The sequence below is a fragment of the Flavobacterium sp. 40-81 genome (genome assembly GCF_001898245.1).
GTDB classification, from domain to species: Bacteria; Bacteroidota; Bacteroidia; order Flavobacteriales; family Flavobacteriaceae; genus Flavobacterium; species Flavobacterium inviolabile.
On sequence record NZ_MKTM01000026.1, the window covers coordinates 1 to 57,671 of the forward strand.

Genomic DNA, 57,671 nt, shown 5'->3' on the forward strand with positions numbered 1-57,671 from the left:
GAGTTTAATGATGAAAACACCTAATTTTATACATGAAAAAACCAGCCAGGTAAGCCTGACTGGTTAATATATTTTTATTCTAAAATCTGTCAACCTATTTTAGGACGACTCAAAGAAAGTGTTTCGTTTCATAGCGGCGATCAATGATTCCGCTTCGCTGATTTTTATTTTCCTTGAAAAGGAATCAATATGATTTTTATGGTGAATGTCAGAACCGGTAAAATCTATCATGTCATTTTTAAAAAGCTTGTCGACTGTTTTGGTAACGGGTTCTCCATAGTAACCTACAGTAGATAACAGGTTCGCCTGAAAATGACAACCGGCTTTTTTTAATTTTTTATAAGCATCAAAATTGTTGTGGTAAAAATTATAACGTTCCGGATGGGCTAAAACAGGTTTGTAACCCGCTACCTGCAATTCAAACAATATATCAAACAATTGAATTGGCGGATTGATATAGGACATTTCCACTAAAACATAATTGTCTTTTAAGGTTAGTAGCGGTTCTCTCCCGAATAATTTCAGAAATGTATCGTCTATCATGTATTCCGAGGCAGCCCGTAAATTTAGTTCACCGGTTAGATCCGGGAGCTGCGTTTTAACAGCTGCAAGCTTTTCGGTTATACCCTCTTTGGTATTATCCCATATACCGGAGCAGGTATGGGGAGTTGTAATCATGTTGCTAAATCCGAATTCTTTACAGGAATTTAGTAAAAACAAAGTGTCATCTATTGTTTTTGCACCATCATCAATACCATAAAGGATGTGGGAATGAATGTCGGTATAGCCTTGAGGAATAAGCTCTTTTAAAAGCGGTTTTGATTTAAAAAATGATAACATGTGACAAAGATAATTAAAATTAAAAAGAAATTTATTAAGGTTAGAAAAACGAGATAACGAAACGGGAATAAGTAGCGTTAATTCTATGGTTACATCGTTTTCCGGTTCTTAATTTTACTATATTTGACAGCGTCTAAATTTATAGATAAGTTTGTAAGCAATTAACAATATAATTAGCAATAATAATCTTTTGAAAGATATAATTCTAAAAGCCGAACATATCTCCAAACAATACCGGTTAGGAACGGTTGGCACAGGAACAATAAGCCATGATTTAAACAGATGGTGGCATAAAATGAGAGGGAAAGAGGATCCGTATCTTAAAGTTGGCGATATAAATGACAGGTCCAGTAAAGGAACTAGTGATTATGTCTGGGCATTGCACGACATTAGTTTTGAGGTAGAGCGGGGAGAAGTATTGGGTGTTATTGGAAAGAATGGTGCCGGAAAATCGACTTTGTTAAAAATTTTATCCCGGGTTACTGCTCCGACAACCGGAGTTATTAAAACCAAAGGAAGAATTGCTTCCTTGCTGGAAGTAGGAACAGGCTTTCATCCTGAGATGACCGGTAGGGAAAATATTTATCTCAACGGTTCAATTTTGGGAATGACAAAAAAAGAAATCAGCTCTAAACTGGATGAAATTATTGCTTTCAGCGGTTGCGAGCGTTATATCGATACACCGGTAAAACGCTATAGTAGCGGGATGACAGTGCGATTAGCGTTTGCTGTTGCGGCTCATTTAGAACCGGAAATCTTGGTCGTTGATGAAGTGCTTGCTGTAGGTGATGCCGAATTTCAAAAAAAGGCAATTGGCAAGATGCAGGATATTTCCAAAGGAGAGGGAAGAACAGTACTGTTTGTGAGCCATAATATGGCGGCTGTAAAAAGTCTTTGTACCAAAGGAATCGTGATGGAACATGGAAGAGTAGTTTTTCAGGGAAATATAGATGATTGTATCGACGAATATTTAAAAGAGTCGAACAGTAGTGCAAGCAAAAAATGGGAGGACAATTATCCTGGTTCTGATTTTATACGACTACACAAAGCTGAGGTGCTTAATTCAAATGAAGAGGTTGCCTTGAATCATATAATTTCAAATGCGGTAAGGATTCGGTTTACCTATGAAATTTTAGCGGAAAACCAACTTTTTACGCATGGTTTTAACCTGTTCAACAATCAAAACATACATATTCTAAGTTCACACGATAAAGATTCAGATACCCTGTCAAAACCGTTATCAAAAGGGATGCATACAAAGACAATAATCATACCCAGCAATTTTTTGACAGAAGGAGGATATTCCTGTAGTTTTGCAATCATGCGTTACAGTCCGTTTCATGTTGAATTTCACGAAATGGATGTTGTTGGATTTAATATAATTGATGAAATGGGAGAAAATACAGCCAGAGGAAATTATTCTGGAAGATTCCCTGGAATTGTAAGGCCGTTATTAAAATGGGAATAAAAAAAATGAAAAAAAAATGGTCCGGTGAACGCCTGGAAACATTCATATACGGTAGAGATGCTGTCGATCATTTACACCGGTATGGCATTGCGTTATCGTTTATAAAAGATAAAACGGTATTGGATATTGCATGCGGTGAAGGTTACGGGACGAATTTAATGGGAAATAGCGCATCGTTTGTTTATGGTGTAGACATTGACCCGGATACTATTGAAGCAGCAAAACGAAAGTATACAAAAGGAAATATTCAATATAAAACGGGAAATACGAGTGCAATTCCGCTTGAAGACAATAGTGTCGACGTTGTCATCAGTTTTGAAACAATAGAACATCATGACCAGCATGATGAAATGCTTAAAGAGATCAAACGTGTCCTAAAACCGGGAGGAATTGTCATGATCTCCACTCCGGATAAGCTGTATTATACCGATGAAAGAAATTTCAAGAATGAATTTCATATAAAAGAATTGTATAAAAAAGAATTTAAAGACTTACTGTCAAAATATTTTACAAATCAACAGCTTCTCACACAACGTTATATTAATGGCAATTCTTTAATAGTAGATGAGGAATGTGATGAGAATGTTTTTATCAGGGGCGATTTTTCAAGTGTAAAACAAATAGCTGTTTTTCCGCTATATCTGGTTGCAATTGTATCGGATTCTTCTTTTCAAAAACAAGGTTTTTCTATTTTTGACGGAACAGACATCATCAAAAAGGAACTTGAAAACCGTGATCAGAAAATTTACCAGTCGAATACTTATAAATTAGGACATACGTTATTATTGCCGGCAAAAATGCTGAAAAAGATCTATAAAAAATGCTTGCGATAGTAATTCCATATTATAAGATTGCTTTTTTTGAAGAAACCCTGCGCTCTTTAGCGAATCAAACAGATCACCGGTTTAAAGTTTATATAGGGAATGATGCCAGTCCGGAAGATCCGTCAGTATTATTAAAAAAGTTTGAGGATAAGATTGATTACAGTTATCATTATTTTGAAGAAAATCTAGGTAGTGTTTCATTGGTAAAACAATGGCAGCGCTGTATCGGTTTAGTTGAGAATGAAGAATGGATAATGATTTTAGGAGATGATGATTTTTTAGAAGGCAATGCTGTTGAAACATGGTATTCTGATTATCAGTATTTTAAAAGTCATACGAATGTAGTCCGATTTGCTTCAAAAGTAATATATGAAGAAACCAAAATAATTTCGGAAGCCTTTGTACATCCGGTATGGGAAAAAGCATCAGACTTTTATTATCGAAAATTTACTGGCAAAACCAGAAGTTCGCTGTCTGAATATATCTTTACAAGAAAAGTCTATGATGTCTACGGATTTCATGATTATCCCTTAGCATGGCATAGTGATGATAAGGCCTGGATAGAGTATTCGGAGAAAATGCAGATATATACCATTAATGATAGCTGTATTTATGTTAGGATGTCAAATGAAAATATCTCAGGAAAAAAAAACAATATGCTGCAAAAGAAAAAAGCAGCAGAAATGTTTTTGGGAGATCTAATAACGGACAACTTATGCCAATTCGAAAAGAGCCAGAGACTGGAATTTTTATTGGAGTATGAAAAAACAATAAAAGACCAAAGAAAATTGAGTATAAAAGAATGGTCTTCTTTAATGTACTTATATGCCGTCAATTTTAAACCAATTCCCTTTCTGAAATTTATCAGACGTCTATTCATAGGAATCTTTAGCAGATGAAACCATTAGTATCAATTATAATTCCAACATATAACAGAGCCGGTATTATCGGGGAAACATTGGAGAGCATAATAAAACAGTCTTTTTCCGATTGGGAGTGTATTATTGTTGATGACGGCTCTACAGATAGTACCGAAGCGGTTGTAAAGGAATACACAGAAAAAGATTCCAGATTTAAATATTATCGAAGACCTCATGAAATAATCAAAGGAGCAAACTCTTGCAGAAATTATGGCTTTAAGAAAAGTGCAGGAAAATATATAAATTGGTTTGACAGTGATGATTTGTACCTGCCAACAGCTCTAAATACAGCTGTTGGAGCCTTTTTAGAGAATACAGCTGTTGTGGTTTGCAAATTGGAGTTTATAGATTTAATTACAAAATCAAAAATTAAAGAGAGCAACATATTATCCACAAAGGTATTGGAAGACTATTATTTGGGTAAAATTACCTTCTATATCTCCGGGCCGTTTTGGAAAAGGAGCTTTTTAAAAAATCAAAAAGAACTTTTTGATGAACAGATAAGCAATCTGGATGATTGGGACTTCAATTTAAGAATGCTATATCAGGAACCGGATATAAATTATGTAAATCAGCCACTAATACAATATCGTATTCATGAAAATTCTCTTTCTCATGAAATTGGAAAACTAAATTTTGCTGAAATAAAATCCGATTTAAATACAAGAGAGAAGCATTTCAGGCTTAATAAGGCAAGCAATAAAATAGAAACAGGTATTATAAGGAAAGATATAAGAAATAAGTATAAATATTTCTTAAGAGCCATGTTAGTCAGCAATACGGATAATACAGGCTATATGCTAAGGCAATTGTTGTTTAATGAATTAAAACTTTATAATTTTAAAGGGATAATCAAAAACGTATTGGGATATTCATCGTATAAATTATTTAAAAAAGGATATAGATTCCTGCGCTAAAATAAATGTAATTAAAATGAAAATACTTTTTATAGCGATGCCTTCGATCCACTTTATAAGATGGGTAGAAAATTTAAAAAATACTGATTTTGAATTATATTGGTTCGATGTTTTAGATCGTGGGGCACTAAAAGGTATCGGGAATGTCAGGCAATTTTGTGATTGGAAGCGAAGAAAACTTCCTTATATAAAAGGGGAATATTATATCTCAAAAAAAATGCCTGCAGTTTATGAATGGCTGTCGCCTTTTCTGATGACAACGGTTAATGAGCAGTTGGAAAAGATCATTAAAGAGATTAATCCGGATGTTGTACACAGTTTTGAAATGCAGGGATGTAGCTATCCGATACTCCAGACAATGAATAAATATCCCCGGATAAAATGGATATATTCGTGTTGGGGAAATGATATTTACTACTATCGCAATTTTAAAGAGCACAATAAAAAAATCCGGGAAGTACTAAACAGAGTAAACTTTATGCATGCCGATTGCGGAAGAGATGCTGTCTTAGCAGCACAAATGGGATTTGCAGGAAAAGATTTAGGAGTTATTCCTACCGGAGGCGGATTCCGTCTTGCAACATTGGAAAAATATAAACAACCGGTTACACAAAGAAAAATAATCCTTGTAAAAGGCTATCAGCATATTTTTGGCAGAGCTTTGAATGTTGTAAAAGCATTGGAGGGAATGCCAAAGGAAACAGAAGGTTTTGAAATTGTTGTTTTTGGAGCGCATCCTGTTGTTGCAGACTATATAGCGCAACAAAAATTGCCATTTTCGGTATATGGACGCCATGATTTAGAACACCAGCAAACGTTGGAGCTAATGGGTAAATCATTGATTTATATCGGTAACAATATTTCAGACGGGATGCCAAACACCTTGTTAGAAGCGATAATCATGGGAGCCTATCCTATTCAGTCAAATCCCGGCGGCGCTTCTGCAGAAATAATAAACAATGGTGTAAACGGATTACTGATTGAAAACCCGGAAGATATTGAAAATATCAGGGAATTAATAATAGTAGCGTTGAAAGAAAAGGAGATGATGGAAGAAGTATATGAAATCAATAAAGAAATCGCTAAGCAGCAACTGGATTATGAAAGCAACACAAAAAAGATAATAGAAGTATATAAAAGTGTTCAGGCTTCTTAATTGTGTGAAAAATGAGGGTTCAATTTTTAGCAATTCTTAAAGAGTAAAGACTTTTAAAAATAAAACTATGCGGGTAGGATTTAATCCACACAAAGATATAAAACAACAAAAATCTGACTATTTTCATCAGGTTATAGTTCCTGTGCATATTCCTGATCAGGAAGGTTATTTCAGAGATAGTCTGACAATATTTAAATATTGTATGGAATCTATGCTATTGACCTGCCATAGTAAAACGTATTTTACCATTGTCAATAACGGAAGTTGTAAAGAAGTGGTAGCATTCTTGGACGGATTGTTTAATGACAATAAAATACACGAACTTATTCACTGTTCCGGTATTGGCAAATTAAATGCCGTCTTAAAAGGAATTTCCGGGCATAATTTTCAATTAGTAACCATTGCTGATTCGGATGTTTTATTTTTGAATAACTGGCAGCAGGAAACCTACGCCGTTTTTGAAGCTTTCCCTAAGGCGGGAACAGTTTGTCCAACTCCTTCGGCAAAATCTTTTAAAACATATACTGCTAACATCTGGGTTGAACTGTTTTTTTCAAAATCACTGTACTTTACTCCGGTGAAGAACCCTAAAGCACTACAGGATTTTGCCGCGAGTATTGGGAATCCTGATTTTTATCATAAGTGTCATTTAGAAAAATATTTAACAGTAACGGACAACAATTTTCAGGCAGTGGTGGGAGCAGGTCATTTTTTTGCTACCTACAGGGGAACTGTTTTTGAAAAGTTGAATCAAAGATATTCTGACTATATGCTGGGTGGTGATAGTGAAAAAGAAATTTTGGACATTCCGGTAATAAAGAAAGGATTTTGGAGATTGTCAACACTGGATAATTTTGCCTGTCATATGGGAAATGTCAAAGAAGATTGGATGCAGGATAGGCTAAAGCAGATAAAACCAAACGATTATAATCCAGAAAGTGAATTAATTTTAAATAAAATAAATACTACAAAATTAGGTTACTGGATAAAAAGCAAAATGTTTTCCAAATTCTTTTTAAGAAAAGAAATACTAATTTGGTGTTTGAAATATAAAGGACTTTCAAAAGAAACGGCAGGCGAATATTTGAAGTAATTTTGTGAAATTAATTAGAAATAGTACTAATTTGTAACTGAATTGAAAAATGAAAAAAATGATTAAAGAATCATTTGGAAAGGTAATTTTAGGCTTTAATAAAAAAGCGAGAAGTTTATACATATCCGTATTAAAAATTTCTAATAAATCAGACTATAAAAGATGGAGTAATACAGAATCTCTTTTCTCAGCATGGGATGAGCGAACAAAATTACTGTCTGAAAATATTTTACCGGATAGTACTGTGTTTGAATTTGGAGCTGCAAAACTGGTGTTGAAAACATATTTGCCGGAAAATTGTAAATACCTGCATTCCGACATTGTTTCCAGAGATAAGGATACAATCGTAATAGATTTGAATAAAGAGCTTCCTGTACTTCCACAGTCAGATTATACTGTATTCAGTGGTGTTTTGGAATATGTAAATGATGTTGAAAATGTTTTAGCGCATTGCTCTGGATTTACGAATGTGATTCTTTTTTCCTATGCAACGGTTGATGTTTTTTCAAATATTGAAACACGACGTTTTAACGGTTGGGTAAGTGACTTGTCACAAAAGGATATTGAAAAAATAGCCCTTAAGTTACAAATGGAACTGAAAGTTATTACACATTGGAAGTCTCAGACTTTATATATGATGACAAAAAAATAAGATGAATTCAATTACTATTCTCTATCCATATCGTAACCGGGAAGTAAAACGGATCAGGCGTTCGCTGAATTCGTTGGCGCAACAGTCCGTAAAAAATTTCACGGTAAAGTTTATAGACTATGGATCAGACGAAAAAAAAGCCGAAGCGATAAGAACTTTGGTCGCTGCGTATGATTTTGCATCTTATGAATACCTGTATACAAAAGATCAGCCCTGGAATAAATGCAAGGCGCTGAATTTTGCCATAAAAAAAGTAACATCCGGATATTGTTTTGTGGCAGATGTAGATATGATTTTCCACTCGCGGTTTACGGAAATCCTGGAGCAGCAGTTTGATCAAAGTTGTGCGACCTATTTTCAGGTAGGTTTCCTTTCGGAACAGGAAACGGATAAAGACGTTGCTTTTGAAACCTATACCGTGAACTTTAAAAGTACTGAAGAAGCTACGGGAATGACACTTTTTCCGGTTGCTGCTATAAAAGAAATAAATGGATTTGATGAGTTTTTCCATTTTTGGGGAGCAGAAGATACAGATATCCACAATCGTCTCAAAAATGCGGGATATCGCGTGAAATATTATGATGAAAAACTTTTAATGTTGCATCAGTGGCATCCGAATTACAGAAAAAGAGAAACCAGAACATTAAATCCGGCAGAACTGCAGTTATCCGGAATTGTAGAAATAAACAAACAGCATTTGCTTAATAATTTGAGTAATAATGTTACAAAAGTAAATGAGGATGGTTGGGGAAATAGTATGTCCGAAGAAACACTGGATGAGCTGGAATCTTTTCCGGTAACCACACTTTTTGATGAGAAAACGTTGATTGATTATTTCCTTTATCAGCAGCTCCCTAATACAAAAAAAAACATTGTTGCTGTTGAGGTCAAACGGAATCCGATACAACACACACTAAAATATAAACTTAAAAAAGCTTTAAGGAAAAAAGTGCCGGAATTTTACAATCTTAAAGAAATTAATGATCAATTCCTTTTACAGATCGTTACATCTTATCATACAAAACCCTACATTTATCGGGTCAAAGAGAAAAGCATTCTCTTTAAGATGAAAACCGGATACAATAGTAATTCTGATTGATTTATGCCTAAGAATGAAAATATTAGACTTTTTTGGTGGAGCGAAATCCAATTAGCCAATAAGAAAAAAGAAAACTATGGTGATCTTGTAGGTAAATATCTTGTCGAAAAGATTTCCGGAAAAAAAGTGATTTGGATACATCCGAAAAAACGGCCAGTATTGGAAACGTTCAGGACAATATATTTTACAGCAGGTAGTATTTTAGCTCAGGTTAATGGTAAATGTATTGTTTGGGGAAGCGGAATCGTGTCAAAAGAATATAAAATAAAAAAAGCGGTTTTTTTAGCCGTACGGGGACCGCAAACCCGCAAACATTTGTTGGCACAGGGCTATGATGTTCCTGAAATTTATGGTGATCCGGCCCTTTTACTTCCAAAATTTTATAATCCGGAGCGGAAAATAAAATATGATTTGGGAATAATACCGCATTATAAAGATTATAATTTGGTTACAGCAATGTATAAGGATCAGGAAAACGTTCTTATAATTGACCTGATGACGAATGACATAGAACATGTTACCGGTTTGATTTTGCAATGCAGCAGGATTATATCTTCCTCATTACACGGTGTTATTGTGTCACAGGCATACAATATTCCGGCGGTCTGGGTAAAGTTTTCGGAAAATATTTTCGGAGATGGAATTAAATACCAGGATTATTTTGAATCGGTAGGGATAAAAAACTATTTCCCGAAATTCCTGTCAGTGGTCCAAAGCGATACTCAGATCAATGAAATTTTCCGTTCAGCAGAATCAATTGCAGCAACAGGAAAAATAAAAGAATTGCAAGATAATTTAATGGGCGTTTGTCCTTTTAAATAATATTTTATGACAAAAGTAATTTTGATATCCCAATTGCCGTTACCCTATTCCAGAATTGGAAGCTGGACTACTTTGTATCAGAATTATTTTAATGAGAATGACACAATTGATTATATCATTTGTGAACAGCCTGATAGCCCGTTTAAGCACACACAATATGAAATTGTCAACCGTACATTTGCGGTTAAGCTAAAAGAGAAGTACTATAAGAACAATTATATAGGATATTTAGAGGCACTTGAAAAAATCTTAATAACAGGAGATAAATGTATTCTTCAGATAGTAGATAACTTTGGAATTATAAAACCACTGCAGGAATTTCTGAAATTGAAAAACAAAAGACATCAATGTTATATTCAGTTTTTCTACCATGGATTTGCGCCGTTTTACGGTAATCTTGACAGTAGGAGTTTCTATGAATTTATTGATGAAATGGTACTGCTAACGGAAGACTCCTATAAAGCCCATAAAGAATATTACACCATTTTGCCAACCCGTTTTTCGGTACTTCATAATGGTGTCGATACAAGAAAATTTCACACACTTTCAAAGGAAGAAAAACAACTTGGGAAAGAACAATTTGGAGTAGCCGGTAAAAAAGTATTTGTCTGGTGTTCCCAGGACCGTCCTAAAAAAGGACTGCATATTGTACTGGATGCCTGGAAAAGAGTAATCGAAAAAAGAAAAGATATCGCGTTGTGGGTTATTGGAACCGAACCGAAAGAAGCCATGGAAGGCGTTCGTTATTTTGGGAGAATTCCCAATGACGAATTGGCAAAATACCTGCAGCTGTCGGATTGTTATTTATTCCCGACATTATGGCACGAAGGTTTTGGACTGAGTCTTATAGAAGCCCTGCATTGCGGTAATTACTGTATTGCTTCGGCAAATGGAGGAGTTCCGGAAGTGTTGCAATACGGTAAATTCGGAAAACTGATTACGAAACCAAATTTTGTTTCGGAATGGGAAAATGCAATTTTAGAATATACAGACGATTCTCAAAAGAACAATTTGTTTGATCCGGAATTATATACGACAAAAAGCTGGAATGCCGGAATGAACTCAATAATTACATCTGCTAAAAAAAGCATATCCTAATGAAGACAATTGTGATAATTCCAGCCAGAGGAGGTTCAAAAAGATTACCGGAAAAGAATATAAAACTTCTTGATGGCAAACCGCTGATTGTACACTCAATTGCGTATGCAAAAGCACATAACAATAGTGTTGACGGCATTTTTGTCTCCACCGATGATGAAAAAATAAAACAGGTAGCTTTAGCCAATAATGCAATTGTAATTGACAGACCGGAATCGCTGTCCGGAGATTTTGAACCCACAGTATCTGCTTTAAAACATGTACTGGAAAGTATTGAAGAAAAACCGGAGATTGTAATTCTTTTACAACCTACAAATCCATTACGACCGAAAGAACTGCTGGATAAAGCATTGGATATTTTTTTTAAAAATAACTGCGACAGCCTGTTTACAGTGACCCGTAACGAACAGAAACTGGGAAAGATCAATGCACATAGATTTGTACCGTTCAATTATGAGATAGGGCAAAGAAGCCAGGATCTGGAACCGCTGTATTTTGAAAACGGATTGCTGTATATAACCAGGGCACAACTGATTTTAGAAGAAAACAAGATTATTAGTGAAAAGGCATATCCGATGATAGTGGAGCATCCTTTTGCGGCTATCGATATCGATACTCAGGATGATTTTGAATATGCATCATATTTACAACAAAAATACAAAGAACAATAGCATGAACCCATATATAGAAATAGCAGGTAGAAAAATAGGACAGGATTTTCCGCCTTTAGTAATAGCCGAAATAGGAATCAATCATGAAGGTTCCTTACAAACAGCAAAAGAAATGGTCGATGCCGCCCACAGAGCAGGGGTGGAAGTGGTAAAACACCAGACCCATATTGTTGCGGACGAGATGAGTGGTGCGGCAAAAAAAGTGATACCCGGAAATGCCGATGTTTCAATCTATGAAATTATGGAACGTTGTGCCTTAAATGAAGCAGAAGAGCTGGAGCTTAAAAAGTATGTGGAAAGTAAAGGAATGATTTTTATTTCCACACCGTTTTCAAGAGCTGCCGCCGAAAGACTGAAGAAATTTGACATACCGGCCTATAAGATCGGATCGGGCGAATGTAATAATTATCCGCTGCTGGAACATATCGCTTCTTTTGGGAAACCGGTAATTCTAAGCACCGGAATGAATACGATAGAAAGTATTCAGAAAGCAGTAGCCATTTTTGATAAACACAACGTGCCGGTAGCTTTACTGCACACCACAAATTTATACCCGACTCCGATACATTTAGTACGTTTCGGTGCGATGATGGAAATGCACAAGGCTTTCCCGGATAAAGTATTCGGATTAAGCGACCATACCTTAAACAACAATGCCTGTCTGGGAGCAGTTGCACTGGGAGCGTCCATTTTGGAAAGACATTTCACAGACCACATGAACCGGACCGGACCGGATATCGTGTGCAGTATGGACGAACAAAACTGCCATAACCTGATTGCTGATGCGGCAGAAATGGCGTTGATGCGGGGAGGAACAAAAAAACCGGCAGCAGAAGAGCAGGTCACTATCGATTTTGCCTTTGCAACCGTATGCAGTATTGCGCCTATACAAAAAGGAACAATCTTTACAAAAGACAATATATGGGTAAAACGTCCCGGAACAGGTAAGATATTAGCGGAACATTTTGATAATATCATCGGTAAAAAAGCAAGTCGTGACATCGAAAACGATGCACAGCTGGTTTGGGAAGATATCGTATAATATAGCGGAATCATGAAGAAAATTGTATTTCTGACCGGTACAAGAGCCGACTTTGGTAAAATTAAATCACTGATCCGGATACTGGAAAAGCATGAACATTTTACACCTTACATTTTTGTCACCGGCATGCACCTGCAGCAGGAATACGGATATACCTTAATTGAAATTGAACGTTGTGGTTTCTGTAATATACATGCCTTTGAAAACCATACGCATGAAACAACCATGGACCTCACGCTCGCTAAAACGATTGAAGGATTATCGGCCTATGTGAAAAGTGTAACGCCCGATATGATCATCATTCACGGCGACCGGGTGGAAGCACTGGCAGGCGCCATTGTGGGCTCACTAAACAATATTCTGGTGGCGCATATTGAAGGTGGTGAAGTTTCCGGTACGATTGATGAATTGATCCGGCATTCCACCAGTAAAATGAGCCATGTGCATTTTGTATCCAATGAAACAGCCAAAAAAAGACTGATCCAGATGGGAGAATTATCAGAATCTGTATTTACAATCGGATCACCGGACGTAGACATAATGTTCTCCGACCAGCTTCCGGACCTGGAAACAGCAAAACAATACTATGCTATCGATTTTGATGCGTATGCCGTCGCCATGTTTCATCCCATCACAACAGAATTTAAAAATATGGAAGAGTATGCCAACGATTTCGTGGCAACTTTATTAGCAGACAAACACAATTTTGTGGTTATTTATCCCAATAACGATCTGGGTAGTGCGGCCATATTGAAAGCCTACAAACAATTGGAAGGAAATCCCCGTTTTCGTGTTTTCCCATCCCTTCGCTTTGAGTATTTTTTAACCTTATTAAAAAATGCCCGCTTTATTATAGGAAACAGCAGTGCCGGAATCAGGGAAGCACCTTACTACGGATTGCCGATTATCAATATTGGCAGCCGCCAAAAGAACAGATCCGTCAATACAGATATCATAAACGTTGATTATACCAAAGAAGCAATACTAAATGCGTTACAGGAAATTGAAAAGCATGAAGTAAAAAACAGCTATACTGATTTCGGAACAGGAAATAGTGCGACATTATTTTTAGAATCCTTGGAGAATAGTGATATTTGGGAATTAAATCATCAGAAACAGTTTAGAGATATATAACTGAAAAAAGATTCAGCTAAATGCCAAACAATAAGATTTTTATATTGCTGCCGGATGGTATCGGATTGCGTAATTTCGCCTATTCTAAATTTTATGAACTGGGAATCACGCAGGGATATGACGTGGTTTTCTGGAACAATACCCCGTTTCAGTTATCGGATTTGGGTTTTAAGGACATTCCGATACAAAATCCGAAAACAAACAAGCAGACAGAAATATATAAAAATGCACGGAAACAAATCGAGCTGAATCTCAATAAAAAGAAATTTCAGGATGCGGTTTACGATACCTATCGTTTTCCGTATGCCTATAAAAATATAAAAACAGCGGCAAAAAGTATACTGACGCAATTATTGGCTGTTAGTCATACGTCGGAAAAAGGATTGCAGAAAGTCCGGAATAAAATTAAGGAACAGGAAAAGAAAACGACTTATTTTCAGGAATGTCTGGCCGTTTTGAAAAGAGAACAGCCGGCTATGGTTTTTTGTACCAATCAACGGCCGCTATTGGCAATTGCCCCGCTATTGGCTGCTCAGGAATTAGGAATTCCTACGGCAACCTTTATTTTTTCCTGGGATAATTTACCCAAAGCTACGATGGTAGTGGAAACCGATTCCTATTTTGTGTGGAGTGAACACATGAAAGAAGAACTGTTGCAATATTATCCATATATAAAAGCAGAAAATATTCATATAACCGGAACACCGCAATTTGAATCCCATTATGAAACCGGTAGACTGGTTGCAAAAGAAACCTTTTTTAAACAGAATGGTTTGGATATAACCAGGCGTTACATCTGTTATTCCGGTGACGATGTGACCACCTGTCCCGATGATCCGCAATATCTAGACGATGTAGCGGCGGCAGTAAAACAAATGAATGAAGAAGGAGATGCCATTGGTATTTTATTCCGCAGGTGTCCGGTCGATTTTTCCGATCGGTTTGACAGCGTACTGACGCAATACAAAGACATCATTGTTCCGGTCAATCCGAAATGGGAGAAAAAAGGCGGCATGTGGAATACAATCCTGCCAACTCCGGAAGATGTAGACCTGCAAATGAATACCATCGCCCATACGGATATGGTTATTAACCTGGGCTCTTCAATGGTGTTTGATTATGCGGCACATGGAAAACCGTGCGCTTACATTAATTATGACGTTAAACATAAACGGATAGAAGACTGGTCCGTAAAAAAAATATACAACTATATTCACTTCCGATCAATGCCGGTTAAAGAATCGGTTATCTGGCTTGATAACAAGGAAGAAATTAAAACGAAAATACAAAAAGCTTTGGCAGAAGGAAACCGACAGATAACCGAAGCAAAAGAATGGTTTCATATTATTAACCAGCAACCTTTTCAAAAAGCATCTGTCCGAATTTGGGAAGCAATCCATAAAATAATTAATTAAAATATGTTTTTTAACTCTTTATCGTATGCGATTTTTCTTCCTGTAGTTTTTTGCCTGTACTGGTTTGTTTTTAGCGCCTCAAAGAAAGCCCAGAATACCCTATTGATTATCGCCAGTTATTACTTCTATTCCTGTTGGGACTGGAGATTTCTGTTTCTGCTTATCTTTTCAACAGGGTTGGATTACTTTACAGCATTGAAGATTGAAAACAGCATCTCAAAAACCGAAAAGAAAACCTGGTTCTGGATTAGCGTTGGAGCAAATTTAGGCTTTTTAGGAATTTTCAAATACTACGACTTTTTTGCTATATCCTTTTCGAAATTTATAGAAGGTTTTGGATTTCAGGTCAATCCGCTGCTGCTGAATTTAATTTTACCGGTGGGGATTTCATTCTATACCTTTCACGGACTGTCCTATATAATCGATATCTATAAAGAAAGAATAAAGGCAGAGCGGAATTTTATAGACTACGCCCTTTTTGTAAGCTATTTTCCTTTATTGGTTGCCGGCCCTATCGAAAGAGCTACCCATTTATTGCCACAGGTTAAAGTGAAAAGGAACTTTGATCTTCAGTTGGCAAAAGAAGGAATACACCAGATTCTATGGGGACTGATAAAAAAAATAGTGATTGCAGACGGATGTGCACAATATGTAAATCTCGTTTTTGACAACTATCAGAACATGAATAGCTTATCCCTGGCATTAGGAGCGGTATATTTTGCTTTCCAGATTTACGGGGACTTTTCCGGTTATTCCGACATTGCTTTGGGAACATCCAAATTATTCGGGATTAAGCTGCTCAAAAATTTTGATTACCCCTATTTCTCAAGAGATATAGCCGAATTTTGGAGACGCTGGCATATTTCGCTTTCCTCATGGTTCAGGGATTATCTGTATATTCCGTTAGGCGGAAGTAAAGGTGGAACACTGATGAAAGTCAGAAATACATTTATTATTTTCCTGGTTAGCGGGTTCTGGCATGGAGCCAACTGGACTTTTTTAGTTTGGGGACTTTTAAATGCACTGTATTTTTTACCATTACTGCTGTCCAATAAAAACAGGACACATACAGGAAATATTGAAAGTGTAACCGTTGTGGAAGGTATTAAAGTATTCTCACAAATAGGATTGACTTTCCTGCTAACGTGCCTGGCATGGATATTTTTCAGGGCAAAAACCATAACAGAAGCATTCGGGTATATAGGCAGAATGTTCTCTAATCTGGAATTTAAACCCCAATACTTTGTCATTGAAAGATATAATTATGAATTGATTCCAATGGTTGCGCTTTTTGCCGCTTTTGAATGGTTTAACAGGTATAGGATCGAACCGGTTTCGGGTAAATACAGTTACCTAAAGATTGCAATTGGTATTGCCGTATTGCTTTTATTTGGAGTGTATAGTGAATATAAAAACTTTATTTATTTCCAGTTCTGATGAAAAGATTCCTGTTATACCTGCTCAGTATCGTAGTTGTATTCATAGCGGTGGTTTATCTGTTGGATTATACCTTTACTGCCGTATATAAAGACAGCAAACCCCGGAATAAAATTGCTTTAGCCTATAAAAGCAAACCGCAGCATTATGATGTCATTTTTCTGGGTTCGTCAAGAGCAAACAACCATTTTGTCCCGGAATTGTTTATTGATAGAGGGTATAAAGCATACAATTTTGGAATCAGCGGTTCCCGTCTTGAAGAGAGTGCGTTATTACTGAAACTATTACTGAAAAACGGCACGAAAATTAAAAATATTATTGTTGAGGTTGATTTGAATATAAACTCCAATGGATTTTCGGATGCCGTAAGAGCGGATTTTTATCCTTATTTAAAAGACTCTGAAACCATCAGGGACTATTATAGGCATAAAAATACAGACAATTTTAAAGAATTGTATTATCTGCCATATTACCGCTATCTTAAATATGATGCGAGAATCGGATTTCGGGAATTGTTTTTTAGTGCTATCGGAAAGCAATCAAAAAATTTACAGCACGATGGATTTTATGCCTTGAAAAATACGGGTAAAAATATGGAGTACGATTTATCGGAATATTCTCCAAAGAAGAATGTTGCTTATGAGTATATAAAAGACATCTGCAAATCGAATAAGATCAGGCTGATTGCCGTTACAACACCGATGTGCCGTAATGTGAAAAATATTGCTTATTTTGATGAGGTAGTAAAGCTGTACCCGGAAATTTATAATTTTGAAAATGTGGTAACAAATGATGATTGTTTTTCATCCTGTGGACACATGAATGAAAAAGGAGCCACTATCTTTACGAAATATTTGCTTGATAAATTTTTTAAATAATGCATATCGTTTTTTTAACCCCGGAATATCCACATTCAAAAGTGCTCCACAGCGCAGGAATAGGTACGAGTATTAAAAATCTTGTTGCGGCATTAGTGAAAAAGGACATCAAGGTGTCTGTGGTTGTCTATGGACAATCTGAAGATACAATAATTCAGGAAGACGGTGTTGAAATACATCTGGTAAAAAAGAGAAAATACAAATGGGCAACATGGTATTTTTACAGAAAGTACCTTCAGGACTATTTGAATGCATTGATCGTTAAAAATAAAGCAGACCTGGTTGAAGCACCGGACTGGACCGGCATCACTGCTTTTATGAACTTAAAAGCACCGTTAGTAATCCGGTTTCACGGAAGTGATACATATTTCTGCCATCTGGAAAACAGAAAACAAAAACGTAAAAACTTCTGGTTTGAGAAACTGGCAATACAAAAAGCAAAAGCGTTTATCGCACCTACTGCTTTTGCCGGAAAGTTAACGCAGCAGCTTTTTAAAATCAGGAATAAAACGATAGCAACCATCCATTACGGACTGGAAGTAGAAAAATTCAGGAATGATAATGCCATACATGAAGAAAAAGGACTGCTGCTGTATATAGGAACGGTTATTCGCAAAAAAGGAGTGCTGGAACTGCCGGATATTATGAAAAGGGTAATTGCCAAAATGCCGGAAGCAAAGCTCATCCTGATTGGGGGCGACTCTTATGATGCAGCCACCGGAACGCAGTCAACCTGGCAGCTGATGCAGGAATTGATGGATGATAATGTGAAAAACAGCATTGAGTATCTGGGCAAAGTACCTTATCAGGAAGTCCGGGATTATATCCAAAAAGCACAGGTTTGTGTGTTTCCCACTTTTGCGGAAACCTTAGGAATGGTAACTATTGAATCCATGGCCATGAAAAAAGCGGTGGTGAACAGCAATATAGGCTGGGCTCAGGAGCTCATAATAGATGGCGAAAGCGGTTATCTGGTACATCCGGGGGAACATGAAACCTTTTCGGCAAAAATTTCAGACTTATTGGAAGACGATCAGCTAAGACAAAGAATAGGATTAAAAGCAGAAGAAAGAGTCTGCACTGTTTTTAATATTGATACTATTGTGGAACAGAATATTGCGTTTTATCAAAAAACAATTGCCAAGTGATTATAATCTGTCATCATAACAACAAAGTAGAAAGTATAATCGCATACGAAAGTTCAGCGTATCTTGACGTTTGTAATGAAAGTATTGCGCAGAATATTGTCAGATTAGCCCGTTTATTTCCGGATGACTTATTATTTTGGTATCATAAAGATTGTCAGGAAGACATAAATTGGGAGGCATTGCCCGAACTGTTTAACCATAAAAAAATACTGCTTTCCTATGGAGGAACGACCAATTACATCCCTTCAGAAATAGGATATGTTGATGAAAGCCTATTTGTTAATCCCGATAAAGAAAGTGTATATCCAACCTGGCAGATGAGCAGCCTTGTTGGCGGAATTTATGGCGGAACATTAAACGCTTTGGAAGCCGATAAACTTATAGACACGAACTTTGATTATTTTTTGTGTTCTCTTGCAAAAATAGGAATGCCACACGGTTTGTTGTGCTACAATGAACCTCAGTTATTGAAAAAAATAACGAATAGGAGTAGTGGAGAGGCCGGTATTTACTCGCTGTTCAAATTTGTAAAAGAACATTACAGAGCGCGTTGGATCCTTTTATTGTTTGTGAATCTGCTAATCTATGAAAGAAGATTCCCGGTATTAGCCTGCCTGTATACCGTGTTCTTTAAAAGGAAAAAACCGGATGTAAAACAGCTGGATAAAATCCAGATGGAATTAAAGACAAAAAGTAGGGTATCACATTCTTTAGATGTTATTATTCCTACTATTGGACGAAAAGTATTTTTATACGATGTTTTAAAGGACTTGTCAAAACAGACAATAATCCCCAAAAAAGTAATTATAGTAGAACAAAACCCGCTGGAAGGCAGTACGAGTGAATTGGATTACCTTGAAAAGGAATCATGGCCTTTTCAGATCAGACACCTGTTTACCCACCGGACCGGTGCATGCAATGCCAGGAATCAGGCGTTGCAACATGTTGAACAGGAATGGGTCTTTTTTGCAGATGACGATATCCGGTTTGAAAAAGATTTTTTAGAAACGGCCTTTAAACAAATTGGAAAAACAGGAAACAGCGCTTTTACAATATGCTGTTTGCGTAAAGGAGATAAACCGGTTTCGGCCAATATCTTTCAATGGACAACCTTCGGATCCGGCTGTAGTATTGTGAAAAGAGAAGCCATTACAGATTTACGCTTTGACGATCGCTATGAACATGGTTTTGGAGAAGATGCCGATTTTGGAATGCAATTAAGAAATAAAGGTTGTGATATCCTGTATTTGCCATCGCCCGAGCTATTACATTTAAAAGCGCCCGTTGGCGGATTTAGAACGGAAGTAATGCTGGAATGGAATAACGACCGTATAAAACCAAAACCCTCGCCAACGGTAATGTTATTTAAGCTGCGTTACAATACAAAAGAACAGTTAAGAAGCTATAAAACAACCCTGTTCTTAAAATTTTATAAACATCAGGAACATAAGCATCCGGTGAAATACTGTAACAACTTTAAAAAAAGCTGGGAGCGAAGTATTTATTGGGCTAATATTTTAAGAGCGGGAAAATGAATTTTACATTAATAGTTTGTACCTATAAAAGAGCAAATCCTTTGCTGAAGCTCTTAAAATCAGTAGCGCATCAAACGCGTTATCCTGACGAGATTCTGATAATTGACGGTTCTCCGGATGAGGAGACCGAAAAGATCCTTGCAGCAAATAAATTTGAAAAGCTGCACTACTATAAAGTTCCGCCGGAGCATAGAGGACTTACGAAACAACGTAACTTTGGAATCAATAAAGTAGCAGAAAACAGTCAGGTAATTTGTTTTCTGGACGACGATACCATACTGGAAGAAAACTATTTTGAAGAATTAATCAGCATATATGCGGTATATCCCGAAGCTTTGGGCGTTGGCGGGTATATTACCAATGAAGTGAATTGGTCTGAAGTCCCGGAAAATTATAAACCGGCAAATAATGAATTCTGTTATGACGGATGGAAACGAAAAGAGGGCAGTAGGTTTATCCTGCGCAAAAAAATGGGACTGGACAGTAATGTTCCGCCTGGATTTTCTCCGGAGTTTTCACATGGAAGAAGTGTCAGTTTCTTACCGCCTTCAGGTAAGGTTTATCCGGCAGAACAACTTATGGGCGGGGTTTCCTCTTTTAAAAAAGAGATCTTTCAGAAAATCAGATTTTCCGATTATTTTGTAGGTTACGGTTTGTATGAAGATGCCGATTTTAGTTTAAGACTTTCAAAGATTGGAAAATTATATATCAATACAAAGGCACGGCTGTCGCATCATCATCATGTTTCGGGGCGTCCCAATCAGTATCAGTACGGTAAAATGGTCGTTAGAAACGGATGGTACGTCTGGCGGATAGCAAACCCCAAACCGGATCTGTTGGCAAGATTCAAATGGAATGCAATAACACTGCTGCTAATTGCGATACGATTTAGTAATATATTTACAACGAATAACAAAAAAGAAGCAACTACCGAGGTGCTGGGCAGAATAACAGGATTGTTGAGCCTGCTGGTAAAGAAACCAAAAAATAAATAATCGGAATTTAAAATCAGAGTAATAACCAATGAAATTAGCCCTTATAACACATGTTCCACATATCCATACGGATGAACGGTATTTTGCATACGGTCCCTATGTTAAGGAAATGAATATATGGTTTAAATATGCTGATGAAGTATTGCTTGTAGCACCCATGACACAAGCACCGTTATCGGCTGTAGATTTGGCCTATAACCATGCTGCTGTTTCTTTTTTTCCGGTTCCGGCATTTTCATTATTGTCTGTAAAAGAGATTTTAAAAACAATGGTTTATTTGCCTCAGCTATTTTGGAGTACCTTCAAAGTAATGAAAAAGGCAGACCATATTCATTTGCGTTGTCCCGGAAATATGGGCTTAATCGGATGTTTGGTTCAAATTCTGTTTCCCAATAAGAAGAAAACTGCAAAATATGCCGGGAACTGGGATCCAAAAGCAAAACAACCCTGGAGTTATCGCTTGCAAAAATGGATTTTAAGCAATACCTTTTTAACCCGGAATATGAAAGTGCTGGTTTATGGGGAATGGCAGCATAGAAGCAAAAACATACTCCCGTTTTTTACGGCAACGTATCGGGAGCATGAAAAAGAAGCAATACAGCCAAGGGATTTGACAAAAACAATTGCGTTTTTATTTGCCGGAACCTTATCAGAAGGAAAAAGAGCGCTGTATGCCGTACAATTAATAGAATCGCTGTATCATTCAGGACTGGATGTTGCCTTGGAAATATATGGAGAAGGAAAAGAAAGAACAGCAATTGAAAGCTATTTAGCTGCCGGTAAACTTCAGCATATCGTAACGTTACAGGGGAACCAAACTCAGGAAACGGTTAAAAAAGCATACCAAAACAATCATTTTTTAATATTACCTTCGCAAAGTGAAGGATGGCCTAAAGTTGTTGCAGAAGCCATGTTTTGGGGATGCGTCCCGATAGCAACAGCTGTTTCATGTGTTGCGAACATGCTGGATGATGGTAAAAGAGGACTGATCCTGACAATGAACAAGGAGACCGACAGTAAAAATATAATGACAGTAATCAGAAATAATCAGGAGTATCAGCAAATGATAACCCAAGGTGTAAATTGGTCCAGACAGTATACCATTGATTATTTTGAAGCGGAAATAAAAAATATAGTTGCAGGGTAAGATGAAAAAAAAAGTGATTTTATTTAGTATTGTTAGCATTGGACTTTTAGCTATTGTAATTAATTACAGAACACCTTTTTTACAACCTCAAAGCGGACCCTGGTCCATTGGTTTTGGGCTGTCTGAAAAATTTCCTGATAAGATGCTGTTCGAAAAAAATATCCTGTATCCTTTAGAAAAATTAAAACAGCACAATGACAGCACCGCTTTCCTTGCTGATCCGTTTTTTATAAAAGAAAAAGACACCTTTTATCTGTTTTTTGAGCATAAAAAATACGCTCCCAATGCAGATATCGCCTTGCTGACCTCAGTTGACGGGGTTAATTATCAATATAAAGGAACAGTGTTAAAAGAGAAATTCCATTTGTCCTATCCTCAGGTTTTTAAATATAAAAACGATTATTATATGCTGCCCGAAGCCAGAAGATCGGGGCATGTATTATTGTACAAGGCAGCAAATTTCCCTTACGGATGGAAAGTTTGTGACACATTAATTAAAAACCGGGAACTGAAAGACCCTACTATTTATTTGTCGGATACATTGAATGTTATGGTTGCGTCAGACGATCAGTTGAATATGTATATGTTTGAAGCAGATTCTTTACACGGGAAATGGAGAGCTCATAAGAAAGCAAAAGTGATGATGGGAACCGAAGCCAGAGCAGGAGGACGCTTTTTTGCTGATGAAAAAGGACTATTGTTGCCGGTTCAGAATTCTACACAGGGTTACGGATACGGATTGTCCATCTATCGTTTCAATTTTAAAGGAGATAACTACACTGTTAAAAGAGAACTTCCCTTTTTTCTGAAACGAAATGAAAAAATAAAAGAATTTAATGCCGGGATGCACCAGCTGGATATCCAGAAAGTAGACGGGAAATATTATTTTGTTTACGATGGAAACAGATTGGAAAGCGATGTTAAAGATTTGAATTTCAGAGGGCCGATTAAGTGGAACTATGTTGATTTAAAAAATTGGTTTTACCAGCAACAATGCGAATACTTCAATTAATAGATAATTTACAGCCTGGGGGAGCAGAAAAAATGGCCGTTAATTATGCCAATGCTTTGCTGTCTGAAGGTTTCTTTTCGGGATTAATAGTCACCAGGAGTGAAGGTAAACTGGCTTCTTTGTTACATCCGGATGTAAATTATTTCTTTTTGAATAGAAAATCGGTTTTTGATTTAAAAGCATTGTTCCGATTCAGGAAATATGTCAGAAAGAATGCGATCACACACATTCATGCCCATGGAACCTCTTTCTTTTTTGCGACACTCATAAAGCTATTATCACCAGCTGTAAAAATAATTTGGCATGATCATAATGGCGATCGTACGCAACAAAAAATCAGCAAGAATAGAACACTGAAAGTCTGTTCGTTCTTTTTTAATGGAATTCTTACCGTTAATCACGCATTGGAAAATTGGTCACGGGAAAATCTGGAGTGTAAAAATGTTCGTTACATTCCAAATTTTACAGTTAAAAACGAAACAGAAAAAAAGGAAACCATCCTAAAAGGTAATGAAGGGAAACGTATTGTTTGTATGGCAAATTTACGCTATCCTAAAAATCATATCACATTATTAAAAGCATTTCATGAAACGGGTATAGCCGGACAAGGCTGGACAGTTCATTTGGTGGGTGGAGATTACAATGATGACTACTCCGGAGTGCTTAAAAAATTCATCCGGGATAATAAGCTGGAAGATTCCGTGTTTATATACGGTAGTAAAACAGATGTTTTTAACATCCTGTCACAAGCTTCCATTGCTGTTTTATGCTCTACTTATGAAGGTTTTCCGGTAACGCTTTTAGAATATGGGTTGTCAGAATTGGCTGTACTGTCTTCAAATGTAGGATATTGCCCTGAAATTTTAGATAACGGAAAAGCCGGGTTACTATTCTCTCCGTTAAATCAAAAAGAATTAGCAGATAAAATAGTATTTTTAACACAAAATAATGAATTGCGAACCACACTGGGAGACGCGCTAAAAAAGAACATTGATGAAAACTTTTCGGAAAGCTATGTGCTTTCTGAGAGTTTGAAATTTTACCAGGAAATATAATGCAGCTGAAAAAAGTCTCATACCTGAATATTGTACTCCTTCATATTGCCCTTGGAGCAGTAGTTTACATATTTCCTTTTTTAGCGACATTACTCACACTTGCGATCTTTTTATTTGGAGTCGTAGTGCTATTAAAAACCAGAAACAGGAATAATGAAGCACTTTTTCTTTCTGCTTATATTGTTGGTATTGAGGTTTTTCTGAGAATGACCGGGGGGATGATCTTCAATGAATATGGCAAATACAGTGTAATGGTATTTATGCTGATTGGTATGCTGTACAGCGGATTTTCCAAAAATGCGATTATTTACTGGCTGTTTATTGTATTGCTGATACCCGGAATAGTCGTTTCATCCGTCACCCTTTCTTATGAAGCAAATCTGAGAAAAGCAATAGCCTTTAATATCTCCGGCCCGGTTTGCCTGGGGATTGCTTCGGTATATTGCTATAGGAGGAAAATAACAAAGCAGCAGCTGCTTAATTTACTGCTGGTTTTTTCGTTGCCTATAATTACAGTAATAACCTATCTTTTTTTATATACACCCAGTATACGGGATGTGGTAACCGGAACCCAGTCTAATTTTGAAACCTCAGGCGGATTTGGACCTAACCAGGTATCCACAATTTTAGGATTAGGTACTTTTTTGTTTTTTACACAATTTTTACTGAATTCTCCTACCAGAAAAATTCAGATTATCAATATCTCATTAACGTTGTTAGCAGCCTATCGCGGGATCGTTACGTTTTCAAGAGGAGGAATGATTACAGGTTGTACGATGATTCTTTTACTTATTATCATCATTTATTTTATGCTCAATAAAAATGGGAAAAATAAAATGAGTGTCATCTTTATTTTTTCATTAGTGGCAACACTGGGTGTCTGGACTTATAGCTCCTATCAGACCAGTGGCTTAATTGATAAGCGATATGCTAATGAAGATGCTTTAGGAAGACAAAAACAAAGTAAACTGTCGGGAAGAGAAGACCTTATTAAAACAGAGATTCAAATGTTTGTTGACCATCCTTTTTTAGGGATAGGTGTCGGGAAAAACAAAGAATACAGACAGGAGTTAACGGGAATTGAATTAGCAACACACAACGAAATAACAAGAATGCTTGCCGAACACGGACTATTGGGAGTTATTGGTTTACTAATACTCTTTATCACACCTCTAACGCTGTATCTTGACAATAAACACCACTTCCTGTTGTTGTCCTTTTTCGCTTTCTGGCTGCTCACCATTAACCATGCGGCCATGCGAATGGCAGCACCGGCTTTTGTCTATGCACTAACGTTATTAAAAGTCTATCCGGATGAAAAAACTGTTGTACATAGGGAATAAACTGGCGGTTCATGGACATAATCCGACAACAATAGATACCCTTTCGGTACTTTTTGCTAATGAAGGCTATCATGTTGTGAGTGCTTCCTCCCGGAGCAATAAAGTAGTGCGCATTCTGGACATGCTGGCAACCTTATTCAGGCATGCTAAAACAACCGATTTTGTAATTATCGATACCTATAGCACTGCTAACTTCTGGTATGCTTTTCTGGTGAGCCAGTGCTGCAGAATTTTAAAATGCCGGTACATACCGTTTCTGCATGGCGGCAATCTGCCGGAAAGACTCAGTAAAAGTCCCCGGTGGAGCAGGATGATCTTCAATAATGCCTATAGAAACGTAGCGCCATCACTATATTTAAAGCAAATATTTGAAGATTTTAAAGTTCCCAATGTAAGCTATATTCCTAACGTTATCGAACTTAAGGAGTATGATTTTAAGGAGCGAACCGGTTTGAAACCGAGGTTGCTTTGGGTAAGAGCCTTTGCAGATATCTATAACCCTAAAATGGCTGTAGCCGTGCTTGGTGAACTGCAAAAAAAATATCCGGAAGCATCGCTTTGTATGGTTGGGCCGGAAAAAGACGGAAGTTTAGCAGCAACAAAACAATATGCGGAAACAAAAAAAGTAACGGTTCAGTTTACCGGCAGGCTTACCAAAAAAGAATGGACCGGTTTGGCACCGGACTTTGATATTTTTATTTCAACAACACATTTTGATAACACACCGGTTAGCGTCCTGGAAGCAATGGCTTTAGGAATGCCGGTTGTTGCAACGAACGTTGGGGGAATATCATATTTGTTAATTCATGATGTTGATGCTCAGTTGGTTGGTGATAATGCGGTGATTGAAATGAGCGAAGCAATTGTTAAGCTGATCGAAAATCCTGATTTTGCCCGGGAGCAAACTAAAAATGCCTACCGGAAAATAATAGCATTTGATTGGACAGAAGTGAAAAAGCAATGGGATAACTTGCTTAATAATCATTAATATTATCGTAAGTTTGCTTAGTTTTATTTAGGATTAAATATAAAAATCGGCTGATAATACTTTTAATTAAGTAAAATCTGTTTATTTAGGGACACACAGGAATGAATGCAAAGAAAATACATTTCGAAATTTCGGAGCGTAAGGTATTACTGCGTTTAATAGATGTTGTTGCAGTTTTACTGGCACTATATCTTTCAGAGTATTTTTTCGAATTCCATTATTTCTCTTTCGAAAGGCCATCGGTAGGTTCGATGCTTTTTCTGGCACTATACATTAACCTTTTCGGAACAATTTTCGAAATGTATAATTTACAGGTGGCAAGTAACCAGTATCAGGTGGTAAAGAGTATCATTTTGACAACCTTTATAACCGTCTTTTTTTACCTGCTAACGCCCATTTTTACCCCCATTCTCCCGTCTAACCGTTTGCAGATTGTATACTTCTTTCTGGCAGTACTGATCAGCCTTTTTGCCTGGCGTTTTTTCTACCTGCACTTTCTCGCTTCACACCGCTTTGTTAAGAATGTAATATTTGTCTGCAACCGTGATGAAATAGAACAACTAGCACAGGAACTGGGAAAAGCCGATCCGCACTATCAGATAATAGGCTATGTGCCTACTGATGTTTCCGGTGAGAAACAATCCGTTTTCTATAAAGAAGTCGCGTTACCCGAACTGGAAAATTTTGTAAACAGGCATTCCGTTGCCGAAGTGGTTATCGGTTTCAGGGAGACAGAAACCATTGCCCCGGATTTGTATCAGGAACTTTTGTACCTGCTGGAAAAAGGAGTGACCATAAGAGAATATACACAGGTTTACGAACACTCCACCCAGCGCTTGCCAATACTTCAGGACACCAAGGACTTTTATAAGTTTTTCCCTTTTAGCCGCAGCAATCAGAATAAATTATACTTATATATCGTAAGGATATTTGAAATACTGTTCTCGTTGATCGGTATAATATTTGGGATTGTATTAATCCTGATAGTCTATATCGGAAACAGTATTGGTAACAGAGGACCGCTTTTCTATACGCAGGAAAGAGTCGGTAAAAACGGGGTTCCTTTCCTGATTTATAAATTCCGATCCATGATTCAGAATGCAGAATCAAACGGAGCTGTTTTTGCAAAGGCAAATGATGTTCGGATTACTCCTTTCGGGAAGTTTTTAAGAAGATCCCGTATTGATGAATTTCCCCAGTTTATCAATATCCTTAAAGGCGATATGGCGGTAATCGGTCCCAGACCGGAGCGGCCGGTTTTTGTAAAGAAAATTTCAGAAACCATGCCTTTTTATGAAACAAGACATGTTATCAAACCGGGATTGACCGGTTGGGCACAGGTAAATTATTCCTATGGGGAAAGCCTTGAAGACAGTCTGGTAAAACTCCAGTATGACTTATACTACATCAAACACAGAAGCATCTTTTTAGACGTCAATATCGTGATCAAAACATTGAGCACGGTGTTGTTCTACAGAGGGCAATAAGCAGTTTTATTTAACCTCTTTTCTCAGTAACCGGATCAAAATAAAAGATGTTGTCAGTATTATAGGCAGCATAATCGTTAAATGTGCTTTATTGAGTATAAAAACGGTATAGCAGCCAATAAGAGTCAGACAGGTATAGATACTGATCTTTAACCATTTTGTATTCTTTCTGATCTGGAAGAACAATACCAAAAGTAATAAAGGATTTATCAGAAGCGTGTTGTAATTCAGCAATAACTCTTCATGGAAAGAATAGAACCCTACCAAAGCAAAAAATAGCCCTAAAAGCCCCATTAGTAATAAATAGAAGATAAGTACCGGTTTTTTGTTTGAAAAGTAAGCAAAAAGCAGCATTACAGCGATAAAAGTATAGATGTTGTTCCATACGGAAGCGGCACTTCCGGTTGCTTCCTGCTGGAAAACGGTAGTCGTTTCCTGAGCTAACGGATTTCCGAAGTTTTTGGTTTTCGCTACGCCTTCCATTAATTCGGAAGGAAGAAATAACTGATCCGACTGCTTGTCGACTTTGTATCCGAAAATCAGGTTAATGCCTAGTTTTTCATAAAAATTATTGACAAGATAGCTGTTTAAGATCGTTCTGTAATCCTTTTGAGTATCCGGAACGGCAGTGTTGATTTTGTGCTCTGTAATACCATTGAGAAGATCTTCAACCATAGAAGTACAATTGCGATCGATGAACTTATAGGTGTAATATTTTTTATCGGACGAAAGTACGGCTATCAGATTTGCGGTCAGCTGCTGCTTTTGCGCCAGCGTCAGGGAAAGCTTTTGCTCATAAATGGAACGATTCTCATATTGGTATTGCTGTACGAATTCCTCATAAGAGCCGGTAGCTACAAAATACTGCAAATCACCTTTTACAAACTTCCAGTAAAAATTAGGAGTGCCAAAATCGAAGGCACCATAATTAAAAACCACATCAACGCCATTTACGGTATTGTGAATACGCAAGGCAGTATGTCCGAAAAGGGAGTGTAATTGCGTACCCGAACCGCAGGTTAGTAAACTGATTTCCGTTTGTTCCGGAAGCAGTAAATTGGTCTGAGCCGAACCCTTTTGTGAAAAAAGAAGTAAAACGGTTACGATGGAGAATATAAAAGAGCGCATGAGTTGTTTACTGTATTGAGTTATCTGCTAAAAATCCCTAAATCAACTTTTAAAGAAAAAATATTCGAATAAAGTGCGGCACTCTGGTCGCCAATGTCTGTTAAGGCATAATCAACCTGAATACCTTTATATTTAAAACCCAACCCTAAGTTAGGCTGGAAATTTAGTTTTTCGGAATTGTCAATCTGTTTTACATTCTGGAAATTTCCAACACCGGCACGTAAAAAGACCAGATCGGTATAGCCGAATTCAAAACCGGCTGCCGGATCGATACTCACGGCATTTGTGGAAATAATATCATTGGTTCTGGCGAAACGCATGTTTAGCTGCGTGGCGGCCAGAATGCTGTAATCATAACGGATGATGAATTTCTTGGAAAGTCCCAGCTGCATTTTGGGTAATGTTATCTCGGTCGTTTCCGGCGGTTCCTGGTTTTCTCCCGGTACGGCATCTTTAATCTTGTTAAACTCGTCTTCATCAATTGTCCACACATTATACGTGGTAGTGATATCGCGAACCATTAACCCGATTTTCCAGTCGTTTTTTTCATACTGAATCCCCAAATCAAATCCAAAACCCCATGAACTGGCAAAATCACCAATAATACGGCGGATAATTTTGGCATTCACACCATAATTGAAACCGTCTAAAGGAAGCGATCTGGCATAGGAAAACGTTACGCCGTAATCGGCAGCCGAAAAAAGGCTGATACGATTGTAGTCAATATTTCCCTGGCTGTCTATTAATTGTGTGGTATTTAAAATGTCATCAACCCCAAAGCGGATTAAGGAAACTCCCAAAGCACTTCGTTCGTCAATTTTCATGGCAAAGCCGGCATAATCGTATTGGGCAATGTTGGCAAAATAATTCGCGTGCATCAGGCTGATCTGTTTGCCGTCAACTTTTAGTAAACCTGCCGGGTTCCAGTAGCCGGAGTTAACATCTGCCGTATGTCCTACAACGGCATTCGCCATTCCTAATGCTGCAGCGTCAACACCAATATTCATAAACTCATTCGAATACTTTCTAACGGCCTGACTATAAGAAAGGAGATGAAAAGAAAAAAAGAAAAGTAATAAGGTTTTTTTCAAAGCCATTTATTTTATACAAATATGAAATAAAAATCTCAAATACTAAACTCTATTTTGTATTAACTTATTGTATTACCTTTGTCATAAAATTTGTAAATTAGATTTTTGCGACACCAGTCATGCAGGGCGTCTGATCATCTTTAAAATGTAATTGTATATGTCAATAAAGAAGCACATTCCAAATGTTATTACCCTTTTAAATCTTTCTGCCGGTATTTTTGCTTTAATACATGCCTTTAACGGTAATTATAATGAAGCATTTTCGTGTGTTTGTGTAGGGATATTTTTTGATTTTTGGGATGGATTTTTTGCCCGTCTGCTAAAAGTACAAAGTGCACTGGGATTACAGCTGGATTCTTTGGCCGATATGGTGACCAGCGGAGTAGTGCCGGGTGTGGTAATGTATAAAATGCTGGCAGATATCCAGGAAAACCAACCGGATTATAACCTGACGCAGGAAACTTTTTATATGGGAATTGTTCCCTATTTAGGATTTTTAATAACCTTAGGATCTTGCTACCGATTAGCAAAATTCAATATCGATACCCGTCAGACGGATTCTTTTATCGGATTGCCAACGCCGGCAAATGCCTTGTTAATCATGAGTTTGCCAATGATATTGTTCGATAACCAATTTGAGGTATTGTCTGATTTATTGAGCAATCCTTATGTATTGGTCGGAATCAGTATTTTCAGTGCTTATATCTTAAATGCTGAAATTCCGTTGTTTTCACTAAAAGTGAAATACTTAAACTGGGCAAATAATAAAACACAGATCTTATTCATGATCATTTCGGCATTGTTCCTGATATTCTTTCAATACCTGGGAATTCCGATGATCATACTGTTTTATGTATTGCTTTCTGTGATTACAAACAAAATGGAAAAGAAAGTAGCATAAACAGCAATGAAGCGACGTCCGGCTCCAAAGAAAAAAACGGCAACTCCACGGAATTACAAAACAAAATCAAAACAGAAAGGTAAAATTCCCGTTGGGAAAATCATACTGTACTGTTCGGCTATTGCCGTTGTAATTACCATTATGGCTGCGGCATATCAGTATCGCAATGGCTTTTTGTATTACCTGGGCTTTAAAACCGATAAAACAGTTGGCAAGCTAAGTACAGAAGAGCGGAAAATAGCCGATGTACGCATTTTTGAAGTATTGAGCCGCCACGATACCCGGTTGGTTGGTTTTGATGTTTCGGAATATCAGGAAAAAATTGACTGGAAAGCCATTGACAAAATAGACGGGGAATTTCCGCTTAGTTTTGTATTCATCCGCGCTACGGCAGGAAATGACCGGGTTGATTCCCGATTTGATGAAAACTGGAAAGCCGCTAAAAACCACGATTTCGTAAGAGGAGCGTATCATTATTACCGCCCAAATGAAAATTCATTAGAACAGGCAGAACTGTTTATTAAAACGGTTAAACTCCACAAAGGCGATTTTCCTCCGGTTCTGGATATAGAAGAATTACCTAAAAACCAGTCGGTAGATAGTTTGAAGACCGGTTTGAAACGCTGGCTGAAAAAAGTCGAAAGACATTATGGTGTAAAACCGATAATTTATTCCGGCGAAAGCTATTATAATGACTTCTTAAAAGAAGAATTTAAAGGCTATACCTTCTGGATTGCAAACTATAATTTCTTTGTAGAAAATATAAAAGACGAGTGGCTGATCTGGCAGTTTACCGAAAAGGCCGAAATTCCCGGTATTAAAGGGCTGGTCGATATTAATGTCTTTAACGGAAATAGAAAAGATCTGAAAAATAGCACACTCCGGAAATAAAAAAGGGATACTTTATGTATCCCTTTTTGGTATGTTTTAAAATTCTAATTTTTTCTTTCGCAGCTCAAAGTTTTGTCCCAGATATACTTTACGTACCATTTCGTCTTCGGCCAGTTCTTCCGGAATACCGGCTTTAAGAATGCCGCCTTCAAACATCAGGTAGGTTTTGTCGGTAATAGCAAGGGTTTCCTGAACGTTGTGATCGGTAATCAGGATTCCGATGTTTTTATTCTTTAACTGCGCTACAATACGCTGAATATCCTCCACTGCTACCGGGTCAACTCCGGCAAAAGGCTCATCCAGAAGAATGAATTTAGGATCGGTTGCCAGTGCACGGGCAATTTCCGTTCTACGTCTTTCTCCTCCGGAAAGTAAATCCCCTCTGTTGGTGCGGATATGCTGTAGACTGAACTCTTCAATCAAAGATTCCATTTTAGCTTCCTGTTCTTTTTTGGTTAACGTTGTCAGCTGCAGTACGCTCAGAATGTTGTCTTCGATACTTAGCTTTCTGAAAACCGAAGCCTCCTGAGCCAGGTATCCGATACCGTTTTGTGCCCGCTTGTACATCGGGAAATCGGTAATGGTCATGTCATCCAGATAAATGTTTCCGCTATTGGGTTTTACCAAGCCTACAATCATATAAAAAGAAGTAGTTTTTCCGGCACCGTTCGGTCCTAAAAGCCCGACAATTTCCCCTTGATTTACTTCAACGGAAACGCCTTTTACAACACTTCTTCCTTTATAGGTTTTTACTAAATTTTCAGCTCTTAATTTCATTTTTCGATAACGTTACAAAGTTGAGGAAGGATACAGCAACATGCATTTGTTGTGAAACTCCCTGCAAATAAACAAATAAAGGGATTAACGGATGTATAAATTAACAATTAATTATTTTCTAAAGCTTCCCAGAATTCATACGCTCTGCGCAAATGAGGAATCACAATTGTTCCGCCCACAAGCGTTGCAATTCCCATGGCTTCCATCATTTCTTCCTTGGTAATGCCGTTTTTATAGGATGTTTCCAAATGGTATTTGATACAGTCGTCACAACGTAAAACAGCAGAAGCAACCAAACCTAAAAGCTCTTTGGTTTTAACATCCAGCGCGCCTTCCATATAGGCATTGGTGTCTAAGTTGAAAATACGTTTGATGATTTTGTTATTATCATTCAGAAGCTTATCATTCATCTTGGAACGATAATCGTTAAATTCCTGTACTAAATCAGCCATGTCTTATGTGTTTTTTAGTTCTTCTTTTCGGGTTACAAATTTGGAAATGAAAATACTCACTTCATATAGAATTACCAGTGGAATCGTAACGATAATCTGACTGATAACGTCAGGCGGCGTTACAATTGCAGCGATGATCAGGATAATAACGTAAGCATATTTTCGGTACGTTCTCAGGAAACTCGGTGATACAATTCCCAAACGGGATAAAAAGTAAATAACGATAGGTAGTTCAAAAACCAGTCCTGTTGATAACGAAGTGGATTTTACCAGACCGATATACGACTGTATATCAATGGAGTTGATAACATATTTACTGACCGTAAGATTGGAAAGGAAATTGATGGACATCGGGGTAATGATAAAATAACCGAACAATACACCCATGAAAAACAATAACGAAGAAATAAAGATAAAATAACGGGCATTTTTCTTCTCTTTTTCATACAGCGCAGGACTTATAAATTTCCATAATTCCCAAAGGATAAAAGGGAATGCCAGTATAAATCCGGCGGTAATAGAAGTCCAGATAAGCATGGCAAACTGCCCTTCCATGGTACGGTTCTGAAGCTCAAAAGGAAGCTCTGTCATACAGAAACTTCTGTCCAGATCATATTTCTGTGCCATTTCGCAAAAGAAGCGATAGGTTACAAAGTTACCGTCCTTTGGACCGAAGATTATAGTATCAAAAATAAAATCACTGTAATAGTAAGCGACACATCCGCCAATAACAATTGCCAGTGTGCTTCGTATCAGAACCCATCTGAATTCTTCCAGGTGGTCCAGAAACGACATTTCTTTCATGGTTTTTTTAGCCATTATATAATTCCTTCTTTTAAAATGTCATGAATGTGGATAATGCCAATGTAAGCGCCTTCATCGGCAACGACTAACTGCGTAATGGAATTGTTTTCCATGATGTTGAAAGCATCCACAACCATATCGGTTGGTTTAACCGTTTTAGGGTTTTTAGTCATAATATCCTTAGCGGTCAGGTCACTGAAAGTATCACGGTTGTTCAGCATTCTTCTGATGTCTCCGTCAGTGATAATTCCGGTGATTTTTTCATTTTCCACCACTGCAGTAACACCCAGGCGTTTCTCGGAAATTTCCATGATAACCGTTTTAATGCTGGCATCCGGGCTCACTTGTGGTTTATGGCTATTGTCCAGCATGTCCTGAACGCGTAATAGTAATTTTTTGCCCAAAGCACCACCGGGATGGTATTTGGCGAAATCTTCACTTTTGAAATTGCGAAGCTCCATCAGGCAAACAGCTAAGGCGTCACCCAAAACCAACTGTGCCGTAGTACTGTTTGTAGGGGCAAGGTTGTTCGGGCAGGCTTCTGCTTCCACATAAGCATTTAATACATAATGGGATTCTTTTGCCAGAAAAGAGGTTTCGCTGGCAGTCATTCCGATAAGGATATTTCCGAAGCGTTTTAAGAGCGGAACCAAAACCTTGATTTCGGGACTGTTGCCGCTTTTGGAAATACAGATGATAACATCGTCAGGCTGTACCATTCCAAGGTCACCGTGGATGGCTTCGGCAGCATGAAGAAATAAGGAAGGAGTACCGGTAGAATTTAACGTTGCCACGATTTTTGTAGCGATAATAGCGCTTTTTCCTATCCCTGTTACAACAAGGCGACCTTTGCTTTGATAGATTGTATTTACGGCTGCTGCAAAATCATCGTTAAGGTAATTTACAAGATTTGCAATGCTCTCACTTTCAGACTGTATTGTTTTTTTGGCAGTAGCCAAAATGCTTTCAATGTTACTCAAATCAGAAGTTTTATAAAATTTGTATGTATTAAAGATTTTTGTATCTTTATATTCTGCAAATTTATGTAAAATACTGTATAATAAATAATGAAACTAACCGAAATTGACTTGCATAAAGAGTTAAAAAAATATTTTGGTTTTAACCAATTCAAAGGTTTACAAGAAGATGTTGTTCGAAGTATTATTACGGGTAACAACACTTTTGTTATTATGCCTACCGGTGGCGGGAAGTCCCTATGTTACCAACTGCCGGCATTAGTACTGGGTGGAACCGCTATTGTAGTTTCGCCTCTAATTGCATTAATGAAGAATCAGGTTGATGCTATCCGAAGCTTATCCTCAGAAGCCGGAATTGCACACGTTTTGAACTCCTCATTAACAAAAACTGAAATTAATCAGGTAAAAAAAGACATTACTTCCGGGCTGACAAAACTATTGTATGTCGCACCGGAATCTTTAACAAAAGAAGAATATGTAAACTTTTTACGTGAAGTACCGCTTTCTTTTGTAGCTATCGATGAAGCGCACTGTATTTCCGAATGGGGACACGATTTCCGTCCGGAATACCGCAACCTTCGAAATATCATCAAACAATTGGGTGACATTCCGATTATCGGATTGACTGCTACGGCAACGCCTAAAGTACAGGAAGATATTTTAAAGAATCTGGACATGACCGATGCCAATACTTTTAAAGCATCGTTTAACCGTCCGAACTTATTCTATGAAGTACGCACCAAAACGAAAAATGTCGAATCCGATATTATTCGTTTCATCAAGCAGCACAAAGGGAAATCCGGTGTAATTTACTGTTTAAGCCGTAAAAAAGTTGAAGAAATAGCACAGGTGCTACAGGTAAACGGAGTGAGTGCCGTTCCTTACCATGCCGGATTGGATGCTAAAACCAGAGCAAAACACCAGGACATGTTCCTGATGGAAGATGTGGAAGTGGTGGTCGCAACCATCGCATTCGGAATGGGAATTGACAAGCCGGATGTGCGTTATGTTATTCACCATGATATTCCGAAGTCGCTGGAAAGTTACTACCAGGAAACCGGTAGAGCCGGACGTGACGGAGGAGAAGGACACTGCCTTGCCTATTACTCGTATAAAGACATTGAGAAACTGGAAAAATTTATGTCCGGTAAACCTGTGGCCGAACAGGAAATCGGGTTCGCGCTGTTGCAGGAAGTGGTCGCTTATGCGGAAACATCAATGTCCCGTCGTAAATTTTTACTGCATTATTTCGGTGAGGAATTTGATGAAGTAAATGGCGAAGGGGCCGATATGGATGATAATGTCCGCAATCCGAAGAAAAAAGTAGAAGCGCAGGATCAGGTGGTTACTTTGCTGGAAGTAGTTCGCGATACCAAGCAGCTGTATAAATCCAAAGAAGTGATCTTTACGTTGATTGGTAAGATCAATGCGACAATTAAAGCACACAAAACGGATGCTCAGAAATTTTTCGGAAAAGGAAAAGACTTTGAAGAAAAATACTGGATGGCTTTGATCCGCCAGGTATTGGTTGACGGATTGCTGTCGAAAGATATTGAAACCTACGGTGTTTTAAAGCTCACCAAAAAAGGAGAGGAATTTATTCAGAAACCGGTTTCGTTTATGATGTCGGAAGACCATGAGTATAACGAAACGGAGGATGAGGCAATTGTTACATCGGCAAAATCGACCGGAACGGCCGATGAAGCTTTGATGGCAATGCTTAAAGACCTGCGAAAAAAAGTAGCCAAGAAAATCGGGGTTCCGCCTTTTGTTGTTTTTCAGGATCCGTCACTCGAAGACATGTCGTTAAAATATCCTGTTAATCTGGAAGAATTAGGAAATGTCCACGGTGTAGGTGAAGGCAAAGCTAAAAAATACGGAAAAGAGTTTGTTGAACTTATTGCCCGTTATGTTGAAGATAACGACATTGTTCGTCCGGATGACCTTGTTGTAAAATCTACCGGGGCTAATTCGGCTTTAAAGCTGTACATCATTCAGAATATTGACCGGAAATTGTCGTTAAACGATATTGCTGCGGCAAAAGGACTGGATATGGATACCCTGCTTAAAGAAATGGAACAGATTGTTTATTCGGGAACGAAATTAAATATCAAATACTGGGTAGATGAAATACTGGATGACGACCAGCAGGAAGAAATCCACGAGTATTTTATGGAATCCGAATCGGATAATATTAAAGATGCCTTAAAAGAATTTGACGGCGATTACGATACCGAAGAATTGCGACTGATGCGCATTAAGTTTATCAGTGAGGTAGCAAACTAAATAAAAAAAGAGGCATTGTACAATGCCTCTTTTTTTATTCCGAATACAATTCTCCCCGATGCGGTTTCAGGGCATCCCTGACGGCGATCATTGTATCGTCGGTAACAACCATAAAAGCCGTTGCATACATATCGTTAAGGATTTCAAATCCGGTAATGTTTAAATCTAATTTTTCGATAGTAATATATTCTTTCAGATGGATCTCGTGATGCTCGGCTGTTTTTGCGGCAGCCGGACCCCGGAAATCCCAAATGAGTTTTATTTGTCTTGACATATTTAAAGGAAATTAAAGAACAAAGTTACGAATGATAATTCAAATCGCTGCCTGAAAAATGGATGGCTGATCATCAATTCCGGCGCAAATCACTATTTTTGCACTCTGATTTAAAATCAACCCGATAAAAATGCCAAGAGAATTACAAATACAGGTTACGCCGGAAATAGCGGCAAACAGCGCTTTACTGACCGAGCATATCGCGAAATTAATGCACACAGGTGTTGCGGAAATCCAACATGTTTCGGTATTGAAACGCTCCATCGATGCGCGCCAGAAAGCGATTAAGATTAACTTAAAAGTAGCTGTTTTTTTTCAGGGCGAAAATTTTAGTGAAACAAAAATACAGCTGCCGGAATATAAAAATATAACCAATGCGCAGGAAGTAATTGTTGTGGGAGCCGGACCAGCCGGACTTTTCGCAGCCTTGCAGTTAATCGAGTTGGGCTTAAAACCGATCCTGATTGAAAGAGGAAAAGATGTTCGTGGCAGACGTCGTGACTTAAAAGCAATCAACAGGGATCACATTGTAAATGAAGATTCGAATTATTGTTTTGGAGAAGGCGGTGCCGGAACCTATTCTGACGGGAAACTGTATACCCGGTCTAAAAAAAGAGGGGACGTAAACCGTATTCTGGAATTATTGGTAGCCTATGGCGCTTCTCCGGAAATTTTGGTTGAAGCACATCCGCATATCGGAACCAACAAACTGCCGCAGATCATTCAGGATATCCGCGAGAAAATTATTGAACATGGCGGACAGGTTTTGTTTGAAACCCGGGTAAAAGATATCCTGATTAAAAATAATGAGGTTTATGGTGTGGAAACCCATACCGGAACACAGATTTTAGCTCAGAAAATAATATTGGCAACCGGACATTCGGCCCGTGATATCTTTGAACTGTTAGACCGTAAAAAAGTTTTTATAGAAGCCAAACCGTTTGCTTTAGGAGTTCGGGCAGAACACCCGCAAACATTAATCGACAGTATTCAGTACTCCTGCGATTTCAGAGGAGAATTTTTACCGCCGGCACCTTATTCTATTGTGAAGCAGGTTAACGGACGCGGTATGTATTCGTTCTGTATGTGTCCGGGAGGTGTAATCGCTCCCTGTGCAACAAGTCCGGGTGAAGTGGTTACAAACGGATGGTCGCCTTCCAAACGCGATCAGGAAACGGCAAATTCCGGTATTGTAGTAGAATTAAAATTGGAAGACTTTCAGCCATTTGCCAAATTCGGTGCTTTGGCAGGAATGGAATTTCAAAAAGCAATTGAACAAAAAGCCTGGCAGGTGGCGGGCGGTACCCAAAAAGTTCCGGCACAGCGAATGGTGGATTTTACACAGCATAAAATATCGGATTCCATTCCGAAAACATCCTACGTGCCGGGAACAACATCGGTAGAATTGGGAGAAGTATTTCCGGGATTCCTAACGCAGACAATGCGGGAAGGTTTTGTCGCATTCGGAAAATCAATGCGGGGCTATCTGACAAACGAAGCAATTTTACATGCACCGGAAAGCCGTACGTCCTCACCGGTTCGTATTCCGCGTGACAATGACACGCTGGAACATGTGCAGATTAAAGGATTGTATCCCTGCGGTGAAGGAGCGGGTTATGCCGGCGGGATTATTTCGGCTGCTATCGACGGCGAGAAATGCGCACAGAAAGCAGCGGAAAGTTTGCATTAGCATACATCAGCTCCTGATTACTTTCCGTAAATAATCAGGAGCTGAAGCAATTAATTGTTTTTCTGAAGCCATTTTACAGCTTCTTCCAGTGTTTTTTCCGGGGCGCACTTTTGGTCCGGAATTATTGAACTGCCGTATTTTTGCTTATTTCTGTCGGCAAAGGTGCTTACTGTAAGGTTGATTCTGGCACCATCGGAAAGAATGTACACTTCATTTGACGAGGAAACACCAAAAGTTTTGGTTCCAAAACTTCTGGTTTTTGGTCTGCCTTTAAAGGCTACTGCGATAGCTTCTCCGGAGCTGGCGGTTAGCGAATCGGTTAATACCGCTACATAAGGGTTTGCTTTTTTCAGGGAATAAAATTCGTGTATGTCTTCAATTGTCGTTGTGCCGTAAAGTACTTTTCCGTCTTTACAGATCCAGGGTTCTGCATTATTGTCCGGATCAATGAAATAGCCAACGATTCCGCTACCCAATACCGGAGCAATTCCGGTTAACATCGGACTCATATTGCCTCCGAAATTTCCTCTTAAGTCAACAATCCAGCCTTTTAAATTGGCTTTATCCCGCTCTTTCAGCTGTTCCAGTACCTTGTTGCGATACGCTTCAAGCTGATCTTCATCACCCATACAGTAAGGGATGCGGATATAGCCGATATCGGCCGGAACGGTTTCGTCGGTTAAAGTGGGTGGCGCTTTTTCGCTGTCCTCATTATTATTTGCCGCAGCAAAATAACTGTGATGGTCATGCAGCTGGGTAACGGCATATTCGACAGACGGATAAGCATCCTGTATGCTGACGGCTTTTTCGGCATGTTTTAAAACGGAAGCTTTGAATTTATCCCAGTCAATGTTTTTCCGGTTAACGGATTTTGCTTTTAATAAAGTAACGACCTCGTTAATATAGGCCTGTACTTCCGGGGAAGCTGCCGGTTCTTTTTTATCGCATCCGATAAGTAATGTCAGTATTAAAAAGGAGCAGAGTATGTTTTTCATGAACTTTTGGTGTTTTGTAATAACGCAGGCAGTGCTAAATTATTCCGGTACATCCGGTTATTTTACGTGCCTGTCTGCTAATACAGTTGAATATGCTGTGTTGTGATGGAATCTGTAGCAGCAAAAATAGTTATATTCTGGATTGTTTGGTGTTTGCCCGGAGGATTACCCTTTGGTTTTTATGCTTTCTGGCGGTACAATTGGTGAAAATTATAAAATAGGGCAAAAGTGAATGCATTTCTTTTTTTGTACTTTTGACAGGTAATCAAGAATTATGACAGAAGAAAGAGTAATATTAGTTAACGAAAAGGATGAACAAATTGGCTTAATGCCAAAAATGGAAGCACATGAAAAGGCAGTATTGCACCGTGCTTTTTCGGTTTTTATATTGAATGCTGATAATGAAATCATGCTGCAGCAACGGGCGCAGCACAAATACCATTCTCCTTTGCTGTGGACCAATACCTGTTGCAGTCATCAGAGAGAAGGAGAAACCAATATTCAGGCAGGTGTAAGAAGACTGCGTGAAGAAATGGGATTCACCGCTGAGTTAAAAGAATTGTTTTCGTTTATTTATAAGGCACCTTTCGATAATGGACTGACGGAACATGAGCTTGACCATGTAATGATCGGTTACTACAATGAAGCACCCCAGATCAATCCGGAAGAAGTGGAAAGCTGGAAATGGATGTCCATTGAAGCGGTAAAAGAAGATATGCAAGTACATCCGGATATCTATACGGTATGGTTCAAAATAATTTTTGACAAGTTTTATCACTATTTAGAAGCTCATAAAGTTTAATTGCTATGAAAGTTACTGTAAGCCGAAAAGCCCATTTTAATGCTGCACACCGTCTGTATCGCAAAGATTGGACTTTTGAGAAAAATCAGGCAGTTTTTGGGAAATGCAACAATCCTAATTATCACGGGCATAACTATGAACTGATTGTGAGTGTGACCGGAGAAATTGATCCGGAAACCGGATATGTAATGGATCTGGGTGATTTAGCTGCGATTATCCGGAATGAGATAGAAGATAAATTCGATCATAAGAACCTTAATATGGATGTGCCGGAATTTGCGGATTTAAACCCGACGGCAGAAAATATTGTGGTTGTTATCTGGAATAAGATCAGGGCAAAAATTGCTTCAGACAAGGAACTGGAGGTTGTTTTGTATGAAACACCCAGAAATTTTGTAACCTATAAAGGATCGTGATGCGTTTAAAAACAGGAGATAAAATACCGGACTTTCAGGCGACAGATGCGCAGGGTGCCGTTTTTAATATGGCTTCTCTTTTAGGGAAGAAACCATTGGTGATTTATTTTTACCCAAAAGACAATACGCCCGGCTGTACCAAAGAAGCCTGCGGATTCCGGGATTTATACGAAGATTTTACGGCTTTGGGCGCCGAAGTAATCGGGATTAGCGGCGATAGCAGTGCTTCTCATCAAAAATTTGCAGACCAGTACCGGCTGCCGTTTATACTGTTGTCCGATAAAGGAAAACATATCCGGAATCTTTTCGGAGTGCCGACTAATTTATTAGGACTGCTGCCGGGAAGAGTAACGTATGTTGCGGATAGTGACGGAATAATCCGCTTTGTCTTTAACAGTATGAATGCAACGCAGCACATGCCAAAAGCTTTGGAAGCGGTAAAGGCAATGAAAGGATAAGCCGGGAATGCAACAATCCGGTCTTTGCGTTTGTATTTAACACTGCTTTCTAAAAATGATTTGGGTTCAGATTGGTTATTTCAAAAACTTTTTTGCATTTTTGCGAACCTAATGAACAAATAAATCTATGACGGTAAATTGGTATCCACTTATTTTTAACCCCATTTTGAAAGACAGAATTTGGGGAGGAACCAAATTATATTCGTTACTTCATAAAGAGATTATTTCCGAAACTACCGGCGAAAGCTGGGAAATCTCAACTGTTCCCGGAGATATCAGTACCGTTAAAAACGGAGCCTTAGCCGGAAAAAACATTAATGAACTTTTAGCCTTACAGCCGGAAGCATTACTGGGTAGAAAAGTGTACGGAAAATTCGGTAATGAATTTCCGTTGTTATTCAAGTTTCTGGATGCTAAGGAAGATTTGTCCATTCAGGTACATCCCAATGATGCATTAGCGAAAATCAGGCATAATTCTTTCGGGAAAACCGAAATGTGGTATGTTATGCAGGCCGATGAAGATTCCCGGATCATAATCGGTTTTGAAGAACCTTCATCGTCGGAAGAATATGTGCACCATCTGGAAAATAAAACGCTGACCAAAATACTAAAAGAAATTAAGGTTAAAAAAGGCGATGCATTCTTTCTGGAAACCGGAACAATCCATGCCATTGGTGCCGGAATTGTCATTGCCGAAATTCAGCAGACTTCCGATATTACCTACCGGGTTTATGACTGGGACAGGGTAGATGCAAACGGGCATTCAAGAGAGCTGCATATTGACCTGGCATTGGAAGCCATCGATTATTCGGCAGGTAATGCACAGATTGCTTATGCAAAAGAAAACAACAAGTCCAATCTGGTAATAGATTGTCCTTACTTTACTACAAATTATATTCCTTTGGATGGAGTGCTGTCCTTTGCTAAAAACGGAGATTCTTTTACCGTTTTGGTATGTACGGAAGGTGATTTCTCGATTCATATTCCGGATACGGCTGAAAAAACCGACTTTAAAAAAGGAGATACTGTTTTAATTCCTGCGGTTATTCCTGATTTTGAAATTTCAGGACAGGCTTCGCTGTTAGAAATATTCATTTCATAACCTTTAATCAAAAGATTAGTTGTAATTTTGCCAACGAAATTTAAAAATCAAAGAAAAATGGCAAGCGTTAAAAACTTAAAAAAAGACATCAACTACGTTTTAGGTGATATTATTGAAGCAGTTTACATTTGGGAAATGACTACTACAGGAAAACCAACTGCGGCTTCAGACGCATTAGTAGAAGAAGCGATTACAACATTTGACAGTTTGATCACTAAAGTGAACCAAAAAAATGTTGAAAATAAAAAATTACATTTCAAACAAATTAATAAAGATCTTGAAATTGCTGCTAATCAATTGGTTGATAAAATCAACGCATTGTAGTCAGAAAAATCAATAAAAAAGTGTGAAAAAAATATTTGGAAGTTTAAAAAACAACCTTATATTTGCACCCGAATTGAGACGCCGGTGTAGCTCAGCTGGCTAGAGCAGCTGATTTGTAATCAGCAGGTCGTGGGTTCGAGTCCCTCCATCGGCTCAATTTTTTACCGCATGTTTTTGCGGTTTTTATTGAAAAAAGAATAAAAATATTTGGGAGTTTGAAAAACAACCTTATATTTGCAACCGAATTGAGATGCCGGTGTAGCTCAGCTGGCTAGAGCAGCTGATTTGTAATCAGCAGGTCGTGGGTTCGAGTCCCTCCATCGGCTCAATCGTCTTTAAGCCACTTGAAGAAAGTGGTTTTTTTTATTTATAAAGGTTTAAAAAAAGCGGCTTATGAAAATAAGCCGCTTTTTATTTTTATTGTGGAGTTTGTTCCTGCTGTTTTCTTTTCGCAATAAACTCTTTTAGCATTTTACCATAGTGGGATTGAGCCACCTCAGGCGATAACGATTTCTGAATGGTATCCATATATTTCAGATTGGTGTCGTAAATATCCGTCAGGGCAATATAAGGTGCTACTTCATATTTGGCATTGTTTACCGCAAAATTCACCGCATCCAGATAACGTCGGATGATTAGCTTTTCGTTACGCTCGTTCAGGCTGTCCATCATTTTTGTTTTGTTGAACTTCTGCGCATAAAGACTTAGGCTTAAAACCTTGTTTTCTTCGTCTGTAAAGCGTGATTTTATTTTTTTGTAGTCTTCGTATAGTTCGTTGTTTTTTGAGCCTGTAACTTTTGCTTTTGCGTAAAACTCTTTTAAGTCGGTCGTAATCTTCATTTCACCCGGTTCTGCAAAAAACATAAGGCTGTTGTCGATAGAATTGGAAGTGCCGCGATCCAGGAACAGGTAGTACATTTCCGGAGAATCGATTTTTAAGTTGCTCTCAAAATTGGAATTTCCTTTAATCAGGAAACTGTCGATCGTTACAAATGAAGTGTCAACGATTTTTTTTAAGTATAGTTTACCTTGCTTTAATCCGTTAACTGTTCCTGTAAGATGAAGGTTGTTTGCTGATTCGTTCTCTTTATTACAAGCGGTTAATAAGGCCAGCGAAAATAAGGCTATAAGTGTTTTTTTCATTAGGGTTACGATTTTAAAGTTTGCAAAGTAAAGAAAAAAATATTCAGATGCTAAGGAAGTTGTTGAAATAGTATGGTTTAATCCGGCAATTTCGGATATAAAAAATCCCCAATAGCTATTGGGGATTTTGAGAATATTCCGGATAAAGCATTATCCTTTTAACCAGGCTTCTTTGATTTTTGCTTTACTGTTGTCTGTAAAGTGTAATCCTTCCACATCTTCCATGGTTAAGGTTACTTTTCCTTTTAAAGTCTGTTCCTTGTTGTTGCGTTTTATTTTAATCGTGATCGGGTCGTTTTCTTTCCAATCCATGCTGGACATGATCAGCTCATAAATGTTATCCAGATTATAAGCGGTACCGTTAATCGCTAAGAGGGTATCGTCGTTTTTAAGACCAATTTTTTTCATGAAACCGTTTAGTTCCATTCCCGGCGGTATCATAATTTCTTTTGTCGCAGGGTTTACCGTGATATAAGGCATATCGCCTTTTAAGAACGGATTGGCTGGTTTTTTAACGCTTCCTTTGATAACACCCACTTTGGCAAAATAGTCGTTATAAGGAATAGGAGTATCACCGGCTACATATTTGTTTAAGAATGCACCGATTTCCGGATAGGTTAATGCGGTAATTTTAGCAAAAAGATCTTCATCGTTAAACGGTTTGTTGTTACCGTATTCGTTCGATAGTGCCTGCATTAAGCTTAAGATTCCTCTTGCTCCGTTGCTGCTTTCTCTCATTTGAATGTCAATGCACATCGCGATCAGCGCTCCTTTCAGATAAACATTATAATACGAATCTTTATATTGTTTGTCCAGGATGTTCTTACTCATGTTTGTAAACGGCATTTTGTCGTTGAAACGGGTTGACGCTTCAATTTTTTCCGCCATTCTGTTGTAGAATTCGTCTTCTGTGATTAAGCCCTGGTTTACCTGGAACAGGTTTGCAAAATATTCGGTAACACCTTCATACATCCATAAGTGCTCGGACATTTTTGGAGTATTGTAATCGAAATACTGGATTTCTTTGGAGTGAATGCTTAATGGCGTAACGATATGGAAAAATTCGTGGGAAACCACATCTTTCAATTGCTCTAAAAGCTGCGCTTTTGGCATCATTTCCGGCATAACAACGGTTGTGGAAGTGGTGTGCTCCAAAGCTCCGAATCCTTTGGCATCCGGTTTTTTCATATCGGATAAATACAACAATACACTGTATTTTTTAGTGCTGTTTACCGGACCTAAGAATTTTTTCTGCGCACGCATCATTGTTTCCATTTCCGGAGTGATGTCTTTTGCCGTGTAAGTTCCGTTTGGTGAATATACGCTGATCAGGATGTCCATACCGTCCACATTGAATGTGGTATAATCCGGTTTGGAATACATGATCGGGCTGTCAACCAGTTCGGCATATCTTGGCGTGTGGAAAACATCTACTTCATTGCTCGGATCATTGTCAACTAAAGATGTAGCACCCCATAATGTTGCCGGATGGGAAACGGTTACCGTGTACGGGATTTCGTTTTTCCCCTGAAAGTATCCTACAAAACCATGCGTGTTCAGCATGAAGTTTTCGTTAGCCGCAATATTGGTACCGGCTGGCGAAAAGATATCATGCGTTCCTTCCACATCATAAGTATCGTTAACGAGATATGTTACTTTTGCCAGGGCTTTTGCATTGGATATCTGCCAGGTATTGTCATCTGTTTTAGAAACGGCAAGTGCATTTCCGTTTGTATCAAGTGCTTTGAAATTGTCAATAAACTTACCATAATCGTCTTCCGAATAAGTACCCGGGATAATTTTTGGAATATGGAATGTTGCTGTTTCTGTAGTAAAGGTTGGAGGAGTAATGGTTACCATTACTTTGTCATCCGTTACATTTTTAAGGTCAATGGCAACTTTTACCTCGTTTATAGTGGTAGCGGATGTTTTTTCCTGAGTTGTTTTACAGCTCATAACCATCACTGCCAGTGCCAATGTACAGATAAGTTTCTTCATCGTTTTATTTTTAGTTTACTATTTGTAGTTGGAATTCGATTTTTGTTACAGTTTATTCTTTTTTAGGAAAAGATTAATTTTTTCCGAAAGTTCCGGTGTATTCCGGGTATCCGGATCGGAATAGGAAGCCAGGTTTTCGGCTTCGTCGCCGGTGATGTTTTTAAAGACATGATTCATGTTCGGAATGATGTTTAATGTGGCGCCCGGTTTTGATTTTTGTAATAATTCGGCATCCAGAACGCGAACCTGAAGGTCTTTGTCGCCGTTTATGATCAGTACAGGAACTTTTAATTTACTGATCTCTGTTTGCGGATTGTATTGCATCCAGGATTTCATGTACGGCTGAACGCTTTCCCGGAGAATCGAGGCCAGCAATGGTTTTTTAATCTCGATGGTTTCTCCTTTTTTCAGGGCGGCAAAACTCTGAACCAGTTCCTCTTTTAAAGCGGGTGTCTGGCGGGTTATCTGTTCCACAAGAATTTCATCAATCGGTCTTCCGGGACCGGCTAATGAAATGAAAGCATCCGCTTTTGTTTTTTGGGCGGCAATCATTCCGATCAGGGAACCTTCGCTGTGTCCGGCAAAAAGGATCTTTGAATAATGGTACTTGTTTTTCAAATAGTCAAATACAGTAACGGCGTCGGTAATCATGTCGTCAAAACGCATTTCTTTTTCGTTGACAGTTCCGGCAATTATCTGGGCAATAACTCGCTTGTCGTATGTGAAAACGGCATAGTTGTCTTTGCATAAATCTTCGGCAAGATACTTTAGCGAATTGTTCCTGCCTTTCAGCTGGTTTCCGTTCCGGTTAGTCGGTCCGGAACCGGCAATAAGAATGATCAGCGTTGTTTTTTGCGGCTGACTTTTTGCCGGTGAATACAGATCGCCTTTCAGTAATTCGTTAACCTGTAGTTCTTCCACAGCAAAAGGCTGTTGCCGGGCATAACTTTTTAAACCGGCTATAAGAAGGAAACCTGTAAGAATTATGTTTTTTATCATGTTTTAGTCTTTTATAGATATTGGAGGAGCTGCTTCATCGGTATTTTGGCTGTCATATTCGCCCGGATAAAGAGTGTATAAATAGATGTTTTCGATTTCACTGAATACCGTATCCTCCGGATTAATCATTGTCAGGTTCATTTCAAAATTAGGTTTATCGGATTCTCCGATTCCGATAATGTGCATGTTGTTTTTGGATTTGGTCATTTTAAGGTATTTTGAGCTGGTGTTCAGGAAATATGAGGTTACCCATACGGTTCCGCTGCTTAATTTACCATCAGTAATATCGGCTTCATATTCTTTTTTGCCTTTCGGATTAAAATACGTCACTTTACCGTGTAGCATACCGTCCTTTTCGGAATAACTCATTTTCAGTTTGCCATTATCATAGTAAACCGTTGTCTGGTAGCTCAGGGCCGCAGCATCCAGCAGTGTTTTCTTACTGATCAGGATGTTCCCGGAAAAAGTACTTTGTTCTGTGAGCTGTCCGTTCTGATAGGTTGTTTTGGATGTGCTGTTTTCACTTTCTTCAATAATAGCCTGGCCGTTAAACGGTAGATCATCCTTATAGGTTACTCTGGAAATTTCTTCTCCCTTGCTGTTATAAAAAATGTAATCCCCATTAATAAGATCATCGACGTACTGCGCTTTCGTGGCGATGATGCCGTTTTTGTAAGTAGTGGTCTCCGCTAACATGCCGTTTTCATAAATGGATTTGCTGATCGGTTCTTTCGTTGAGGCATCCAGTGTGAGTTGCTCGCCCTGTTTGATTCCGTTTGCATAATTGTCAATCTGATAGGAATAGTAACCATCAGTGGTGATGACTTTCCCGTTATAAGGAGCTCCGTCTTTGTATTGTGTAGTATATAACGGCTTTCCGTCCTGATAAAACACTCCCGATTTGTTATAGTCGATTTCGCTGATTAACTGGTACTTGTTGCTGTTTGCAGTAGCAGAAAAATTAAGCGTATAAAGCTTTTCATAAAGCAGTTTTCCATTAGCATATTTCTGAATGGATTGAATGTCATCGCTGCCCTCAAAGAAAGTATAAAGGGTTCCGTTTTGTTTTACATAGTCGTATTCGCTTATTTTTTTACCCTTCTCATTATAGAAGATGCCCATTTCGGGATCATAGGTGCCATAGGTGATGTCGGATTTTATTTTTCCGTTTTTATAGTAGCTGATGTCTTTTGAGAGTCTTTCGTTTTTGTAAAAACTCACTTTTTCCGGACGGAGTTCATCGGAAATGGTCTTATTGTACACTATGGATTTGGCGTAGGTTCCGCCTTTATACTCATAAGCATCGTTGATAACATCGTTATACATCGTATAAAGTATTCCGTCTGCAGGTGTATCGTAATTGCCCGGACTATAGGAATCGGAATAGGTCAGGGTACCGATGTTTTTTCCTTTTTTATCAAAAAAGACGGCCGTTTTGCCTTCAAATTTTTTAAAAGGTTTCTGGTTGCTGTAATAAATAGTTTCCGAAATAATAATACCGGCTTTGTAAATACGGATAATATTGTCTGCTATTTCGGTTCCGTCTAACGGATTGGAAGAATCAGGGTCATAACTCAGACTGCTGCTTATTTTTCCAAAACGGTCATAATTGTCGGTTGTCATTATCATTCCGCCGTCATTGTACAGATCTGTTTTCAGTAAGCTGCCGTCCGGACGGTATTTTTTTGTTTTTACAAGAGCCCCGTCTTTGTATTCCGAATAGGTTTCCACGATATCCTGATCTTTACCTTCTTCCTGATTGTCATAAAAATAATGAAGCTGTATACCGTCCTGAGGAGAGGAGTAATCATATTCGTCCAGTTGTTCGGTCAGTTCACCCGCTTGGGAACCATCGGGATGGTAATAGATCGTATACCGTTTGGAAGCCTTGTCCTTTACCGAATGGGATTTTACCGAACCGTTTTTATAGAAAGCGGTCACTTCGGTCACTTTTCCGTCGGCATATTTACTTACGGTGCTTAAAAAGAAAGGAGAATAGTTATAAATGGCTTCCAGCCCATTTTGAATCGTATAGCCGGTCAGGGTAACATCGCTGATAAGATCACCGTCTTTATTGTGTGAAATCTGACGGACTAATTGTGTGCCTTCATAAAAGTTTTTCTGTCTTAATTTCGGATTTTTAACAGGGTATACTTCGGAATAAAGAAACTGCCCGTCCTTAGCTTCTAAAGTGAAAGAATTATCATCTTCTTCAAACGTTATTTTCCCATTGTAAAGCATGTTGTCTTTAAAAACAGCTTCCGATTTGCTTCCGTCTTTAAGATAATAGGTTACCGGACCTTCAATAATACCGTCTATATAATTGGCGGTTGAAGACAATTGGCCGTTTTTGGAGTAAAATTTAGCAGGACCGTTAAAGAGTGAGCTGTTTTTTTCGGCTGTAAATCTTTCGGCTTTTTTTGTTCCGTTCCGATAGTATTCCGTGGATAGAAAAGTACCATTTTTGGCTTTCCTGTCAATTCTGAAATACTTCGCGAGTTCTTTTGGTGTTGGTTCATAATACCGATTGATCCATAAAGTGTCCTGAGAATAGGCATAACCGGATAAGAGTAGTAAAGCGGCGATTATTGTTTTTTTCATGGCTGTAAAAAAAATTAAATTATAGTGTGAATTTACGGCTAAAAGTTGGGAAACGGAAAGGAAACAGCTAAAATTAAAAGGATGATTTTCAGGCTTTCCGGCAGGGCTGTTTCCAGACGGTTTTATCGGGAAAAAGTATAAAAAAATGCCCGCGGCTGCGGGCATTTTTTTAGTCAAATTTATTTTTAAAGTAATATTTGCTGTCTAAATCATCGTCTTCCAGTTCATTATATTTTTGAGGTTTCGGTTTAGGCTTATTAGCAGCAACCTTTTTTTTCCAAAGCTCAAAATTATCTTTCGATAACTTTTTACGAACCATTTCTGTTACTTCACTTTCAGAAATTCCAAACTCTTCTCTTAATACTTCAAAAGGTTTTCTTTCCTCCTGAGCCATAGCGACAATTCTGTCAATTGTTTCCTTGTCGAATTCTAAAACTTTACTTTTTTTCATCAGATGAAAAATTAATTCAGATAATTTTTTTTAAATGGTTAAATTCTATACTCAATATTACTAAAAAAAATAATTGAGCAATAGCAACTTTTTATTTTTTTTGAATTTTCAAAAATCAGACCAAAATACTTTTTGCTTTTGAAAAAAAGTATCAAAAAATATTTGAAATATAAGATATGTTCGGGTTTGAGCCGTGTTTTTTACTTTTTTTAAAATTTTAAAGGCAATGCTTTTACCGGCCTTTTGGAAGTGGAAATAAAGTTTAAAGTTGTTTTCAGGATAAAAACAGTTCTTAAAAATAAAGGCATAATGTGTTTTTGTTGCTTGATGTGCTGGTACATTTTGTAAAAGAAATAAAAAAAGCACCAACTGGTGGTGCTTTTTAGTGTAAGGTATTTTGGAATCATTATTCTTTGCTAAAAATGGATTTGTACACAATTCCGGCGATAATAGCGCCTAATACCGGGGCGACAATAAATAGCCAAAGCTGACTGATGGCTTCACCACCCACAAAAACCGCCTGGCTGATACTTCTGGCAGGATTTACCGAAGTATTCGTAACCGGAATACTGATCAGGTGAATCAGCGTTAAGGCAAGACCAATCGCAATTCCGGCAAAGCCTTTCGGAGCCCGTTCATCGGTAGCGCCTAATATGACAATCAGGAAAATAAAAGTCATGACTACCTCGGTTAGAAAGGCGGCATTCATACTGTATTTTCCGGGAGAGAGCTCTCCGTAACCATTGGAGGCGAAACCTCCGATATCACTTCCGTTACCGGTTGCGATTACATAAAGGACAGCCGCAGCTGCGATACCTCCAAGTATTTGTGCCACGATGTAAGGAACAAGTTCTTTTGCTTCAAACCGGCCGCCCATCCATAAACCTATGGAAACTGCGGGATTAAGATGTGCTCCGGAAATATGGCCCAAAGAATAAGCAATGGTGAGTACTGTAAGTCCGAATGCCAGTGCGACTCCTACGAATCCGATTCCCGCATCCGGGAAATTACAGGCTAAAACTGCGCTACCGCAACCTCCTAAAACCAACCAAAAAGTTCCGATAAATTCTGCTACAAATTTTTTCATAATAAAGGGGATTAGTTAAACAATGGGTAATAAATGCAATCAGGTATAATTGTAAGACCAGTAAATAAGGATGATCTGTAAGGGCAATCGGATAAAACGCACCCATTTTGATAAGCCTAAGGAAGCCTTATCATTCAGGTACATGTATAGATTAGCCGGAAATACGGCAAATAAAAGCACTATTATTCCCCAGGCAGCAAAAGATTTGGTTTCAGGAAAGCACAACAGGATGCCTGAAACGATTTCTGCAATGCCGCTGATATAGTTTAGTAATCGGGGATTCGGTAAGTAGGGAGGGATGATTTTCAGGTATAACCTTGGAACTCTGAAATGATTAATGCCTGCTATGATATAAAGCGAAGACATGAGATATAAATGCCAAGGTAAACTCATTTTCAGGTAATTAAATGATTATATCCGTTACACGAATATAATCATTTTTACAGGAAAATTCTATATTATTCCTTTTTTTTGAAAGAAATGTTCATGATCACAATCGCTAAAATTATCAGTACTATTCCTAACCATTGTGTTAAAACGACCTCTTCATTTAAGATCACAAAAGCCATCATTACCGATACCGGAAGTTCTAAGGAAGAGACAATACTTCCCAGTCCGATCCCGGTGTGCGGGAAACCGGAGTTCATTAACATTGGCGGAATAATGGTTCCGAACAGGGAAAGTACAATTCCCCATTTTAAGAAGATATCAAAGTTATAAGGAGTGGTTTGGGTAAAAATACCAAACCCGAAAACGATAACCGCACCACCCAACAGCATGTACAGGCTTCGTTGTGCCGACGATATTTCGGTTGCCACACTGTTTGCCGTAAACATAGTCGTTGTAAAAGAAGCTGCTGCCAGCATTCCCCACATTAAACCTCGCCAGTCAAGTTCTATTTCACTGGTAAGTATGTTGGTCGCCAGTGCCGTTCCTGCCAATACAATAACAACAGAAATCACTTTTTGAAGCGATGGCAGTTTTTTGTCAATAAACATTTCCAGCAAAACACCCATCCATACCGTTTGCATTAACAGTACAATACCAATCGAAACCGGAATGTATTTTACCGCCAGATAATAAAAAACACTGGTCATGCCCAGGGATGTTCCGGCAAGCATCAGCTGTGCAATATTCTTTTTGGTCGCTTTTTTGATTACGGTACCTTTATTTTTAGATTTCTGAAAGGCATTAATAATCAGAATCCCGATGATTCCTAAGATAAATTGAGAAGAGGTAACCTCTGCAGTAGTATAGTTTTCCTGATAGGCCAGTTTTACGAATGTTGCTAACATTCCGTAACTTGTTGCACCTAATCCTACTAAAAAAACTCCTTTTAATACGTTATTTCCTGACATTTTATTCATTTTAAAACAGCCTGCAAAGATATGGCTTAGTTATTATTTAGAACCATTAAGCGATGAAAAAAAAAGTTAATTGCTAAAATGGCATTTATTTGTGATGAAAAATAACAATCTTTTGCTGTCTTGCGGAAACAAAAAAGACTAACCTGAGTTAGTCCTTTTCTGTATGATAATGTATATTCTGATTATTCAGACCAGTATACTAAGTTCACAATGATCACACCATTAGCGTTTACCAGACTGTCTGATAAAGTTACGGTTGCCGGAGAAGTTCCGCTGAAATAACCGTCGTGAGAATCGAAAGTGTAAGTACCCGGAGCTAAATTGTAGAAACAGTTTTCATCTCTTTCCGGAGTGATATAGGCATTGGTAGCATCGTTATGAGCATAATATCCGTGTAAATCTGTATAATAAACAGGATTTCCCAAATGATCCACTAACTGAATACAAACATTGTATGTTTTGATAGCACTGGCAATAGCGTTAATCTCAGCGATTAAATTGTCAGTAGTACTGTTTTGTAAATCCAATACATTTTTAACATTAGGGATAAGATTTAAAGCAGTATTGTTGTCGTTAGCCTGTAAGGCATCGTTAATTTGATAGGTTAAACCAATTAACTGATCGTTTAAGTTAACCAGATCGGCAGTAATCGCATTTACACCGGCAGTAGTGAAAGCATTCTGAGAAGCAATCCGTGCTTCATTTACAAAATAATCAACATCGTCAGCATTATTTTGGATGGAAGCAACCTGTACAAACATCGCATCATAAAACTGTTGTGCATTTGGCGCATTTAAAAGCACAATTTGTTTGGCTAATTGTACGGCAGCATTTTTAGCAACCGGCGTATCCTGCTTAATGTTTTCGGCCATTCCGATAGCATTGTCAAGATTTTGTTGCGCAGTAGATTGCGCAAAAGCAGTACCAGCTGTTAATGACATAAATAATGTCAGGGCATAAAAAGTAATTTTTTTCATAAAAAAGATTTAAGGTTTTGTATGCCAAATGTATGAAAAACGTCTTAAAATGATTACAAACGGTATATTATTATTGTATTAATGAAATATTATTGGCGCGTTTTGAGTGTGAATCGTGATAAAAGCAGTTGTTGGTACTATAAGCTGGCCAACAGATTGCTTTGTATTCCAATTATCTTTCTAAAAATCAAATAGTTAAAAATAAATAGTTACAGTTTTACTATGGGACGGGAAAAGAGAATCAGTAATTACAGGTTTAAACTGGATTTGTGGGGATTAAAAAAAACGCTGTCAGCATTCCTGACAGCGTTTTCACTATAAATCGAATATAATGATGCAGCTTATTTGATAAGCTCAAAATTACGTTTTACAAAAGCGGTTAACTCTTCTCCTTTTAAAAGGTTTTGAGAAAGTTTCGCTAAATCCAAAGCCTGTTTTACCAGACTTTCCTGAGCCGGTTTGTCGGTAGTATTTAAAATGGTAGTTGCCAGGTCAGAATTGGTATTGATAACCAGGTTATACATTTCCGGGAAGTTCCCCATTCCGAACATTCCGCCGCCGGTCTGGCTCATTTCTTTCATACGACGCATAAACTCCGGCTGTGTAATGATAAACGGAGCTGCTTTGCTGTCCATCGCTTCCAGCTGAACAGTATAGTTCGCTTTAGGAACAATTTCCTCTAAAACGGTTTTCAGATTGTTTTGCTCTTCATCCGATAATTTCGAAATAGGAGTATCGTCTTTTTTGATTAAGTTGTCAATGTGATCCGAATCTACACGGGTAAACGTCAGTTTCTCATTATCCGCTTCCAGTTTCTGAATTAAATGCGAAACAATCGGGCTGTCCATTAGCAGGACTTCATAGCCTTTTTCTTTAGCCGCATCAATATAACTGTGCTGACTGTCTTTGTTTGAAGCATAAAGAATAACCAGTTTGTCGTCTTTATCCGTTTGTTTCTCTTTTAAAGTTTCCTTTAGTTCTTCCAGTGTGAAATATTTGTTGTCAACCGTTGGATATAAGGCAAAGGCGCCTGCTTTTTCATAGAACTTAGGCTCGGAAAGCATGCCGTATTCCAGTACGATTTTAATATCGTTCCATTTTTGCTCAAAATCCTCACGGTTTTCGGTAAACAGCGATTTTAATTTATCGGCTACTTTACGGGTAATATAATTGGAGATTTTCTTTACGTTACCGTCTGCCTGTAAATACGAACGGGAAACGTTCAGCGGAATATCCGGCGAATCGATCACCCCTTTCAGCATGGTTAAGAATTCCGGAACAATACCTTCCACATTATCCGTTACAAAAACCTGGTTCTGGTATAACTGGATTTTATCTTTCTGAATTTGTAAATCACCGGACATTTTCGGGAAATATAAAATACCGGTCAGGTTAAACGGATAATCCACATTCAGGTGAATGTTGAATAACGGCTCTTCAAACTGCATCGGGTACAATTCGCGGTAGAAGTTTTTATAGTCTTCCTCCGTTAGATCGCTTGGCTGTTTTGTCCAGGCCGGATTCGGGTTGTTGATGATGTTGTCCACTTCAACGGTTTCCTCCTGGGCATCGTCACCTTCTCCGGTTTTGATGGTTTCGCTTCTGGTTCCGAATTTAATAGGAACCGGCATGAATTTGTTGTATTTGGTTAACAGTTCACGGATTTTGCCCTCTTCAAGAAATTCTAACGAATCTTCCGCAACATGCAGAATAATTTCGGTTCCGCGGGTTGTTTTGTCTGCAGCAACAAGTGTAAATTCCGGGCTGCCGTCGCACGTCCAGTGTGCAGCCGGTTCATCCTTGTAGGATTTGGTGATGATCTCCACTTTTTCGGCAACCATAAAAGCCGAATAGAATCCTAATCCGAAGTGACCGATAATTCCGGAATCTTTGGCAGTATCCTTGTATTTTTCAAGAAACTCTTCCGCACCCGAAAAAGCTACCTGGTTGATATACTTTTCAACCTCTTCGGCTGTCATCCCCAATCCCTGGTCGATGATTTGGATTTTCTTGTTGTCTTTGTCAATTTTTATCTCAATAACCGGATTGCCGTATTCTACTTTGGCTTCGCCAATACTGGTTAAATGTTTTAGTTTTAAAGTAGCATCCGTGGCATTTGAAACCAATTCACGAAGAAAAATCTCGTGGTCGCTGTATAAAAATTTCTTAATTAAAGGAAAGATGTTTTCAACCGAGACATTAATTTTTCCTGTAGTCATATTCAGAATATATTTTTGATGTTAAACTTTTCCGGTATTTATACAAATTAAGTACCAAATCTGGTGAAAGTGACAAAATGACGGTTATGTTAAAATTTCAGGAAAAATTATCATTCAAAATTTAACAAATTAATTCTGTAGGTAGTATATTTGTGTTAACATTTTAAAGCGCTATATATGAAAAAATTAATTTTTTTGAGTGCACTTACATTGATGTTATTTTCATGTAAGTCAACGTCAGTGACCAACACGAAGTTAGACAGAACTTCTCAGGTTGCAATCAAAGGTAATTGGGTGTTAAGCTCTGTTAGTTATCCCGGTTCGGAATACATCAAGGTTACTTCTTTCCAAATAGCCGATTCAAAGTGCTTTGAAGGTAGCAGCTGGAAATTTATTTCGAATAACAACAAAGGGAACATGGCTTTCGAACAGGCAAATTGCCCTGCATTCAGTTCTGCATTTACATGGTTTGTAAATAAAGAAGGAGAGTTTGTTTTGAAACTTCTTGACGCCGGAGAAAAAGCGAAAAAAGTAAAAGAAGGTTATGTGTTAAGAATCGCGAATCAGTCGGAAACTTCTTTCCAGTTGATTGACAAAATTAATGTTGGCGGTAAATTGACAGATGTGGTATATCAATTTGAAAAAACAAACTAAAAAGCAGTAGTATATGAAAAAGATCGTAATATTTACATTGGCAACAGTATTCACGTTAACCTCGGTATTAACGAGTTGTGAAGCAGTAAAAAATACTAATAATACTCAAAAAGGAGCAGGAATCGGTGCTGTAGCCGGTGCTGTTTTAGGAGGAGTATTGGGAAATAACCTTGGAAAAGGAGGAAACGGTGCTTTAGGAGCTGTTTTAGGTGGTGTTGTTGGAGGTGTTGCCGGTGGTGTTATCGGTAATAAAATGGACAAACAGGCCCGTGAGATCGAACAGGCTGTTCCGGGTGCTGAGGTAGAAAGAGTAGGAGAAGGTATTAAACTGGTTTTAGGTGAAAATGCTGTTCGTTTTGATACCAACAAATCAACATTAACAGCGGCTGCAAAAGCAAACTTAGACAAATTGGTACCGGTATTCCAAAACTATTCGGATACGGATATCGTAATCTACGGATATACTGATAATACGGGTAAAGCAGAATACAACCTGAACTTGTCAGAACAAAGAGCTGCTTCTGTAAAAGCATACTTGGCGACAAAAGGTTTATCCGGAAACCGTTTCAAAACAACCGGAATGGGTATTGCTGATCCGATTGCAACAAATGATACTCCGGACGGAAGAAGC

Annotated in this window: 55 protein-coding genes and 2 tRNA genes (1 of these 57 running past the window's edge); 38 read left to right on the forward strand and 19 right to left on the reverse strand. The window is 38.1% G+C overall.

Annotated elements, in window-relative coordinates; all coding sequences use genetic code 11:
• Positions 1-99: 99 nt before the first annotated feature.
• Entirely contained in the window at positions 100-840 is a 741-nt protein-coding gene (locus tag BGO42_RS09650) for a tyrosine-protein phosphatase (protein ID WP_273246888.1), read from the reverse strand.
• Positions 841-1,030: 190 nt separating this feature from the next.
• Here BGO42_RS09650 and BGO42_RS09655 point away from each other — a divergent pair, with 190 nt between their 5' ends.
• From BGO42_RS09655 to BGO42_RS09775, 25 genes are all read left to right on the forward strand, one after another.
• A complete protein-coding gene (locus BGO42_RS09655; protein WP_273246889.1) occupies positions 1,031-2,308 on the forward strand; it encodes an ABC transporter ATP-binding protein in 1,278 nt (425 codons plus the stop codon).
• Between the two features lie 5 nt (positions 2,309-2,313).
• Complete coding sequence (locus tag BGO42_RS09660; RefSeq protein ID WP_273246890.1) at positions 2,314-3,141, forward strand: class I SAM-dependent methyltransferase; 828 nt, start codon at positions 2,314-2,316, stop codon at positions 3,139-3,141.
• Entirely contained in the window at positions 3,129-4,031 is a 903-nt protein-coding gene (locus tag BGO42_RS09665; RefSeq protein ID WP_273246891.1) for a glycosyltransferase, read from the forward strand. Before BGO42_RS09660 ends, BGO42_RS09665 begins: the two co-directional genes overlap by 13 nt.
• Positions 4,028-4,969, forward strand: a complete 942-nt coding sequence (locus BGO42_RS09670) for a glycosyltransferase family 2 protein (protein WP_273246892.1) — start codon at positions 4,028-4,030, stop codon at positions 4,967-4,969. The genes BGO42_RS09665 and BGO42_RS09670 overlap by 4 nt, the downstream gene beginning before the upstream one ends.
• Before the next feature lie 16 nt (positions 4,970-4,985).
• On the forward strand, positions 4,986-6,125 hold the full coding sequence (locus BGO42_RS09675; RefSeq protein WP_273246893.1) for a glycosyltransferase: 1,140 nt from the start codon (positions 4,986-4,988) through the stop codon (positions 6,123-6,125).
• Positions 6,126-6,192: 67 nt separating this feature from the next.
• Positions 6,193-7,218 carry a glycosyltransferase family 2 protein gene (locus BGO42_RS09680; protein WP_273246894.1) on the forward strand — a complete coding sequence of 342 codons (1,026 nt, stop codon included), beginning with the start codon at positions 6,193-6,195 and terminating at the stop codon, positions 7,216-7,218.
• Between the two features lie 58 nt (positions 7,219-7,276).
• The gene (locus BGO42_RS09685) at positions 7,277-7,870 is read left to right on the forward strand and encodes a hypothetical protein (RefSeq protein WP_273246895.1); all 594 of its coding nucleotides are present in this window, start codon (positions 7,277-7,279) and stop codon (positions 7,868-7,870) included.
• Between the two features lies 1 nt (position 7,871).
• A complete protein-coding gene (locus tag BGO42_RS09690; RefSeq protein WP_273246896.1) occupies positions 7,872-8,969 on the forward strand; it encodes a glycosyltransferase family 2 protein in 1,098 nt (365 codons plus the stop codon).
• A gap of 3 nt (positions 8,970-8,972) precedes the next feature.
• Entirely contained in the window at positions 8,973-9,791 is an 819-nt protein-coding gene (locus BGO42_RS09695) for a polysaccharide pyruvyl transferase family protein (RefSeq protein WP_273246897.1), read from the forward strand.
• Between the two features lie 6 nt (positions 9,792-9,797).
• The gene (locus BGO42_RS09700) at positions 9,798-10,889 is read left to right on the forward strand and encodes a glycosyltransferase family 4 protein (protein WP_273246898.1); all 1,092 of its coding nucleotides are present in this window, start codon (positions 9,798-9,800) and stop codon (positions 10,887-10,889) included.
• Positions 10,889-11,560 carry an acylneuraminate cytidylyltransferase family protein gene (locus tag BGO42_RS09705; protein WP_273246899.1) on the forward strand — a complete coding sequence of 224 codons (672 nt, stop codon included), beginning with the start codon at positions 10,889-10,891 and terminating at the stop codon, positions 11,558-11,560. The genes BGO42_RS09700 and BGO42_RS09705 overlap by 1 nt, the downstream gene beginning before the upstream one ends.
• Before the next feature lies 1 nt (position 11,561).
• Positions 11,562-12,602, forward strand: coding sequence for an N-acetylneuraminate synthase (gene neuB, locus BGO42_RS09710; protein ID WP_273246900.1), 1,041 nt, complete (start codon positions 11,562-11,564; stop codon positions 12,600-12,602).
• Positions 12,603-12,614: 12 nt separating this feature from the next.
• Positions 12,615-13,736, forward strand: coding sequence for a UDP-N-acetylglucosamine 2-epimerase (neuC, locus tag BGO42_RS09715; RefSeq protein WP_273246901.1), 1,122 nt, complete (start codon positions 12,615-12,617; stop codon positions 13,734-13,736).
• A gap of 20 nt (positions 13,737-13,756) precedes the next feature.
• Entirely contained in the window at positions 13,757-15,151 is a 1,395-nt protein-coding gene (locus BGO42_RS09720) for a UDP-glycosyltransferase (RefSeq protein WP_273246902.1), read from the forward strand.
• A gap of 3 nt (positions 15,152-15,154) precedes the next feature.
• Positions 15,155-16,588 carry an MBOAT family O-acyltransferase gene (locus BGO42_RS09725; RefSeq protein WP_273246903.1) on the forward strand — a complete coding sequence of 478 codons (1,434 nt, stop codon included), beginning with the start codon at positions 15,155-15,157 and terminating at the stop codon, positions 16,586-16,588.
• The gene (locus tag BGO42_RS09730) at positions 16,588-17,466 is read left to right on the forward strand and encodes a hypothetical protein (RefSeq protein ID WP_273246904.1); all 879 of its coding nucleotides are present in this window, start codon (positions 16,588-16,590) and stop codon (positions 17,464-17,466) included. Before BGO42_RS09725 ends, BGO42_RS09730 begins: the two co-directional genes overlap by 1 nt.
• Positions 17,466-18,614 carry a glycosyltransferase family 4 protein gene (locus BGO42_RS09735; protein WP_273246905.1) on the forward strand — a complete coding sequence of 383 codons (1,149 nt, stop codon included), beginning with the start codon at positions 17,466-17,468 and terminating at the stop codon, positions 18,612-18,614. Before BGO42_RS09730 ends, BGO42_RS09735 begins: the two co-directional genes overlap by 1 nt.
• Positions 18,611-20,149 (forward strand): glycosyltransferase family 2 protein, encoded by a 1,539-nt coding sequence (locus tag BGO42_RS09740; RefSeq protein ID WP_273246906.1) that lies wholly within the window; start codon positions 18,611-18,613, stop codon positions 20,147-20,149. The genes BGO42_RS09735 and BGO42_RS09740 overlap by 4 nt, the downstream gene beginning before the upstream one ends.
• Complete coding sequence (locus tag BGO42_RS09745; RefSeq protein ID WP_273246907.1) at positions 20,146-21,144, forward strand: glycosyltransferase family 2 protein; 999 nt, start codon at positions 20,146-20,148, stop codon at positions 21,142-21,144. The genes BGO42_RS09740 and BGO42_RS09745 overlap by 4 nt, the downstream gene beginning before the upstream one ends.
• Positions 21,145-21,172: 28 nt before the next feature.
• The gene (locus BGO42_RS09750; protein WP_273246908.1) at positions 21,173-22,291 is read left to right on the forward strand and encodes a glycosyltransferase; all 1,119 of its coding nucleotides are present in this window, start codon (positions 21,173-21,175) and stop codon (positions 22,289-22,291) included.
• A 1-nt stretch (position 22,292) separates the two neighbouring features.
• A complete protein-coding gene (locus tag BGO42_RS09755) occupies positions 22,293-23,303 on the forward strand; it encodes a glucosamine inositolphosphorylceramide transferase family protein (protein ID WP_273246909.1) in 1,011 nt (336 codons plus the stop codon).
• On the forward strand, positions 23,285-24,358 hold the full coding sequence (locus tag BGO42_RS09760; protein ID WP_273246910.1) for a glycosyltransferase: 1,074 nt from the start codon (positions 23,285-23,287) through the stop codon (positions 24,356-24,358). Before BGO42_RS09755 ends, BGO42_RS09760 begins: the two co-directional genes overlap by 19 nt.
• On the forward strand, positions 24,358-25,701 hold the full coding sequence (locus BGO42_RS09765; RefSeq protein ID WP_273246911.1) for an O-antigen ligase family protein: 1,344 nt from the start codon (positions 24,358-24,360) through the stop codon (positions 25,699-25,701). The genes BGO42_RS09760 and BGO42_RS09765 overlap by 1 nt, the downstream gene beginning before the upstream one ends.
• On the forward strand, positions 25,673-26,689 hold the full coding sequence (locus BGO42_RS09770; RefSeq protein ID WP_273246912.1) for a glycosyltransferase family 4 protein: 1,017 nt from the start codon (positions 25,673-25,675) through the stop codon (positions 26,687-26,689). Before BGO42_RS09765 ends, BGO42_RS09770 begins: the two co-directional genes overlap by 29 nt.
• A gap of 101 nt (positions 26,690-26,790) precedes the next feature.
• A complete protein-coding gene (locus tag BGO42_RS09775) occupies positions 26,791-28,176 on the forward strand; it encodes an exopolysaccharide biosynthesis polyprenyl glycosylphosphotransferase (protein ID WP_273246913.1) in 1,386 nt (461 codons plus the stop codon).
• A gap of 6 nt (positions 28,177-28,182) precedes the next feature.
• On the opposite strand, the gene BGO42_RS09780 is transcribed toward BGO42_RS09775, so the two are convergent.
• Together BGO42_RS09780 and BGO42_RS09785 are read right to left on the reverse strand one after the other, a co-directional pair.
• Complete coding sequence (locus tag BGO42_RS09780; protein ID WP_273246914.1) at positions 28,183-29,304, reverse strand: lipoprotein N-acyltransferase Lnb domain-containing protein; 1,122 nt, start codon at positions 29,302-29,304, stop codon at positions 28,183-28,185.
• Positions 29,305-29,324: 20 nt separating this feature from the next.
• Positions 29,325-30,395, reverse strand: coding sequence for a putative type IX sorting system protein PorV2 (locus tag BGO42_RS09785; RefSeq protein ID WP_449404286.1), 1,071 nt, complete (start codon positions 30,393-30,395; stop codon positions 29,325-29,327).
• Positions 30,396-30,552: 157 nt separating this feature from the next.
• On the opposite strand from BGO42_RS09785, the gene BGO42_RS09790 reads away from it, so the two are divergent.
• Positions 30,553-31,296, forward strand: a complete 744-nt coding sequence (locus tag BGO42_RS09790; protein WP_273246915.1) for a CDP-alcohol phosphatidyltransferase family protein — start codon at positions 30,553-30,555, stop codon at positions 31,294-31,296.
• Positions 31,297-31,302: 6 nt separating this feature from the next.
• Complete coding sequence (locus BGO42_RS09795; RefSeq protein WP_177732695.1) at positions 31,303-32,187, forward strand: glycoside hydrolase family 25 protein; 885 nt, start codon at positions 31,303-31,305, stop codon at positions 32,185-32,187.
• A gap of 36 nt (positions 32,188-32,223) precedes the next feature.
• Here BGO42_RS09795 and lptB read toward each other — a convergent pair whose 3' ends face one another.
• From lptB to BGO42_RS09815, 4 genes are all read right to left on the reverse strand, one after another.
• Entirely contained in the window at positions 32,224-32,964 is a 741-nt protein-coding gene (gene lptB / locus BGO42_RS09800; protein WP_177732698.1) for an LPS export ABC transporter ATP-binding protein, read from the reverse strand.
• Positions 32,965-33,071: 107 nt separating this feature from the next.
• Entirely contained in the window at positions 33,072-33,416 is a 345-nt protein-coding gene (locus tag BGO42_RS09805) for a carboxymuconolactone decarboxylase family protein (protein ID WP_177732700.1), read from the reverse strand.
• Positions 33,417-33,419: 3 nt separating this feature from the next.
• Entirely contained in the window at positions 33,420-34,235 is an 816-nt protein-coding gene (tatC, locus tag BGO42_RS09810) for a twin-arginine translocase subunit TatC (protein ID WP_273246916.1), read from the reverse strand.
• On the reverse strand, positions 34,235-35,200 hold the full coding sequence (locus BGO42_RS09815) for a KpsF/GutQ family sugar-phosphate isomerase (RefSeq protein WP_273246917.1): 966 nt from the start codon (positions 35,198-35,200) through the stop codon (positions 34,235-34,237). The genes tatC and BGO42_RS09815 overlap by 1 nt, the downstream gene beginning before the upstream one ends.
• Positions 35,201-35,287: 87 nt before the next feature.
• On the opposite strand from BGO42_RS09815, the gene recQ reads away from it, so the two are divergent.
• Entirely contained in the window at positions 35,288-37,483 is a 2,196-nt protein-coding gene (gene recQ / locus BGO42_RS09820; protein ID WP_273246918.1) for a DNA helicase RecQ, read from the forward strand.
• 34 nt (positions 37,484-37,517) lie between these two features.
• Here the strand turns inward: recQ and BGO42_RS09825 are convergent, their stop codons facing one another.
• A complete protein-coding gene (locus tag BGO42_RS09825) occupies positions 37,518-37,757 on the reverse strand; it encodes a hypothetical protein (RefSeq protein ID WP_273246919.1) in 240 nt (79 codons plus the stop codon).
• Positions 37,758-37,887: 130 nt separating this feature from the next.
• Here BGO42_RS09825 and BGO42_RS09830 point away from each other — a divergent pair, with 130 nt between their 5' ends.
• Positions 37,888-39,447, forward strand: a complete 1,560-nt coding sequence (locus tag BGO42_RS09830) for an NAD(P)/FAD-dependent oxidoreductase (protein WP_273246920.1) — start codon at positions 37,888-37,890, stop codon at positions 39,445-39,447.
• A gap of 50 nt (positions 39,448-39,497) precedes the next feature.
• On the opposite strand, the gene BGO42_RS09835 is transcribed toward BGO42_RS09830, so the two are convergent.
• The gene (locus BGO42_RS09835) at positions 39,498-40,442 is read right to left on the reverse strand and encodes a S41 family peptidase (RefSeq protein WP_273246921.1); all 945 of its coding nucleotides are present in this window, start codon (positions 40,440-40,442) and stop codon (positions 39,498-39,500) included.
• A 274-nt stretch (positions 40,443-40,716) separates the two neighbouring features.
• Here BGO42_RS09835 and idi point away from each other — a divergent pair, with 274 nt between their 5' ends.
• The 7 genes from idi (at position 40,717) to BGO42_RS09870 (ending at position 43,870) form a co-directional block, all read left to right on the forward strand.
• Complete coding sequence (gene idi / locus BGO42_RS09840; RefSeq protein ID WP_273246922.1) at positions 40,717-41,244, forward strand: isopentenyl-diphosphate Delta-isomerase; 528 nt, start codon at positions 40,717-40,719, stop codon at positions 41,242-41,244.
• Between the two features lie 5 nt (positions 41,245-41,249).
• Positions 41,250-41,660: a 6-pyruvoyl trahydropterin synthase family protein gene (locus tag BGO42_RS09845; RefSeq protein WP_177732726.1), complete on the forward strand. Its 411-nt coding sequence runs from the start codon at positions 41,250-41,252 to the stop codon at positions 41,658-41,660.
• Positions 41,660-42,118, forward strand: a complete 459-nt coding sequence (locus BGO42_RS09850; RefSeq protein ID WP_177732729.1) for a peroxiredoxin — start codon at positions 41,660-41,662, stop codon at positions 42,116-42,118. Before BGO42_RS09845 ends, BGO42_RS09850 begins: the two co-directional genes overlap by 1 nt.
• 127 nt (positions 42,119-42,245) lie before the next feature.
• The gene (locus BGO42_RS09855) at positions 42,246-43,220 is read left to right on the forward strand and encodes a type I phosphomannose isomerase catalytic subunit (protein ID WP_273246923.1); all 975 of its coding nucleotides are present in this window, start codon (positions 42,246-42,248) and stop codon (positions 43,218-43,220) included.
• A gap of 57 nt (positions 43,221-43,277) precedes the next feature.
• Positions 43,278-43,544 (forward strand): hypothetical protein, encoded by a 267-nt coding sequence (locus BGO42_RS09860; protein ID WP_177732735.1) that lies wholly within the window; start codon positions 43,278-43,280, stop codon positions 43,542-43,544.
• 80 nt (positions 43,545-43,624) lie between these two features.
• Positions 43,625-43,698 (forward strand) — tRNA-Thr (locus tag BGO42_RS09865).
• Between the two features lie 98 nt (positions 43,699-43,796).
• Positions 43,797-43,870: transfer RNA gene (locus BGO42_RS09870), tRNA-Thr, on the forward strand.
• Between the two features lie 91 nt (positions 43,871-43,961).
• On the opposite strand, the gene BGO42_RS09875 is transcribed toward BGO42_RS09870, so the two are convergent.
• The 10 genes from BGO42_RS09875 to htpG form a co-directional block, all read right to left on the reverse strand.
• A complete protein-coding gene (locus tag BGO42_RS09875; protein ID WP_177732738.1) occupies positions 43,962-44,687 on the reverse strand; it encodes a DUF4369 domain-containing protein in 726 nt (241 codons plus the stop codon).
• 150 nt (positions 44,688-44,837) lie between these two features.
• Positions 44,838-46,685: a M61 family metallopeptidase gene (locus tag BGO42_RS09880; protein ID WP_273246924.1), complete on the reverse strand. Its 1,848-nt coding sequence runs from the start codon at positions 46,683-46,685 to the stop codon at positions 44,838-44,840.
• Between the two features lie 45 nt (positions 46,686-46,730).
• Positions 46,731-47,684, reverse strand: a complete 954-nt coding sequence (locus tag BGO42_RS09885; RefSeq protein WP_273246925.1) for an alpha/beta hydrolase — start codon at positions 47,682-47,684, stop codon at positions 46,731-46,733.
• A gap of 3 nt (positions 47,685-47,687) precedes the next feature.
• Positions 47,688-50,285 carry a toxin-antitoxin system YwqK family antitoxin gene (locus BGO42_RS09890; RefSeq protein WP_273246926.1) on the reverse strand — a complete coding sequence of 866 codons (2,598 nt, stop codon included), beginning with the start codon at positions 50,283-50,285 and terminating at the stop codon, positions 47,688-47,690.
• Positions 50,286-50,454: 169 nt separating this feature from the next.
• The gene (locus BGO42_RS09895; protein WP_273246927.1) at positions 50,455-50,736 is read right to left on the reverse strand and encodes a DUF2805 domain-containing protein; all 282 of its coding nucleotides are present in this window, start codon (positions 50,734-50,736) and stop codon (positions 50,455-50,457) included.
• 406 nt (positions 50,737-51,142) lie between these two features.
• Positions 51,143-51,823, reverse strand: coding sequence for an aquaporin Z (aqpZ, locus tag BGO42_RS09900; protein WP_177732754.1), 681 nt, complete (start codon positions 51,821-51,823; stop codon positions 51,143-51,145).
• Positions 51,824-51,862: 39 nt separating this feature from the next.
• A complete protein-coding gene (locus BGO42_RS09905) occupies positions 51,863-52,216 on the reverse strand; it encodes a DoxX family protein (protein ID WP_273246928.1) in 354 nt (117 codons plus the stop codon).
• A 65-nt stretch (positions 52,217-52,281) separates the two neighbouring features.
• Positions 52,282-53,181, reverse strand: coding sequence for an EamA family transporter (locus tag BGO42_RS09910; RefSeq protein WP_177732760.1), 900 nt, complete (start codon positions 53,179-53,181; stop codon positions 52,282-52,284).
• 191 nt (positions 53,182-53,372) lie between these two features.
• Positions 53,373-54,167 (reverse strand): DUF2059 domain-containing protein, encoded by a 795-nt coding sequence (locus BGO42_RS09915; RefSeq protein WP_273246929.1) that lies wholly within the window; start codon positions 54,165-54,167, stop codon positions 53,373-53,375.
• Between the two features lie 341 nt (positions 54,168-54,508).
• The gene (gene htpG / locus BGO42_RS09920) at positions 54,509-56,386 is read right to left on the reverse strand and encodes a molecular chaperone HtpG (RefSeq protein WP_273246930.1); all 1,878 of its coding nucleotides are present in this window, start codon (positions 56,384-56,386) and stop codon (positions 54,509-54,511) included.
• Between the two features lie 177 nt (positions 56,387-56,563).
• Between htpG and BGO42_RS09925 the strand changes: the two genes are divergently transcribed.
• Both BGO42_RS09925 and BGO42_RS09930 read left to right on the forward strand, forming a co-directional pair.
• On the forward strand, positions 56,564-57,040 hold the full coding sequence (locus BGO42_RS09925; RefSeq protein WP_177732767.1) for a lipocalin family protein: 477 nt from the start codon (positions 56,564-56,566) through the stop codon (positions 57,038-57,040).
• Positions 57,041-57,053: 13 nt separating this feature from the next.
• Positions 57,054-57,671: the 5' portion of a YiaD family glycine zipper/OmpA-like lipoprotein gene (locus tag BGO42_RS09930; RefSeq protein ID WP_177732769.1), read on the forward strand. The gene runs 78 nt beyond the window's last position; only the first 618 of its 696 coding nucleotides appear in the window; the start codon lies at positions 57,054-57,056; its stop codon lies off the right edge, out of view.

Excerpts from the sequence above, each read along its gene's own strand:
- BGO42_RS09650 (WP_273246888.1), bottom strand. The coding sequence starts at position 840 with ATGTTATCATTTTTTAAATCAAAACCGCTTTTAAAAGAGCTTATTCCT.
- BGO42_RS09660 (WP_273246890.1), top strand. The coding sequence starts at position 2,314 with ATGAAAAAAAAATGGTCCGGTGAACGCCTGGAAACATTCATATACGGT.
- BGO42_RS09665 (WP_273246891.1), top strand. The coding sequence starts at position 3,129 with ATGCTTGCGATAGTAATTCCATATTATAAGATTGCTTTTTTTGAAGAA.
- BGO42_RS09670 (WP_273246892.1), top strand. The coding sequence starts at position 4,028 with ATGAAACCATTAGTATCAATTATAATTCCAACATATAACAGAGCCGGT.
- BGO42_RS09675 (WP_273246893.1), top strand. The coding sequence starts at position 4,986 with ATGAAAATACTTTTTATAGCGATGCCTTCGATCCACTTTATAAGATGG.
- BGO42_RS09680 (WP_273246894.1), top strand. The coding sequence starts at position 6,193 with ATGCGGGTAGGATTTAATCCACACAAAGATATAAAACAACAAAAATCT.
- BGO42_RS09685 (WP_273246895.1), top strand. The coding sequence starts at position 7,277 with ATGATTAAAGAATCATTTGGAAAGGTAATTTTAGGCTTTAATAAAAAA.
- BGO42_RS09690 (WP_273246896.1), top strand. The coding sequence starts at position 7,872 with ATGAATTCAATTACTATTCTCTATCCATATCGTAACCGGGAAGTAAAA.
- BGO42_RS09695 (WP_273246897.1), top strand. The coding sequence starts at position 8,973 with ATGCCTAAGAATGAAAATATTAGACTTTTTTGGTGGAGCGAAATCCAA.
- BGO42_RS09700 (WP_273246898.1), top strand. The coding sequence starts at position 9,798 with ATGACAAAAGTAATTTTGATATCCCAATTGCCGTTACCCTATTCCAGA.
- BGO42_RS09705 (WP_273246899.1), top strand. The coding sequence starts at position 10,889 with ATGAAGACAATTGTGATAATTCCAGCCAGAGGAGGTTCAAAAAGATTA.
- neuB (WP_273246900.1), top strand. The coding sequence starts at position 11,562 with ATGAACCCATATATAGAAATAGCAGGTAGAAAAATAGGACAGGATTTT.
- neuC (WP_273246901.1), top strand. The coding sequence starts at position 12,615 with ATGAAGAAAATTGTATTTCTGACCGGTACAAGAGCCGACTTTGGTAAA.
- BGO42_RS09720 (WP_273246902.1), top strand. The coding sequence starts at position 13,757 with ATGCCAAACAATAAGATTTTTATATTGCTGCCGGATGGTATCGGATTG.
- BGO42_RS09725 (WP_273246903.1), top strand. The coding sequence starts at position 15,155 with ATGTTTTTTAACTCTTTATCGTATGCGATTTTTCTTCCTGTAGTTTTT.
- BGO42_RS09730 (WP_273246904.1), top strand. The coding sequence starts at position 16,588 with ATGAAAAGATTCCTGTTATACCTGCTCAGTATCGTAGTTGTATTCATA.
- BGO42_RS09735 (WP_273246905.1), top strand. The coding sequence starts at position 17,466 with ATGCATATCGTTTTTTTAACCCCGGAATATCCACATTCAAAAGTGCTC.
- BGO42_RS09745 (WP_273246907.1), top strand. The coding sequence starts at position 20,146 with ATGAATTTTACATTAATAGTTTGTACCTATAAAAGAGCAAATCCTTTG.
- BGO42_RS09750 (WP_273246908.1), top strand. The coding sequence starts at position 21,173 with ATGAAATTAGCCCTTATAACACATGTTCCACATATCCATACGGATGAA.
- BGO42_RS09755 (WP_273246909.1), top strand. The coding sequence starts at position 22,293 with ATGAAAAAAAAAGTGATTTTATTTAGTATTGTTAGCATTGGACTTTTA.
- BGO42_RS09760 (WP_273246910.1), top strand. The coding sequence starts at position 23,285 with ATGCGAATACTTCAATTAATAGATAATTTACAGCCTGGGGGAGCAGAA.
- BGO42_RS09765 (WP_273246911.1), top strand. The coding sequence starts at position 24,358 with ATGCAGCTGAAAAAAGTCTCATACCTGAATATTGTACTCCTTCATATT.
- BGO42_RS09770 (WP_273246912.1), top strand. The coding sequence starts at position 25,673 with ATGAAAAAACTGTTGTACATAGGGAATAAACTGGCGGTTCATGGACAT.
- BGO42_RS09775 (WP_273246913.1), top strand. The coding sequence starts at position 26,791 with ATGAATGCAAAGAAAATACATTTCGAAATTTCGGAGCGTAAGGTATTA.
- BGO42_RS09780 (WP_273246914.1), bottom strand. The coding sequence starts at position 29,304 with ATGCGCTCTTTTATATTCTCCATCGTAACCGTTTTACTTCTTTTTTCA.
- BGO42_RS09790 (WP_273246915.1), top strand. The coding sequence starts at position 30,553 with ATGTCAATAAAGAAGCACATTCCAAATGTTATTACCCTTTTAAATCTT.
- BGO42_RS09795 (WP_177732695.1), top strand. The coding sequence starts at position 31,303 with ATGAAGCGACGTCCGGCTCCAAAGAAAAAAACGGCAACTCCACGGAAT.
- lptB (WP_177732698.1), bottom strand. The coding sequence starts at position 32,964 with ATGAAATTAAGAGCTGAAAATTTAGTAAAAACCTATAAAGGAAGAAGT.
- BGO42_RS09805 (WP_177732700.1), bottom strand. The coding sequence starts at position 33,416 with ATGGCTGATTTAGTACAGGAATTTAACGATTATCGTTCCAAGATGAAT.
- tatC (WP_273246916.1), bottom strand. The coding sequence starts at position 34,235 with ATGGCTAAAAAAACCATGAAAGAAATGTCGTTTCTGGACCACCTGGAA.
- recQ (WP_273246918.1), top strand. The coding sequence starts at position 35,288 with ATGAAACTAACCGAAATTGACTTGCATAAAGAGTTAAAAAAATATTTT.
- BGO42_RS09825 (WP_273246919.1), bottom strand. The coding sequence starts at position 37,757 with ATGTCAAGACAAATAAAACTCATTTGGGATTTCCGGGGTCCGGCTGCC.
- BGO42_RS09830 (WP_273246920.1), top strand. The coding sequence starts at position 37,888 with ATGCCAAGAGAATTACAAATACAGGTTACGCCGGAAATAGCGGCAAAC.
- BGO42_RS09835 (WP_273246921.1), bottom strand. The coding sequence starts at position 40,442 with ATGAAAAACATACTCTGCTCCTTTTTAATACTGACATTACTTATCGGA.
- idi (WP_273246922.1), top strand. The coding sequence starts at position 40,717 with ATGACAGAAGAAAGAGTAATATTAGTTAACGAAAAGGATGAACAAATT.
- BGO42_RS09845 (WP_177732726.1), top strand. The coding sequence starts at position 41,250 with ATGAAAGTTACTGTAAGCCGAAAAGCCCATTTTAATGCTGCACACCGT.
- BGO42_RS09850 (WP_177732729.1), top strand. The coding sequence starts at position 41,660 with ATGCGTTTAAAAACAGGAGATAAAATACCGGACTTTCAGGCGACAGAT.
- BGO42_RS09855 (WP_273246923.1), top strand. The coding sequence starts at position 42,246 with ATGACGGTAAATTGGTATCCACTTATTTTTAACCCCATTTTGAAAGAC.
- BGO42_RS09860 (WP_177732735.1), top strand. The coding sequence starts at position 43,278 with ATGGCAAGCGTTAAAAACTTAAAAAAAGACATCAACTACGTTTTAGGT.
- BGO42_RS09875 (WP_177732738.1), bottom strand. The coding sequence starts at position 44,687 with ATGAAAAAAACACTTATAGCCTTATTTTCGCTGGCCTTATTAACCGCT.
- BGO42_RS09880 (WP_273246924.1), bottom strand. The coding sequence starts at position 46,685 with ATGAAGAAACTTATCTGTACATTGGCACTGGCAGTGATGGTTATGAGC.
- BGO42_RS09885 (WP_273246925.1), bottom strand. The coding sequence starts at position 47,684 with ATGATAAAAAACATAATTCTTACAGGTTTCCTTCTTATAGCCGGTTTA.
- BGO42_RS09890 (WP_273246926.1), bottom strand. The coding sequence starts at position 50,285 with ATGAAAAAAACAATAATCGCCGCTTTACTACTCTTATCCGGTTATGCC.
- BGO42_RS09895 (WP_273246927.1), bottom strand. The coding sequence starts at position 50,736 with ATGAAAAAAAGTAAAGTTTTAGAATTCGACAAGGAAACAATTGACAGA.
- aqpZ (WP_177732754.1), bottom strand. The coding sequence starts at position 51,823 with ATGAAAAAATTTGTAGCAGAATTTATCGGAACTTTTTGGTTGGTTTTA.
- BGO42_RS09905 (WP_273246928.1), bottom strand. The coding sequence starts at position 52,216 with ATGAGTTTACCTTGGCATTTATATCTCATGTCTTCGCTTTATATCATA.
- BGO42_RS09910 (WP_177732760.1), bottom strand. The coding sequence starts at position 53,181 with ATGTCAGGAAATAACGTATTAAAAGGAGTTTTTTTAGTAGGATTAGGT.
- BGO42_RS09915 (WP_273246929.1), bottom strand. The coding sequence starts at position 54,167 with ATGAAAAAAATTACTTTTTATGCCCTGACATTATTTATGTCATTAACA.
- htpG (WP_273246930.1), bottom strand. The coding sequence starts at position 56,386 with ATGACTACAGGAAAAATTAATGTCTCGGTTGAAAACATCTTTCCTTTA.
- BGO42_RS09925 (WP_177732767.1), top strand. The coding sequence starts at position 56,564 with ATGAAAAAATTAATTTTTTTGAGTGCACTTACATTGATGTTATTTTCA.